This window comes from Arthrobacter sorbitolis (assembly GCF_054510995.1).
This window is the reverse complement of sequence record NZ_JBTNDM010000018.1, coordinates 1-43,142: the sequence shown is the minus strand read 5'-3', so window position 1 is coordinate 43,142 and position 43,142 is coordinate 1. Positions and strand designations below refer to the sequence as shown.

58 protein-coding genes are annotated in these 43,142 nt (G+C 59.6%); 47 read left to right on the top strand and 11 right to left on the bottom strand.

What is annotated here, in order from left to right:
- Positions 1–163 precede the first annotated feature (163 nt).
- The 5 genes from ACX80K_RS17295 to ACX80K_RS17275 form a co-directional block, all read right to left on the bottom strand.
- Positions 164–343, bottom strand: coding sequence for a hypothetical protein (locus tag ACX80K_RS17295; RefSeq protein ID WP_459273146.1), 180 nt, complete (start codon positions 341–343; stop codon positions 164–166).
- A complete protein-coding gene (locus tag ACX80K_RS17290) occupies positions 340–501 on the bottom strand; it encodes a hypothetical protein (protein ID WP_459273145.1) in 162 nt (53 codons plus the stop codon). Before ACX80K_RS17290 ends, ACX80K_RS17295 begins: the two co-directional genes overlap by 4 nt.
- A gap of 14 nt (positions 502–515) precedes the next feature.
- A complete protein-coding gene (locus ACX80K_RS17285; RefSeq protein WP_459273144.1) occupies positions 516–1,211 on the bottom strand; it encodes a TraB/GumN family protein in 696 nt (231 codons plus the stop codon).
- Between the two features lie 1,201 nt (positions 1,212–2,412).
- Positions 2,413–2,619: a hypothetical protein gene (locus ACX80K_RS17280; protein ID WP_459273143.1), complete on the bottom strand. Its 207-nt coding sequence runs from the start codon at positions 2,617–2,619 to the stop codon at positions 2,413–2,415.
- Between the two features lie 50 nt (positions 2,620–2,669).
- Complete coding sequence (locus ACX80K_RS17275; RefSeq protein WP_459273141.1) at positions 2,670–3,182, bottom strand: helix-turn-helix domain-containing protein; 513 nt, start codon at positions 3,180–3,182, stop codon at positions 2,670–2,672.
- Between the two features lie 223 nt (positions 3,183–3,405).
- Between ACX80K_RS17275 and ACX80K_RS17270 the strand changes: the two genes are divergently transcribed.
- The 47 genes from ACX80K_RS17270 to ACX80K_RS17040 all read left to right on the top strand — a co-directional run bounded on the left by ACX80K_RS17270 (position 3,406) and on the right by ACX80K_RS17040 (position 39,715).
- The gene (locus ACX80K_RS17270) at positions 3,406–3,708 is read left to right on the top strand and encodes a helix-turn-helix domain-containing protein (RefSeq protein ID WP_459273140.1); all 303 of its coding nucleotides are present in this window, start codon (positions 3,406–3,408) and stop codon (positions 3,706–3,708) included.
- A 2-nt stretch (positions 3,709–3,710) separates the two neighbouring features.
- A complete protein-coding gene (locus tag ACX80K_RS17265; protein ID WP_459273139.1) occupies positions 3,711–3,881 on the top strand; it encodes a hypothetical protein in 171 nt (56 codons plus the stop codon).
- Between the two features lie 255 nt (positions 3,882–4,136).
- Positions 4,137–4,295, top strand: a complete 159-nt coding sequence (locus ACX80K_RS17260; protein ID WP_459273138.1) for a hypothetical protein — start codon at positions 4,137–4,139, stop codon at positions 4,293–4,295.
- Positions 4,292–4,489: a hypothetical protein gene (locus ACX80K_RS17255; RefSeq protein ID WP_459273137.1), complete on the top strand. Its 198-nt coding sequence runs from the start codon at positions 4,292–4,294 to the stop codon at positions 4,487–4,489. The genes ACX80K_RS17260 and ACX80K_RS17255 overlap by 4 nt, the downstream gene beginning before the upstream one ends.
- The gene (locus ACX80K_RS17250) at positions 4,482–4,685 is read left to right on the top strand and encodes a helix-turn-helix domain-containing protein (protein ID WP_459273136.1); all 204 of its coding nucleotides are present in this window, start codon (positions 4,482–4,484) and stop codon (positions 4,683–4,685) included. The genes ACX80K_RS17255 and ACX80K_RS17250 overlap by 8 nt, the downstream gene beginning before the upstream one ends.
- Before the next feature lie 68 nt (positions 4,686–4,753).
- Positions 4,754–5,227 carry an HNH endonuclease signature motif containing protein gene (locus ACX80K_RS17245; protein WP_459273135.1) on the top strand — a complete coding sequence of 158 codons (474 nt, stop codon included), beginning with the start codon at positions 4,754–4,756 and terminating at the stop codon, positions 5,225–5,227.
- A 76-nt stretch (positions 5,228–5,303) separates the two neighbouring features.
- Positions 5,304–5,714 carry a hypothetical protein gene (locus ACX80K_RS17240; protein ID WP_459273134.1) on the top strand — a complete coding sequence of 137 codons (411 nt, stop codon included), beginning with the start codon at positions 5,304–5,306 and terminating at the stop codon, positions 5,712–5,714.
- Positions 5,711–6,166: a hypothetical protein gene (locus ACX80K_RS17235; protein WP_459273133.1), complete on the top strand. Its 456-nt coding sequence runs from the start codon at positions 5,711–5,713 to the stop codon at positions 6,164–6,166. Before ACX80K_RS17240 ends, ACX80K_RS17235 begins: the two co-directional genes overlap by 4 nt.
- Positions 6,163–7,029: a lambda exonuclease family protein gene (locus ACX80K_RS17230; RefSeq protein WP_459273132.1), complete on the top strand. Its 867-nt coding sequence runs from the start codon at positions 6,163–6,165 to the stop codon at positions 7,027–7,029. Before ACX80K_RS17235 ends, ACX80K_RS17230 begins: the two co-directional genes overlap by 4 nt.
- Positions 7,029–7,631: a hypothetical protein gene (locus ACX80K_RS17225; protein ID WP_459273131.1), complete on the top strand. Its 603-nt coding sequence runs from the start codon at positions 7,029–7,031 to the stop codon at positions 7,629–7,631. Before ACX80K_RS17230 ends, ACX80K_RS17225 begins: the two co-directional genes overlap by 1 nt.
- 187 nt (positions 7,632–7,818) lie before the next feature.
- Positions 7,819–8,304, top strand: a complete 486-nt coding sequence (locus ACX80K_RS17220; protein WP_459273129.1) for a single-stranded DNA-binding protein — start codon at positions 7,819–7,821, stop codon at positions 8,302–8,304.
- 255 nt (positions 8,305–8,559) lie between these two features.
- Entirely contained in the window at positions 8,560–8,889 is a 330-nt protein-coding gene (locus ACX80K_RS17215) for a MazG nucleotide pyrophosphohydrolase domain-containing protein (RefSeq protein WP_459273128.1), read from the top strand.
- Positions 8,886–9,140 (top strand): glutaredoxin family protein, encoded by a 255-nt coding sequence (locus tag ACX80K_RS17210; protein ID WP_459273127.1) that lies wholly within the window; start codon positions 8,886–8,888, stop codon positions 9,138–9,140. Before ACX80K_RS17215 ends, ACX80K_RS17210 begins: the two co-directional genes overlap by 4 nt.
- A gap of 2 nt (positions 9,141–9,142) precedes the next feature.
- On the top strand, positions 9,143–9,556 hold the full coding sequence (locus ACX80K_RS17205) for a hypothetical protein (RefSeq protein WP_459273126.1): 414 nt from the start codon (positions 9,143–9,145) through the stop codon (positions 9,554–9,556).
- Positions 9,557–9,709: 153 nt separating this feature from the next.
- Complete coding sequence (locus ACX80K_RS17200; RefSeq protein WP_459273125.1) at positions 9,710–9,934, top strand: hypothetical protein; 225 nt, start codon at positions 9,710–9,712, stop codon at positions 9,932–9,934.
- Positions 9,931–10,782: a hypothetical protein gene (locus tag ACX80K_RS17195; protein ID WP_459273124.1), complete on the top strand. Its 852-nt coding sequence runs from the start codon at positions 9,931–9,933 to the stop codon at positions 10,780–10,782. Before ACX80K_RS17200 ends, ACX80K_RS17195 begins: the two co-directional genes overlap by 4 nt.
- Positions 10,783–11,157 (top strand): hypothetical protein, encoded by a 375-nt coding sequence (locus tag ACX80K_RS17190; RefSeq protein ID WP_459273123.1) that lies wholly within the window; start codon positions 10,783–10,785, stop codon positions 11,155–11,157.
- A complete protein-coding gene (locus ACX80K_RS17185) occupies positions 11,154–12,194 on the top strand; it encodes a DNA cytosine methyltransferase (protein WP_459273122.1) in 1,041 nt (346 codons plus the stop codon). Before ACX80K_RS17190 ends, ACX80K_RS17185 begins: the two co-directional genes overlap by 4 nt.
- 553 nt (positions 12,195–12,747) lie before the next feature.
- Complete coding sequence (locus tag ACX80K_RS17180; RefSeq protein WP_459273121.1) at positions 12,748–13,107, top strand: hypothetical protein; 360 nt, start codon at positions 12,748–12,750, stop codon at positions 13,105–13,107.
- A 69-nt stretch (positions 13,108–13,176) separates the two neighbouring features.
- Positions 13,177–13,368, top strand: a complete 192-nt coding sequence (locus tag ACX80K_RS17175) for a hypothetical protein (RefSeq protein WP_459273120.1) — start codon at positions 13,177–13,179, stop codon at positions 13,366–13,368.
- Positions 13,369–14,141: 773 nt separating this feature from the next.
- Positions 14,142–14,780, top strand: coding sequence for a hypothetical protein (locus tag ACX80K_RS17170; protein ID WP_459273119.1), 639 nt, complete (start codon positions 14,142–14,144; stop codon positions 14,778–14,780).
- Between the two features lie 495 nt (positions 14,781–15,275).
- Complete coding sequence (locus ACX80K_RS17165; RefSeq protein WP_459273118.1) at positions 15,276–16,469, top strand: hypothetical protein; 1,194 nt, start codon at positions 15,276–15,278, stop codon at positions 16,467–16,469.
- 8 nt (positions 16,470–16,477) lie between these two features.
- The gene (locus ACX80K_RS17160) at positions 16,478–16,672 is read left to right on the top strand and encodes a hypothetical protein (RefSeq protein ID WP_459273117.1); all 195 of its coding nucleotides are present in this window, start codon (positions 16,478–16,480) and stop codon (positions 16,670–16,672) included.
- Between the two features lie 434 nt (positions 16,673–17,106).
- Positions 17,107–17,463 (top strand): hypothetical protein, encoded by a 357-nt coding sequence (locus ACX80K_RS17155; protein WP_459273116.1) that lies wholly within the window; start codon positions 17,107–17,109, stop codon positions 17,461–17,463.
- Positions 17,464–17,530: 67 nt separating this feature from the next.
- Positions 17,531–18,283 carry an HNH endonuclease gene (locus tag ACX80K_RS17150; RefSeq protein WP_459273115.1) on the top strand — a complete coding sequence of 251 codons (753 nt, stop codon included), beginning with the start codon at positions 17,531–17,533 and terminating at the stop codon, positions 18,281–18,283.
- Complete coding sequence (locus ACX80K_RS17145; protein ID WP_459273114.1) at positions 18,237–18,536, top strand: HNH endonuclease; 300 nt, start codon at positions 18,237–18,239, stop codon at positions 18,534–18,536. The genes ACX80K_RS17150 and ACX80K_RS17145 overlap by 47 nt, the downstream gene beginning before the upstream one ends.
- A 102-nt stretch (positions 18,537–18,638) precedes the next feature.
- Positions 18,639–19,034, top strand: a complete 396-nt coding sequence (locus tag ACX80K_RS17140) for a hypothetical protein (protein WP_459273113.1) — start codon at positions 18,639–18,641, stop codon at positions 19,032–19,034.
- A 262-nt stretch (positions 19,035–19,296) separates the two neighbouring features.
- Positions 19,297–20,547 carry a hypothetical protein gene (locus ACX80K_RS17135; protein WP_459273112.1) on the top strand — a complete coding sequence of 417 codons (1,251 nt, stop codon included), beginning with the start codon at positions 19,297–19,299 and terminating at the stop codon, positions 20,545–20,547.
- Entirely contained in the window at positions 20,544–21,992 is a 1,449-nt protein-coding gene (locus ACX80K_RS17130; protein WP_459273111.1) for a phage portal protein, read from the top strand. The genes ACX80K_RS17135 and ACX80K_RS17130 overlap by 4 nt, the downstream gene beginning before the upstream one ends.
- The gene (locus tag ACX80K_RS17125; RefSeq protein ID WP_459273110.1) at positions 21,922–22,638 is read left to right on the top strand and encodes a VG15 protein; all 717 of its coding nucleotides are present in this window, start codon (positions 21,922–21,924) and stop codon (positions 22,636–22,638) included. The genes ACX80K_RS17130 and ACX80K_RS17125 overlap by 71 nt, the downstream gene beginning before the upstream one ends.
- A 120-nt stretch (positions 22,639–22,758) precedes the next feature.
- Positions 22,759–23,235, top strand: coding sequence for a capsid assembly scaffolding protein Gp46 family protein (locus tag ACX80K_RS17120; protein WP_459273109.1), 477 nt, complete (start codon positions 22,759–22,761; stop codon positions 23,233–23,235).
- 17 nt (positions 23,236–23,252) lie between these two features.
- Positions 23,253–24,152 (top strand): phage major capsid protein, encoded by a 900-nt coding sequence (locus ACX80K_RS17115; RefSeq protein WP_459273108.1) that lies wholly within the window; start codon positions 23,253–23,255, stop codon positions 24,150–24,152.
- Positions 24,153–24,332: 180 nt separating this feature from the next.
- Positions 24,333–24,773: a hypothetical protein gene (locus ACX80K_RS17110; RefSeq protein ID WP_459273107.1), complete on the top strand. Its 441-nt coding sequence runs from the start codon at positions 24,333–24,335 to the stop codon at positions 24,771–24,773.
- Positions 24,774–25,448: 675 nt separating this feature from the next.
- Positions 25,449–25,856: a hypothetical protein gene (locus ACX80K_RS17105; RefSeq protein ID WP_459273106.1), complete on the top strand. Its 408-nt coding sequence runs from the start codon at positions 25,449–25,451 to the stop codon at positions 25,854–25,856.
- Between the two features lie 44 nt (positions 25,857–25,900).
- Complete coding sequence (locus ACX80K_RS17100; RefSeq protein ID WP_459273105.1) at positions 25,901–26,575, top strand: hypothetical protein; 675 nt, start codon at positions 25,901–25,903, stop codon at positions 26,573–26,575.
- A gap of 276 nt (positions 26,576–26,851) precedes the next feature.
- Positions 26,852–27,187, top strand: a complete 336-nt coding sequence (locus ACX80K_RS17095) for a hypothetical protein (protein WP_459273104.1) — start codon at positions 26,852–26,854, stop codon at positions 27,185–27,187.
- A gap of 56 nt (positions 27,188–27,243) precedes the next feature.
- The gene (locus ACX80K_RS17090) at positions 27,244–27,627 is read left to right on the top strand and encodes a hypothetical protein (RefSeq protein ID WP_459273103.1); all 384 of its coding nucleotides are present in this window, start codon (positions 27,244–27,246) and stop codon (positions 27,625–27,627) included.
- Positions 27,628–27,695: 68 nt separating this feature from the next.
- Complete coding sequence (locus ACX80K_RS17085) at positions 27,696–32,348, top strand: matrixin family metalloprotease (protein ID WP_459273102.1); 4,653 nt, start codon at positions 27,696–27,698, stop codon at positions 32,346–32,348.
- A 710-nt stretch (positions 32,349–33,058) separates the two neighbouring features.
- The gene (locus ACX80K_RS17080) at positions 33,059–33,265 is read left to right on the top strand and encodes a hypothetical protein (protein ID WP_459273101.1); all 207 of its coding nucleotides are present in this window, start codon (positions 33,059–33,061) and stop codon (positions 33,263–33,265) included.
- Entirely contained in the window at positions 33,262–34,386 is a 1,125-nt protein-coding gene (locus ACX80K_RS17075; RefSeq protein ID WP_459273100.1) for a Gp37-like protein, read from the top strand. Before ACX80K_RS17080 ends, ACX80K_RS17075 begins: the two co-directional genes overlap by 4 nt.
- Positions 34,387–34,391: 5 nt before the next feature.
- A complete protein-coding gene (locus ACX80K_RS17070) occupies positions 34,392–35,231 on the top strand; it encodes a hypothetical protein (protein WP_459273099.1) in 840 nt (279 codons plus the stop codon).
- 580 nt (positions 35,232–35,811) lie between these two features.
- A complete protein-coding gene (locus ACX80K_RS17065; RefSeq protein ID WP_459273098.1) occupies positions 35,812–36,219 on the top strand; it encodes a hypothetical protein in 408 nt (135 codons plus the stop codon).
- A 26-nt stretch (positions 36,220–36,245) separates the two neighbouring features.
- Positions 36,246–36,794 carry a M23 family metallopeptidase gene (locus ACX80K_RS17060; RefSeq protein ID WP_459273097.1) on the top strand — a complete coding sequence of 183 codons (549 nt, stop codon included), beginning with the start codon at positions 36,246–36,248 and terminating at the stop codon, positions 36,792–36,794.
- Between the two features lie 8 nt (positions 36,795–36,802).
- Positions 36,803–37,153, top strand: a complete 351-nt coding sequence (locus ACX80K_RS17055; RefSeq protein WP_459273096.1) for a hypothetical protein — start codon at positions 36,803–36,805, stop codon at positions 37,151–37,153.
- Positions 37,154–37,414 (top strand): holin, encoded by a 261-nt coding sequence (locus ACX80K_RS17050; protein ID WP_459273095.1) that lies wholly within the window; start codon positions 37,154–37,156, stop codon positions 37,412–37,414.
- Between the two features lie 67 nt (positions 37,415–37,481).
- A complete protein-coding gene (locus ACX80K_RS17045) occupies positions 37,482–38,981 on the top strand; it encodes a hypothetical protein (protein ID WP_459273094.1) in 1,500 nt (499 codons plus the stop codon).
- A 2-nt stretch (positions 38,982–38,983) separates the two neighbouring features.
- The gene (locus tag ACX80K_RS17040; protein ID WP_459273093.1) at positions 38,984–39,715 is read left to right on the top strand and encodes a hypothetical protein; all 732 of its coding nucleotides are present in this window, start codon (positions 38,984–38,986) and stop codon (positions 39,713–39,715) included.
- 8 nt (positions 39,716–39,723) lie between these two features.
- Here the strand turns inward: ACX80K_RS17040 and ACX80K_RS17035 are convergent, their stop codons facing one another.
- The 6 genes from ACX80K_RS17035 to ACX80K_RS17010 all read right to left on the bottom strand — a co-directional run bounded on the left by ACX80K_RS17035 (position 39,724) and on the right by ACX80K_RS17010 (position 42,952).
- Positions 39,724–40,503, bottom strand: a complete 780-nt coding sequence (locus ACX80K_RS17035; RefSeq protein WP_459273092.1) for an SGNH/GDSL hydrolase family protein — start codon at positions 40,501–40,503, stop codon at positions 39,724–39,726.
- 381 nt (positions 40,504–40,884) lie between these two features.
- On the bottom strand, positions 40,885–41,982 hold the full coding sequence (locus ACX80K_RS17030) for a tyrosine-type recombinase/integrase (RefSeq protein WP_459273091.1): 1,098 nt from the start codon (positions 41,980–41,982) through the stop codon (positions 40,885–40,887).
- Complete coding sequence (locus tag ACX80K_RS17025; RefSeq protein WP_459273090.1) at positions 41,982–42,125, bottom strand: hypothetical protein; 144 nt, start codon at positions 42,123–42,125, stop codon at positions 41,982–41,984. Before ACX80K_RS17025 ends, ACX80K_RS17030 begins: the two co-directional genes overlap by 1 nt.
- Complete coding sequence (locus ACX80K_RS17020; RefSeq protein ID WP_459273089.1) at positions 42,122–42,319, bottom strand: hypothetical protein; 198 nt, start codon at positions 42,317–42,319, stop codon at positions 42,122–42,124. The genes ACX80K_RS17025 and ACX80K_RS17020 overlap by 4 nt, the downstream gene beginning before the upstream one ends.
- Positions 42,320–42,578: 259 nt before the next feature.
- The gene (locus ACX80K_RS17015) at positions 42,579–42,776 is read right to left on the bottom strand and encodes a hypothetical protein (protein WP_459273088.1); all 198 of its coding nucleotides are present in this window, start codon (positions 42,774–42,776) and stop codon (positions 42,579–42,581) included.
- A gap of 2 nt (positions 42,777–42,778) precedes the next feature.
- Positions 42,779–42,952 (bottom strand): hypothetical protein, encoded by a 174-nt coding sequence (locus tag ACX80K_RS17010; protein WP_459273087.1) that lies wholly within the window; start codon positions 42,950–42,952, stop codon positions 42,779–42,781.
- Positions 42,953–43,142: the final 190 nt, after the last annotated feature.

Here is a 43,142-nt window from a genome sequence, read left to right as displayed (position 1 = left end):
GCGGAGACGGGGAGATTTGAACCTATCCCCCTTCCCAATAACCGCAAGGAACTTTCACAAACGTACGATCCTAAGCGCATTTAGTGTGATCTAACGTGCAGAAAACCTTCCCATTGGGAAGGTCGGACACCCCTGGCTTCCCCGTGGGAAGGGGAACCAAAGTTCACACTAACGGGTTGCGCTCAAGTGTAAGAATTAAGGCCCCGAAGTCATCGAGCATCATCTCTAGTTGCAGCGATTCGTCCACGATCACGTTCAACAGGTCATCGCGTTGGATCTTGATGATCCCGCCCGCCTTGCGCACGAGGTGAATCAGCGAGGCCTCTATCTCCAGTTCGCTCATGCGTCGCCGATTTTCAATGAGGTGAGGTAGGTGGTGAGTTCGCGAGCCGCCCTGTTCATTTCTGATTGGCTCTCGGCAAGGTTCGCGGCTTGCTGGTCACATCGTTCGACGAGCTCCACGTATCGATACTTAAGCTCAGCGGCGCGTGTGTCTGTCACGAACACATCCTCGCTCATGCCGCCCCACGCCCGATCGGTTTGAGCATCTTGGTTGCCTTATGTGTCGACTCTGGGGCCCCGGTGATGGCGACATCCCATACCTCCGACGTTAGCGTCCAACCGTTAGCCCGCAGCTTGTTGCCGATGCCGGAGAGGTGCCCAGCGCCCCACACCGCGCACACATCTGCGCCTGCTTCCTCGATATGCTTCACTGCTACATCGTTTCGTTGGTCGAGTAGGACCTTGTTCGGGACGGTGGGCATCAAGCCGAGGATGAGAACGAGGGCCCGCCGTGCGGTACGCCAGGAAACGCCAGCCTCCTTAGCGTCAGTCAGCGCATCCCACCCCTTAGTGGCGCTGCGTTCCATCCGCTCTAGTTTTTTCGCACCAAGGGCTTCGGAGAGTTCGTCCCAGGTTAGGTCTGTCCGCTTCCAATGCTTTTCGTAGTTGAGGCCCCGGGGCTGATCAAGCAGCTTGAGGAAGTCGGCGAGTTCCCCATAGGCGCCTAGCGATGATTCGCCCTTCGGCTTTCCAATTCCCTCGAAGTGAACCTCGCACCCCAACCCGTCGATGCAGTAATTGAGTGCGTCCCAGAATTGGGCATCAGCTATGTGTGTGACGCCAATGAGAGTGACCTTACGGCTGTCTCGCTGGTAGGTGCGTTTGGCGGTCTCGATGTTCCCGGCTCGCAGCCGTATTGCCCTGCCCATCTAATCGTTCTTCGTCGTGGTAGTCATGCCCCAATTCTACCCGCGTGTGTGCAGTATGTCTACGGTTTTGATGTAGGGCCCCGCGGACGGTGCGGGCCCTTTAGCCAAAACGCCTAAACCAACCTAAAGTTCCTAAGCTGCCCGCATGAGTTCCCAGGAGGTGAGTAGCTGGTACTCGGGGCCCGTCATCCCATGCAACCTGTCCCGCAACGTCTGCGGCGTCACCCAGAGTTCCGCAGCCAACTCATACAAGTCATCAGACCAGGGCATCACACGCGCCAAATCCTCCATACTGATCAGCCGCCTCGCCGCCCACTGACAGACAGCCATCTCAACGTTGAGAGGCTGCCGGCCAATATGCCCCAACATCACATGACGCCACTCGTGAGTCAACGTGCACCTGCGCTCCACCTGGGTCAGCCTGTCATCCAACCAAATACGAGACACCCCATCAGTCAACCCCACAACACTGTCATCCAACCGCTGCACGTACACCCGAACCTCCGGGTACCTGCCAACCTCAGACCAAGGATCAAACATAGAGACCAGCCCCCTCGTGTAACCGTTCCCCAACGGACCCTCAAGGTAGCTCTTGTCTGTGACAGTTGGGGCCAAAGTGCGGCGTGTCTACATCTGTGCGGCGTGTCCTAAGACTAGAAGACTGAGCAACCACACCCATACTCGCCAGTAACCACCAAAAAGAGGACCATTGACCGGTTAAGGGTGTCCAGGTTCCCCGCGAGAAGGGGCCAAAAACTTCACACCTGGACGACTTCGCGCGACGTGCCCGTTTTGCCCTCGCGGGCCTCAACGCGAGGCATCAGGGCTTCCTTCCCTTGTGTATGAGTTGTCGTTGATGGCAGAGGAAAACGGAGGCGTGGCACCGGGTGCAGTTTATGAAAGTCGACCCGGTCATGGTCCAACTGAGACGCCAAAATTGATGCTTCTCACACTTCACGTCGCCCCACCCTCCACCTTGTGTGCCCGACCGCGGCAGTGGTCCGACTGATAGCACTCAGCCCACGGACGTTCGTACCCCTGGATATACGAGACCAGCCGGTGTCGACCCATCCTGCACTTCAATTCCCGCAACCACTTCATGCCGCCCCACCCTCCAAGATCAGGCAAGCGACGATCAGCACGACCGTAAAACCGAGGGGCATGATCGACAGAGTAGCTATAGCCCAACGGTCTATGCCGTTCATGCCGCCCCACCCTCCAACGCTTCGAGAACTGCCTTTGCTGCCTTCGTGAACCGGATTTCCTCTGCGGCCTCTGTCCCTTCACTGAAGCCTCCGTTGTCTCGGTAGGCTGCCGCTTCGTCGTCGGGCCACTCGTACACTCGGATGCCACGGTCGAACATCGACTCCTTAAGGGCTGCTTTGACTACTTCGATCATGTCTGTCATACCCCTAATTCTACCCGCGTGTGCGCAGTGTGTCTACGGTTTGTGTGCAGTTAAGCTGACTCCGAAGCGCCCTCAGACTCCGCACGACGACGAGCAAGAGTCGACGGCTCAGGAGCATGCGCCGCCAAACCATAATCCGGCTGGGATAGGGCCTCCTCACGAGCCAACGCCAGCTCACGGTTCAACTGAGTGATCCGATCCTCCTGCCGGTGATACCGACGCAACAGCTCAGACACCAGGGCCTCCGTCGTAGCCTGCGGCCACGTCTCACCCCCACCATCACCCCGCATATAAGCGTCAGTGAACGTGTTCAACGGCAACCCGTGATCACCAAGAGCCGCAGCAAGAGCCTCCTGCAACGACCGCTCCTGCCAACCCAGTAACTGCTCGAGCTGCCCCCGCGTCGTCGCATTCGGCCACGCATCACCCGCAGCCCAATTACTCACCGAGCGCCTTGACGTGCCCAAACGCTCGGCAGCCATCTCCTGCGTGATCCCTCTGTCTTGCAGGCCCTGACTGATCAGCCGGCCCAAATGCTTGATCGCTTCCCGTTTCGTTGTCATGCCCTCAGTCTCCCGAAAAAGTTTGGTAACAACTAGTTCGCAACCGCTTCACTGGCACGCGAATAAGTTGTAACAACCCTCGGTATCCGTGACAACCTACCCAGTTGTTACGCAGGTGAGTACGCGGATTTTGGGAAGTTACTTGCTACGAGGGTAGACAACCGCACAGTTGTTACGCTACCGTTTCAGTCATAGCGAACAACCACCAAGCAGGAGAATGAAGATGCTCACCAAGAACCGAGGCGGCAGACCCCCTCACCCGAACCGTGTATGGAACCAGGCACTCACCGAAGGCCGCACCGTTGCGGACAAACGGGAGATCTACAACATGCGCCACGGGAAGCCCGGCGTGATGAGCCAGGAAGAGTTGTCCATCCGTGCAGGGGTTAGCCGTTCGACAGTCGGCTCCGCGGAAAGTGGACACCGACCAATGACCCCGGAAACGCTGCGACGCATTGCCACCGCCCTTGAGTGCGACCCCCGCGAGATTCGCTTCTCCTACCAGCCCGCACTTGAGCTGGTGTGACCATGGACGCCGAACTCATTGAGCGCTTCCGAAAGTACGCGCAGAACTCAAGCGATCCCGTACTGATGTTCCAGCTCGCCCGCCATCTCGTGCAGTTGCAGCGCCGGCTCGACTCCTACGACCAGGCCGCGGCAAAGATCATCGAGCAGTTTGATTCGAGGGACGCAGCATGAGCCCTGCAACTCACTGCACATGCATAAGGATGGCCGTCAATCTCGCCCTTCTCGTTAGGGATCCGGAATGCCCAGCAACCCAGATCCACGACCTGAAAGCCCGACTCCTCGACCGGCACCACCAGTGAAACTCATCGAGCAAATGGAAGCCGCATGGGCTGCCGGCAAGAAACTTCGCCTCGAACTCGTAGACCAAAGATGCGACGAGTACGACCGGCTTCACAAACTCCGCCACATCAACAAGGAAGACCTGCCATGACAACCAGGGACACCGAAATCCGCTTGAACGCACGACGCCACAACATCAGCATCTCGGAGGCAGCAGCCGACTGGGACGCCAAAGAAGCCTTCTTCCAGCAAATCCAGAACTACACCGGGATGTTCAGCCGGGTACAGGAAGCCAACGCAGCATGAGCCTCGACGACATCAAAGCCCGAGTGGCGGACTGCAAGACCTACAACTTCGGGATGCGCAACGCCGACAAGCTCGCACACGAAGACGCGCCGAAGCTGGTAGCCGCACTCGAAGCCATCCTCACTGAGACCAGACAGCAGCCGGTAGCCCACGAGCGCATCTACCAGATCATCACGGAAACCCTCGATGACTGAACCGTTGTTCACCGTCGCGGACCTCGCCAGACATTTGAGTTGCAGCCCCGCCACAGTCCGCCGACACGTACGACAAGGCGACTGGCCCCACTGGTCAGGCGGCGAACGATTCATCCGCTTCAGACCAGACGACGTAAAACGCATCGAAGACCTCGGACACAAAGAACCACGACCACGCCGACGCAAAAGGGCATGAAAAAGGGCCCCAGTTACCCGGGGCCCTATCGCTCCAGCAAACAACCACGATCGAGGAGCAACACCATCATGACATACCGACCACTAGAAGAACGATTTTGGGAAAAGGTCGAAAAGACCGACACCTGCTGGAACTGGACCGGATACGTCCAGAAGAACGGCTACGGCAAGTTCCGCCGAGGAGACGAGCCAATGGTCACCGCGCACCGCATGTCCTACGAGCTGGCCAATGGGCCAATCCCCAAGGGGCTGATGGTTGACCACCTCTGCCACAACCGGGCATGTGTGAACGACTCCCACCTTCGCCTCCTGACAGCGAAGCAGAACAACGAGAACCGTCTGGGCGCCAACCGAAACAGCAGCACTGGAGTTCGCGGAGTCCTCACGGAGAAGGGGACCGGCAAGTACCGGGCCGTTGCCGGAGGCAGAGGCCCCGACTATTACGTGGGTTCTTTCGACTCAATCGAGGAAGCCGCCGCAGCAGCAATAGCGCGACGCAACAAACTCTTCACCCACAACGACATCGACAGGCGGGCCGCATGATCCCGGACAGCTTCATTCTCCTAGCCCTCGTCATAACGATCATGGCAACCCCGTTCTCCTGGAAGAAGGCCCGCTCGTGAACCTGGAACTCGCAACCCACGCCCCCGACAAGCAGAAGGCCATCCAGCTCGTCAGCGACTTCATCCGCGCCGGCTACCACGACTGGCCCGAAACCGACGGCTACCACTACCTCGCCGTACAACTCTCCGGCCAGTTGCACGCCACCGTCCAGGAATACGTCCTCGAAGAAGCCATCGACCACTACAAGGGCTACGTCAACGCAGACGACACCACCCCCAGTGAGATCGCCGACTTCTACGAGCAGCCATGGCAGCCCGGACTCGCACAGGTCTACCACGCAGACATCACCCGCAACCTCACCGAAGCGTTCAACGCACTACTCCCCAATCGCTACGGCATCATCACCGACGCCGATACGTCAGCACTCTTCAACGGAACCCACCACACACTCAGGAGCGCCGCATGAGCCAGAACATCAGCGAAACTGTCGAAGAAGTAGTCAAAGGGTGGTCGCAGCTTGGGCCGTCGGGGCTTGCCGAAGTGCTCCTCGATTGGTTTGTGATCATTCCCCGAAGAGATCTGCCAAGAGCGTCAGAGGGGCCGCATGAAGGCTATGCGAAGACCGAAACGGTTGAAGGCACCTTCGAGTCGGCCTTCTACCGAGATAGCCCTCACGCTCCGGCAAGCGACCCCGATTGGCACCTGAACCGGGCTCGGCATCACATCTCCATGGCCGAGTACCTTCAGTCCAAAAATGCTGAGATCTCCGAGGCGAAGCGCAAAGCCCGCCGGGACGAGATCGCCGCCGAACTCACAGACGAGCAATGGGATGACGTGAAACTGAAGTATCCCGTACTCGGCCCGTTTGCTCAACGAGCCATTGACCGGATCATCGAACTGGAAGAGGCCGCCAAGTGAGCGCCAAGGCAGAGGCGGCGTTCCACCCTTACCCGGTTGGTGTGCGCGTGTTCGAAACCCTCGAACAAGGCTCCGACGAATGGCTCTCCCACCGCTGCGGCATCGTCACCGCCAGTGTCGTCGGACAGCTCATCACCAAAGGCGCACCCGACCCGCTCACCATTGGCTGCCCGAACTGCTACGTGGGGAAGGGTGATCCTTGCGTCAGCACAGCACGCAAAGAACCAACGCCCATCAAGACCATCCATAAAGAGCGGACCGAGCGGGCAAGTGCACTGCCTCCCGTGTTCACTGTCGCGGATAACGACACCAGCCGGGCGCTCATCCTCAACCTCGCCGCCGAACGCATCACCGGATATGTCGAAGAGTCGCCCACCTCGAAGTCGATGGAGCGCGGCCAGCTTGACGAGCCATACGCCCGATTCGCCTACGCCGACCACGTAGGCACACCCGTCAAAGAAGTCGGCTTCATGCTCCGCCAATACGACGGCTACACCCTCGGGTACAGCCCCGACGGTCTAGTGAATGACGACGGGCTTATCGAGATCAAGTCCAGGAACCAGCGCATCCACCTCCGGACCATCCTCGAAGGCCGGGTGCCAGCCGCGAACATGGCGCAAGTTCAGACGGGGCTCCTCGTCTCGGGCCGCGACTGGTGCGATTACGTCTCCTACTGCGGCGGCATGCCGCTCCTGCCGATCAGAGTCCATCCCGAACCGGCATGGTTCGACGCCATCCTCCGGGCTACCGAATGGGCAGAGAGCGCCATCAGCAACATCATCGCAACCTACGACGAACGGCGACAGGGCCTACCCCTCACCGACCGCATCAACCACTTCCCAGAACTGGAGTTCACCTTCTAATGGACATCTCAAAAGCCCTAGTAGCCAAGAGCGACCAAATTAATGCCAGCGACCTGACAGGCGCGCCCATCGTCGCAACCATCGAAGCAGTACGACCAGGAGACGCAGCCAAGCCCGTCATCGTCGACCTCGCCGGCATGAAGGGGCGCCCATGGAAGCCGTCCAAGGGCATGCTCCGGGTCATCGCATCGGCGTGGGGTGTCGAAGCCGACGCATGGGTTGGCCGGTCCGTGAAACTCGTCAACAACCCCGAAGTGATCTACGCAGGCGAACCAGTCGGCGGGGTCGAAGTCGTCGCCATGTCACACGTCGAAAAGCCCTTCACTGTCCCCGTGCGTATCAGTCAGAAGAAGGTCAAGCAGCACAAGGTGGATGTCCTCGCCGAACCCGCAACCGAGCCGTGGATCGCGCAGTGGCAGGCCATCAAGAACGCGCTTACCGCTGCGGGGTATGAGGGCGACGGGCCCGCGATGCTCGCCACGGCAGGCCAGGTCATCGGCGCCACCTGGGACCACCCGAACAAGGTCACCGCAGAGGACGCGCAGAAGATCCTCGCCGCAGTACGCGAAGACAGCGCCGCAACCCCTGAGGCAGTCGCATGAGCTGCGTGAAAGACCCGTTCCCGTCCATCGTCGCCGCACGCAAAGTAGCCCGCCGACAAATGGACCGCATGAAACGCACCACCGGCAAACGCGTCAACCACATCGACACGTACAGGTGCGCGGCATGCAAACAAGTCCACCTCACCTCGCACAGCAACGAACCCATACGAAAGACGGTCTAACCACCATGGCTATCCCCACCATCAACGACATCGCCGGCATCACCGCTGACCCCGAACTCAAGTACACGAACTCCGGCACCGCGATCCTCAACATCCGCCTCGCGTTCAACGACTCCAAGTACAACGAGCAGACATCGAAGTGGGAGACCGCGAAAACGTTCTACGTCGACGCGCAGGTCTGGGAGCAGGCAGCCGAACGGCTCGCCGAAACACTGGGCAAGGGCGACCAGGTGTACGTGCAGGGACGCATCGAAACCCAGTCGTGGGAGAAGGACGGCGAGAAGAAGTCGAAGCCCGTCCTTAACGCTAGGACGGTCCGGAAGTTGGAGAAGGGCCAGCCGTCCAACCAGTCCCAGCAGGGCGGCGCACAGTGGCAGTCTCCGCAGGGGCAGCCAAACACGATCCCTCAGGGCGCACCCGCTGGCTGGCAGTCACAGCAGCCAGCCGCACAGGGCTGGGGCAACGGCAACGACCAGTCGGTCCCTTTCTGATGGTCATGGGACGGTCCAAGCCATACCGGGACACACCAAAAAACCAGCCCATCTGCGGGCGATGCGGCGTCCAACGCAACACCCACAGCACCGTCAGCAACTTCTGCGTTGATTGCGTGCTACCCGCACGACGCGACGGGTGGCTCGACTGACTGACACGCCGGCTGAGGGTGACGTGGACGGCGACTACTGCGCCCGCGTCACCCTCGCCTACCTAGCCTATCTAGACAACAAACAAACCAGGAGCAACACCTGATGGAACTGAACACCTACGGGAATGAGGCCGCACGAACTGCCGTGTTCCCCATCGACACCGGATTCGATTACCTGCTCTCGTCACTCCCCGAAGAAGTAGGCGAGTTCTCAGCCATCTTCGCCAAAGCAGCCCGCAACGGTAGGGCCCGCAACCTCAGCCCAGAAGAACGCGACAAGGCCAAAGCGGAACTCGGCGACATCCTCTGGAACGTCGCACTCATCGCCCGCCAACTCGACACCAACCTCGAAACCATCGCCCAACACAACCTCAACAAACTCGCAGACCGCGCCGCACGCAACCGCATCGAAGGCAACGGAGACAACCGATGAACCAGCCCGCAGTAACCCTCTACTCCAAAGACCCCTGCGTCCAATGCACCGCAGCAAAACGCTTCATGAACCGCAAAGGCATCGACTACACCATCGTCGACGTCACCAAAGACGCAGACGCACTCAAATACATCACCGGGCTCGGCTACAAAGCAGTCCCCGTCACCGTCGTAGACACCGAAACGCAACCCGTCCACTGGTTCGGCGCCAACCCAACCCTCCTCGACATGCACTTCCCCAAAGTCGCATAACCATGGCGGGCTACGTGCACAAACAGCCGAAGCAATACACGCCGGCCCAGATCGAACGCATCCGGCGACTCCAAGCAGAAGTCGACGCCCAGGCCGAAGCAGTAGAACGCATGCACGCCGAAAACCTGCGGCTCCTCGAGGACGAAACGAAACAGCTCCTCGACCTCAAACTCCGGCGCCTCATGTCCCAGAAGCGGATGGCACAGCACCGCCTCGACAAAGCGATCAGGCGAGAGGTTGAGGAAACCGGCGGGGAGGAAGCCCGGCGGGAACTTGAGCGCATCCAGGCCCAGCGCCCCCAGCCAGCAGGAATCGGGGCCGTACGCATGGCAATCATCCTCAGGGCCGAAGACTCCTGGAAGGCCGAGAAAGCATCCCGGTCGATGCGCAGCGAATCATACGACATGGCGGCATGACCACAAGCCAAAGTAACCGAATCGTTACCTTATACTTCATTAAAACCGGAAGGATACTGCACATCACGCGGTAAACTTTAGTTACGCACAACAAAGAAGAGGGCCTAGCTGTTGGTAGCAGCTAGGCCCTCATATAGAACGGAACATATCCCTATGTCGGTCTCTAAGAACGAGATTAACCCACTCCAGCACATCGCGCAACTCGAACAAGAAATTGCTTCCGCAGAACTCCTGCGCCGGCAGATCCGCGAACAGTACGTCGTCGAACGCCGCAAGCAAAAAGCGAGCCTCCGCGACATCGGCAAGGAAATCGGGCTCTCACACGTAGGCGTCCACCACATCCTCGCCCTTCACGAAGCCAAAGCAGGCCGCCCATGAGTAGCGCACGCCTCTTCTTTAAGCTGCACAACGGATTCCCCGAACACCACAAAACCATCGAACTCAGCGACAAAGCCTTCCGCCAGCTCATCGAAGCCTGGTGCTACTGCTCCCGGAACCTCAACGACGGCAAGCTCACAAACGCGCAGTTTTCAAGGCTTTTCTCAGCAAAAACCCGCAAAGAACTCATCACAGCAGGCTTCGTGGTGGCAGCCGGTACGGGCTACGAAATGCACGACTACCTAGAGCACCAAGAATCAGCCGAAGACGTAGAGATCCGCAGAAACAAGCGGATCGCGGCTGGCAAGCTAGGTGGCAAAGCCAAAGCAGAGAACCTAGCAAGTGCTAGCCACGATGCTAAGCAAACGCCTAGCAAACCTCTAGCAGATATAGATGTAGATAGAGATATAGATAAGACAAACCCAAAGACCTCTTCGTCGGACGCTGACGCGTCCGACCAGGAAGCCCCCGGGTTCTCCCCTGAAGTTGAATCTCTCTGCCAGCACCTCGCAGCCCACATCACACGCAACGGCAACAAGCCAGGGACCATCGGCACCCGATGGAAGCAAGCAGCAGACCGTCTCATCCGCATCGACGGATACACCCCAGACCAGATCCGCCAAGTCATCGACTGGTCACAGGCCGACGAGTTCTGGCAGGGAAACATCCTTTCCATGTCAAAGCTCCGAGAGAAGTTCGACACCCTCAAGACCCGGATGATCAACGAGCGTCAGCGCGGGCAGAACGTCGTTCACCTCGACCACTCAGCACGCGGCCTCGCGAAAGGCGCGGCACTACTCGCCAAACTCGACGCCCAAAACCCCACACAGTTCCAGTTGGAGGCCTAAATGGACAACCGCGAAGTCGTCGCAATGCTCACATGGATCAACCAAGTCGACCCCCGCGTCATGCTCAACGAAGCCTCCGTCGAAACATGGGCATACAGCATGCGAACCATCACCCCCGGAGACGCCAAACTCGCCGTCCTCGAGCACTACCGTGCCAACGAACACCTCACCGCAACACCCGGCACCATCTACAAACGAGCACTCACCTACCGCGTATCCAAAGACGCCACCACCAGGGCGCTTGAAGCAAAGCTACACATCGTCAAGAACCCTGAAACGTACAGAGCCCGCAACCCCGAAGAGTGGGACCGGCTCAAGAAGCAAGGCGCAGAAGACCGTAAAGCCGACCTACGAGCACGAGGGCTGATTGCATGAAACTCAAACTAGGGGAGCTGTTCGCGGGCTATGGCGGGCTCGGACTGGCTGTTGAGGAAGTGTTCGGCGCTGAGACCGCATGGTTCAGTGAGTTCGAAGCAGCGCCATCACGGATCCTCGCGCACCGTTGGCCGGGAGTCCCAAACTACGGCGACGTAACCAAAATCGACTGGGCAAGCGTCGAGCCCGTCGACATCTTCAGCGGCGGATCACCCTGCCAAGACCTCAGCCTCGCCGGCAAACGACGTGGCATGACCAACGGCACTAGGTCAAACCTCTGGGAATCCATGCGAGAAGGCATCGCAACCATCAAACCAAAGTACGTCGTCTGGGAAAACGTGAGAGGGGCCTACAGTGCCGGAGCCTATAGCGAAATGGAACTCGAAGAGGGACGTATGGGAGCGGACGGAGACCCCCATCTTCGGGCCCTCGGACGTGTACTCGGAGACCTTTCCGACCTCGGGTATGACTGCCAATGGCGTGGCCTACGAGCTGCCGACGTGGGAGCCCCGCACGGACGTTTCCGGGTATTCATCCTTGCTACCTACCGTGACTACCTCGGAATCAACCGGGCCAGGCAGCGGGCCCAGGAAGGCCGGCGGGGACAACCTGCGAACCGTCGTCTCCCTGCTCCCAACTCCGAAAGCAAGCGACGGAATGATGGGCACGCCAACCACCTCGGGCCGGCCGGTGGAACGGGCAACCTTCTTGTCAACGCAGGTGATGCTTCAACACGGGCACCTCGAACACCGCAGGACTGGGGTGAGTACGAGCCCGCCATCCAACGTTGGGAATCAGTCTTGGGAAGATGTTCCCCTGCCCCTACCGAGCCGACAGGACGCGATGGCGGACACCGGCTCAGCGCGCGATTCGCGGAATGGATGATGGGCATGCCTAAAGGTTGGATCGTCGACGTGCCCGGCATCAGCCGAGCGGACGCACTGAAAGCAGCAGGTAACGGGGTTGTCCCGCAGCAAGCAGCAGCGGCACTCCGGGACATGCTCGCCGCGGCAACCTCAGAAGAGGTTGCCGCATGACCGCCAAATACGCATACATTGCCGCCCACCAAAGAGTGCAGGCCGCTAGGGGGAAAGCATCAGAGTATGACTGCGTGGCATGCGGCGGCTCGGCTTACGACTGGGCCTATAACCACGCTCAACCCGATCCAAAAGAGATGACGGACGAAGCTGGACTAGTTTACTCGGACGACCCCAGCTTCTACGACCCAAGGTGCCGGTCTTGTCACCGCAAATGGGACTCAGAGCACGCAAAGCCCAACTGCCCGAAAGGTCACCCGTACTCGGGGGACAACCTGGTTTTCAATAACGGGTACAGACGTTGCCGGGAATGCCGCAATGAACACCAGAGGAACCTGCGGAAGACCCCAGAGCACCAGGCAAAAGAACGCTTGCGAGGCCAGAAGAGGAACGCTGAACGCCCGAAATCACCACCGCGACCCGCGGTTACTCACTGCCCTCAGGGCCATGCCTACGAGGGCTACAACCTGATCCTCGACAACGGCAAGAAGAAGTGCCGTGAGTGTGGGCGCGCAAGGTCGAGACGCTACTACCACGAGCACAAGGAGCAGTCATGAGTAGGTCGCGTGCAACAGCGAAGCAGGCCGGTAGCAGTTTTGAGCGCCTGATCGCGGATTGGTTCAAGGGGCAGGGTTTCCCGTTCGCTGACCGGCGTGTGAAGCGCGGGAACCTGGACACGGGGGACATTGGGGGCGTGCATATCGGGCCGCACCAGCTCGCCTTCGAGGTCAAAGACTACGGCGGGAAGCTCGACCTGCCAGCGTGGATGCGTGAGGCAAAGGTTGAAGCACTTAACGCCGGCGCGTTCATTGGCGCCATCATTGCGAAACGTCGCGGGACAACGAAGCCACAGGACCAATGGGTCATCTTGACGCTCGAAGACTTCACTAAACTGATCAAGCTTCTTCCCTAAACCCGTAGGAAAACTGCACATTGCAGGGTAAACTAAGGGTGTTAGCGAACAACCACAAGGGAGCCGGCTATGTCACTTGATGCTAGTAGGTCGCAGGTTTTGTTGCAGATCGCGAAAGTACTTCGGATGCAGCGTGAGGGTGTGTGTTACCCGGTGTTTGATGAGCAGCTACGGGTTGTGCACGAGGTTTTGGGGGAGCATCTGAACCTGATCCGGGTTGAGCAGTTGAACGGCTACCTGTACGGAAAGGATGCAGCATGAGCCCGGAGCAGATTGTGTGGGCGCGTGCTGTTGCTGAGGAATCGTATGACGGGCAACTCATCCGCGACCTCTGCAACGCACTCGAAGCAGCCCAGGAGAAGCCATGAGAAGCCTTCGTGACATTCTCCGCGCCCCAGCCTGGACTGTGCGCACACTCCACGAAGCCCACCAATACGCCCGCAACCGCCAACAGTTCGTAACCGGTTGGCGGGGCGCGTTCGACCGGGGATTCGAAGCAGGATACGCCGCGAAGGAAGCCGAACTGTGAGGCGGGCGATGGTCACCGTAGTCAACCTCAACTACGACGACGGGCCCACCGAATACGTCCTCACAGCCTCCGCACACAAAGCACTCACCGCACTCGGATACCAGTTGAAAACCGGATTACAACCAGAAACGGATGCAGCATGAGCCGGGATCAGGAACGGGCGCTCATCTTCCTCGCCGGCATCGCAACCGGCGCCGCAACACTCATCGCACTCGCACTCACCATCCAAAACCTCGAACAAATCGGATGCTGCTAATGGACGATCACTACCAACTCGAAGAACTGAAACAAATCATCTGGGACAACTCCGACGAGGGCTACCGAAGTCAACTCGCTCAGATCATATGGGATGCCGGATACCGGCGAAAGGAGTAGGCCCGCTTGATCACTGATACTGCCCTCTCGCTCCGACTCAACATCGACGAACCACGGAAGTAGGCCCATGAGGGAATGCCAGTGCTCACGGACCACCGAAAACTACCTCTGCAACGTATGCGAGACGGACATGGGGAAGACGCTCGCTAGAGTCCCCTGGCTGCTAAGCGAACTGCACACCACAGCGGCAAGGCTCGACAAGATCGGATCTTCTGGCAACATCGAATCCAAGAGTGTCAGCACCACCGCACCACAAGCCGTCAACTACTCAGCCAGCCTCTGCGCACAAGAACTCGGCTATCTCGTAGGGACCATCGAAAGCGCGGCATGGGCCGCACTCAATCCGCACGGCCCGCAGCTCCACAAGAGGCTCGAGCGGTCCTACGCAAAGGGCATCCGCATCATCGACGCCAAGCCCGAACGGTTCCACCTCGGCAAATGCCCCACCGAAGACTGCGGCGAACCCATGAACCCCATCAAGGGCGAATACGAACACCACTGCAAGGTGTGCGGCGAAACGACGATCGTCGAAGAGTTCAAGGGATCAAAGGTCAGTGCTGCCTGGAACATACTTTGTCGGCCACCCGAAGCATCAAGGGCACTCGCTGCGATGGGACTCAAGGTGCCGGTAAAGAGCATCAAGAACTGGATCCAGCTTGAGAAGTTCGCCGCGGTAGGGGAGTCCGGTGGGCATCCGACATATCGGCTGAGCGACATTTATGACACTGCGGAGGCTATGGCAGCTCGCAGAAGAGTCAAAATGAGCTGATCGTTACCAGTTCGTTATAGTATTATGCGCAAAAACCGCACTCAGACTGCACTATTAGGCTATAGTGTACTTATGATCGCGCAATAAGTAGATCAGAAAACTTCCACATGCAAGGGCCCCTCCAAGTGAGGGGCCCTTCTCTGTGGGCAAAGATGTGGTGGTCCGGCGCTGGCCTCGTTGTTCGCTGCTCCTGCGGCTGAGCACGTCGTAGCTCCTGTCTCCGTGCGAGTCGGACCACCACTCACCTTTTCACCACCCGATCAGCGATAGGGGAACTGATATGAGCGTGCTTGTTGCGCCTACGAGTTTGGCTACATGTAGCTATCAGAGAGCGATCGAAGGATTGCAGGCAGTCCCTGGCTTCGACGCCGCGGATGCTGCAATCATCCGACGGTGGACTAACGGCGAGGTCAGCGCCAACCAGGTTGCGAAGTCGCTTCGGGATCTTGGGTTCCGCACGTCTGCCACGATGGTCAAGGATCACAGACGTTCTGAGTGCGTCTGTTCGGTGGCTGCCTAGTGGGGCTCCTAGCGGCTGTTGAGCCGGGCGAGCCTGAGCTTACGGGGCGTTGCGATGTCACCTCTGAGGGTGGCGAGTTCTTCGACGTGCAGACGTCTGAGCCGCTGACTGACTGGTCGGGCGTGTTCGAGCGATTCAACCTCGACCCGGCAACGTTCACCATCGTCGATGACACGGTGCGGATGTCTACGTGGCAGCAGTCGAAGCGCACCGAGTCAGGTGATCGTGATGTCGCGAACCTGTATTCGTATCGGGCGAAGTTCACACGGAAGACGGTTGGCGCTCTCGAGCTTTCCGACCTGATCGCCGACGTGCGCGGTTGGTCCGCTAGTGCGCCGGCTTATCCGACGCCCAGCAGTGCCCCGTTGACGTTCTTCGTTGGTTGGGCTGATTGGCAGCTCGGCAAGGGTGAGGGTGATGGGACGAAGGGCACAACAGCCCGCGTTCTCAAGTCATTCGCCGATACCGCGGACCGTATTAGCGGTCTCCGCAATCAGGGCTACAACATTGAGCGCATCCTGATCGCGAACATGGGCGACCACACTGAAGCCGTTGCAGGGCACTACACCTCGCAGACCTACAGTGCCGACCTGAACACCAGGGACCAACTCAACCTCGCGATCGAACTGAACATGCAGGGCATCAAGACCCTTGCGCCGCTCGCACCGAAACTCACCTACGCGGCCTGCCTCTGCAACCACGGACAGTGGAACCGCATCGGCGGCAAGAGCTTCACCGACGACTCGGACAACTCCACCGGGTTTATCGCAGACACACTCCGCACCGTCTGCAACCTCCACCCAGACCTCGATCACATTGCCTGGCTCGTTCCACGCGACGAGATGATCACGACCGGAACTTTCTCCGGGGTGAACGTCGCAATGGCACACGGTCACAAGATCGGCGGCAACGAAGAAACATGGCTCACCAAACAGTCGTCCTGGCTCAAAAGGCAGAACGGTTTCGACACCGAGCTATGGGCCACAGCGCACCGACACACGGCGTCACTGACCGACTATGGGCCGTACCACCGCATCCAGTGCACCACGAACGACCCCGGCTCCAAGTCCTTCACGGACAGCACCGGGAAGTTCAGCACACGCGGCACCACAACGTTCCTCATCGGGGCCCACAACGACCGCAAGTTCAGCCACTACGAAGTTCTCTAGGAGGCGGCGTGAGACTCTACACAGCACTCTGCACAGTCCTTGAGGCTAAGGCCCGACTGATCAACGAAGAAGCTAACACGGTCGAGCTCGGTACGTATGCTCGCGGACTTGAGGATGGGCGTAATACGGCGCTCGAGCAGTTCGGTATCGACGTCGAGTACGAGCCTGTTGGGGACGACGAAGACGAGGACGGTGCGCCGTGAAGGATCTTAGCTTCCGCGATTGGGCTTGGGCTTTGGTGATGCCTATTGGCGTCATTCTGGGCAACGTCATTGTTGTTGCCTTCTTCTGAGTTTCCACAAGGGCTGATTTCGCTGCCGCCTGGATGGATGGGCCCCGGTTGTAGCCGGGGCTGTAGATAGGAAATTCATACCCGAAAGGAATGGTCACTCTATCTCCCGCGCTGGGTTACGCGCACCGGCCATGTCGAGAGACGCGCCACCCCACATTCTTCCCTCCTGGGCTCGACCGGCAACCACACACTCGCTGAGGTTGCGCCTGCACGAGAGCACCACATCGAGGGAAACAAGCCGGAGCACGCCTCGCATACCGGAAGCAAAAACCTGGCACTCTTACCCACCACAACTAAAGACGCGGAACAACGCCAATAGTTGTTTGACACGATCCGGGGTTCGTCATGGCCGATCTGATCGCAACAGCACGCGCTATCAGCTACACGGACTTCCGCCGTCGTGTGATGAAGGCATACACGTCGCACGCTGCCGGCAAGGATCCCGCACTCGATGGTGACCCGCGCATCGAAGACAAGTTGGGCGCCTACCTAGCCCAGTTCGGGGAATTCAAGTTCGCCTGGTTCGTACGCTTCCTCGTTGATGACACACCATACTCGCATGCTGGCAGGCTCGACCTAGCCGACTACTGCATCTACCTACGCGGACTCCACTATGCGGACCACGTGACACCACTGAGCATGCCTGACTACACGCCGTTCAGTGTGCCCACAACGCACGCCATGAACGTCGAAGCAGCATAGCCAAACGATAGAACTCCCGCGCTGCGTCAACAGCCGGGAGCGTGACCGAACTGTTTAGGAGTTCGATATGAATAGCTTAACACCCCCAGCGCGCGCATGCCTAGTAGCAGGATGCGAAAGAAAGTATGCGGCTAAAGGCTACTGCCATTTGCATTGGGCTAGATGGCGCAAACATGGCGACCCGCTTATCACCTTCAAAGGCAAGTACCACAAGGTTCAGACCACTGATGATGGGCTGAGGATATGCAAGGGGTGCAGCAAACCCAAGCAGGTATCAGAGTTCCATAAGGAGAGCCGTTCACCTGATGGGCTAAGGGCTCAGTGCAAGCCATGTCGTAACGCCTTCATGAAGGGCTACTACGAAGAGTCCGGCGATGAGCGCAGGGCTTATATGGCACAACGTCGTGAGGATAGGCCCGATCATCTGCGGTCTCTCGACAACGCCAGGTACGAGCGAGACAAAGACAAGCGCATAGCGTTAGCAACCGAACACTCCCACCTACGCAGGGCACGACTCAAAGACGTCGCATCCGAGCGGGGCATCACAGTGTTAGCACTCAGGAAGATCCACGGCGATAACTGCTGCTACTGCGGTATTGAGATGGACTTCAACCGTGGGCCGCGTGGGACCATCGCCCCAGACAGGGCAACACTCGAACACGTACTGCCCATCAGCCGCGGTGGCACGCACACATGGGACAACGCAGCCCTAGCCTGCCACCACTGCAACACCAGCAAGAACGCTAAGACCCTTGACGAATGGAGCCCTAACAATGGCCTCATCTCGGACAGGCACAGCGACCTGGAAGCGTGTGCGTGAACAAGCTATACGCAAAGCCAAGCGATTAGGCATCACCCATTGCCGGCACTGCAACACGCGACTGGACTACGACGTAAGCCGAACCCCAACAAGCGCCGAAGTCGACCACATCTTGCCTCATTCACATGGAGGCCGCGACCACATCGACAACGTCGAAGTAATCTGCCGCCTCTGTAATACGTCCAAAGGTAACCGCGCTGCGCCTAAGCCGAGGAACACAAGCCAACAGCTTCGCACCTCTCGCGAGTGGTGAAGCAATAGGCCATATGCCCCTCCCCTGCCCGCCCAGTCGCTCCTCCGGCCATTGCTAGAAATCTCCCCCCGAGTTTGGGGCCCCACGCTTAGGAGGCGTTCTGTGGCTATTCAGACACCGTGCGGACTTGGTGAGCGGGGTCAAATGCTGTGGGATGACATGTCCACGGGTGATTCCGCTCGTGACTCTGTGGTGCTTGAAGCGGCGCGGACTGTGGACAGGTTGGATGAGTTGGACAGCATCATTCAGGGCAAGGGGGTCTTGAACCTAATGCAGTTCCGGGTGCTGAGTAGTGAGATGGCGGGTGACGGCGTGAAAGCCGTCAATGTTGAGGTCAAGTTCCAGAGTGTTCTCGCGGAGGCAAGGCAGCAGGCTATGGCACTGGCGGGATTGCTTAAGTCTGTCACTCCGGGCGAGGCTGCGAAACCTCAGTCTGTGGTCCCCTTTCCTTCTAACGTTTCTCCTTTGCAGAGATTGAATCAAAAACTAAACGGCTAGGTGGTGTCATGTGCTTCGTGGTTCTCAGAATGCGCGTTACAACACTGCCCCATCGCCGCGAGGATACAGCACTAAGCACGCGGAGCTTGCCCTTGAGTTCGCAGCCGGGTACGGGCTTCACGCGGATCCTTGGCAGGAGACTGTTGTGCGGTCGTGGCTCCGGAAAGACAAGCAGGGGCTTTGGTGCGCTTCAACCTGGGGCATATCTGCCCCGAGACAGAACGGCAAAAATGGCGGGCTAGAAATAGTCGAGTTGTATGGAATGGTCGCTCTCGGGCTGAAGTTCCTGCACACTTCCCATCTACTGCCGAGCGCACGTAAAGCTTTCAAGCGGTTGCAGCATTTTTTCGGCAACAAGGTTGATGATCCACAGGCGAAGTTTCCTGAGCTGAATGCTTTGGTCAAAGAGATTCGGAAAACGAACGGTCAGGAAATGATCGAACTCCACAATGGGGGCTTGATCGAGTTGGGCGCACGCACTTCGGGCGCTGGGCGTGGTAGCTCATTCGACGTCCTAGTCGTGGATGAGGCCCAGGAGTACGAAGAGGACGAACAGGAAGCGCTGGAGGCTACCGTCTCGGCTTCCCCGTCTGGAGACCCTGTGATCATCTATATGGGCACTCCGCCCGCGAACTTGTCCGAGCGCGGAGAGCCTTTCGTGCGAGTTCGTAATGCTGCGGTCAGCGGCGATGATAAGCGTTCGGCCTGGGTTGAGCATTCAGCCGATGGGGACGTTGATGCAATGGACGAGGCCGAGCTTCGTGCATTTACGGCGAACAGGAAGAATTGGGCCGAGGCTAATCCGGCTCTTGGTGGCCGCATCAAGGAGCGGACGGTTGAGGGCGAACATTTCCGCTTTTCGCCGCGTTCTTTCGCCCGTGAGCGCTTGAATATGTGGCCTAAGCCCAAGCGGAACGGTGCAGCGATTCCTGCGGAAGCTTGGGCTGAACTGAAGTTGGATGTAGTGCCGGAGGAGTGGCCACTGGTTTCGCTTGGGTTGGATATGAACCCTGAGCGGACGAAGGTGACCGTTGGGGTCGCGGTTCTGTCTCCTGGCGGCATTCATGTGGAGGTCGCTGAGGACACGCCATTCACTGAGTCTGGGACTGATGCTTTGGTTGCGTGGGTTTTTCAGCGTGCGGGGCGACGGATCCCGGTGATCATGGATGCTTACTCGCCTATTAGGTCTATTGAGGCAGCGTTGAAGGCTAAGAAATGCAAGGTGTTCATTCTTGGACCTAACGAGTTGTCGCAGGCATGCGGTGGCTTGTATGACGCGGTGGTGAAGGACAAAACAGTGAGTCACTACGGCCAGGATTCGTTAGATGCGTCTCTCGCTGGTGCTGTGAAGCAGAAGTTTGGCGAGGGTGGCGCGTGGAAGTGGAATCGCAAGGGCTTTGAGATCGACCTAACGCAGATTATGTCTGTGACGTGCGCACATTTTGGTGCTGTGAAGTTTGCTAAGAGACCCCGCGCTGATGGCGCCGAGAAACGAAAGGTGGTGATCCTGTGATTGGTTCTGGTGCTGAATTGGTGCTTGATCATTCGGACGCTACCCTTTTGGGCGAGTTGGTGCGTGTTTGGGAGGCTAAGCGTCCCCGAAATATTGTCCGGTCGGTGTATTACGACGGCGAGGCTGTGCTAAAGGATTTTGGCATTTCCCTACCGCCTCAAATGCGGGGTATTGACTCGGCCCTTGGGTGGATTAGTAAGGGTGTCCATGCGGTAACGGATCGGTCGAAGTTTGAGGGCTTCGTTTCTGCTGATGGCAGCGATGACCCGTTCGACTTGTCTGGGATCCTTTGGGATAACCGTTTTAAGGTTGAGTTCCCGGCCGCGTCGGTTTCTTCGGCGGTTCATGGCTGTTCGTTCCTTACTGTCTCGCAGGGTGACGTTCAGGCGGGGGAGCCTGAGGTTCTTGTTCTGGCCCGCGCCGCTGACTCCTCTGCGGCCATCTGGGATCGTCGCCGAAGGGCGCTGCGCGGTTTCCTCTCGGTGGTGGAGGCGGACGGTGCGCAGATCACGCAGATGATCATGCACACGCCCGAGAAGGTGGTGACGCTGACCAGGGGTGTTCGTTCTTGGCGTGCCGACATCCGCCGCAATCCCCTTGGCGTTGTGAGCGTGTCCCCACTGGTACACAAGTTTGAGCTGAATAGGCCGCTCGGTCATTCACGGATTACGCGGGCCGCGATGGGGTATTCGGACTCGGCGCTGCGCACGATCGTACGGGCTGAGGTGTCGTCGGAGTTCTATTCGGCTCCGGAGTATTACCTGTTTGGCGCGGATGTGTCGTCGTTTGTCGGTGACGATAAGTGGAACGCACTTATGGGGCGTATCAAAGCGATGGATATTGAGGACGGCGAGGATAAGCCGGAGCTTCAAAGGTTTACGGGCGCCTCGCCACAGCCACACACGGATCAGCTTCGGATGTGGGCGAACCTCTTCGCAGACGACCAGGATCTTGAGGTCAAGTTCGCGGATTCGTCGAACCCTTCGTCTGCTGACGCGATTTTCGCGGCTAAGGAAACCCTCATCACGACTACTCGCGACGCTAACGCAATGTGGGGCTTCGGCGCGGCTCAAGCGATGCATTTGGCCGTGAGGTTGAGGGACGGCTTGGATTCGGTGCCGGTGGAGATGCGTTCGTTGTCCGCTCAGTTCACTGATCCTGCGATTGTTTCGCCGTCTGCTCGTGCTGATGCGTTCTCGAAGCTGTCTTCTTCCATTGAGGGCTTCGGTAATTCTGAGGTTGGTATGGAGTACGCGGGTTTGACCCGGGAGCAGATTGTTCGGTTTCGGGTTGATCAGAAGCGCGCTCAGGCTGGCGATAGGTTGACGCAGCTTGTGGCTGCGGCGAGGCAGGCGACAGGGCGGGCGGTGACTAATGGCAACAGCGACGCAGGTAGCGGAGTTCCGGGAGCAGTCACAGTCTCTGGTAGCTCTAGCGCAGAGTGATTTAGCCGACTTCTGGGGCTCCTTGGATGTTGAGCGGGATCCCTTTGCGGCCCGCGACAACGTGAGCGAGTTCCTTCCCGAGCTGGTGGCAGCTTATGGGAACGCTGAGGCTCTGATTGCCGCCGATTTCTACGACATGCTGCGGGACGTTCCGCCTTCAGCCGCTTCTTTTAATGCGTTGATGGCTGACCCGCCGAATGTGCCCGAGCAGTTCCGGGCGGTGGCGTCCTGGGCGATCGGCCCACTGCTTTCTCCTGTGCCCGATGCGTTGACGGCGTTGACGCGCCTCGACGGGGCGGTGAACAGGTTGGTGATGGAGCCCAATAGGGCGACAATCATCGGTTCGGTGGCGCGGGATAAGCAGGCGGTTGGGTGGCAGCGCAACGTTAGGGCCGGCAGTTGTCGGTTCTGCCAGATGCTCGCTGCCCGCGGCGGGGTTTATAAGCGTGAGACGGCTCTAGTTGCTGCGCATGACCATTGCCAGTGTTCTGCGGTCCCTTCGTGGGATCAGTGGGCGCCCGAGGTTCCCGCTTACGCGTATGTGGCGTCCCAGACCACTGCGGGGATGTCACCTGAGCAGCGTGAGGTTCACCGGGAAAGAATCCGTGACTATCTCGACGCTAACTTCCCTGTCGTGGATAGCTGACTAAGACTTCCTGCCCTTTGGGGTTAGGCGATATGCCCGCATGGGCGATCAAACGAAAATCCATTCCCTGAGAGTCTGCACAGATTTGATGGGCGTTCCCGCATGGGAGAGGAAATAGCAATGAGTGAAGTAGAAGCCGTTGAGGCCGTGACAACGACCGCCGATACCCACGATGTCCCTGCACAGGAGACTGATTGGAAGGCTGCCGCCCGCAAGTGGGAGGCGCGCGCGAAGGAAAACAGTAGCGCCGCCGCGAAGCTCGCATCCATTGAGGAGGCGAGTAAGACGGAAGCCCAGAAGCTTCAGGAGCAGTTGGCTGTGTTCCAGGAACGTGCCGCTTCGGCGGAACGGGACAGGGAGCGGCTGGCTGTTATCGCTAAGCATGGGATCCCTTCGGAGTTCCACGACCTCGTTCACGGTTCTGACCCGGAGGCGCTTGAGGCGTCCGCCGCGAAGGTGAAGTCACTCATTCAGACAACGAGCCAGCCTCAGCAGGCGGCTTCGTTTGTCATTCCTGATGAGGGTAATAGCCCGCATCTTGCTTTGAACGGAGACGGCCTCGAGGCCGCTCTAAAGAACGCTCTCAACATCAAATAGCTCTTTAGGAGACCAACATGGCGCAGACTAACGCCACCAATACCGGCGAGTTCGCCGGCTTCCTCCGGCCCGATGCCGCTGAGGATTACTTCAAGAAAGCCACTTACAACTCTTCGGTGATGCAGCTTGCCCGTAAGGTTCCCCTGGGCATCAACGGGCAGGAGATCACGTTCTCAACGGGCAAGGCTGCGGCTGCGTGGGTTGCGGAGGCCGGCCAGAAGCCTGCTACGAAGACCAGCCTTGGGCTGCGTTCGTTCAAGCCTCACAAGATTGCCGCTATCTCGGTCGTTTCCGCTGAGGTGGTGCGTGCGAACCCGGGCAACTACATGGAAATCCTCAAGGATGAGATCGCGGTTGCGTTCGCTGAGGCTTTCGACGCCGCCGTTCTTCACGGTACGAATACCCCGTTCGGCGCGTACATTGACCAGACGACCAAGTCGGTTGAGCTTGGCACTACCACCGCCGCTAACGGTGGGACTTACGGTGATGTTGTTGCTGGCCTGAAGCTCCTCGCGGACGACAAGAAGAAGCTTTCCGGTTTCGCATTCGATTCCGTGGTTGAGCCTACGTTCCTTGGATCGACGGACACCTCCGGGCGCCCCCTGTTCATCGACACTCCTCTCGCTGACACCACTTCGGTGATCACGCCGGGCCGTCTTATCGGTCGCCCTGCGTTCCTCGGTGATGGCATCAGCACCGAGGCGGGAATCGTTGGTTACGGTGGCGACTGGTCGCAGCTCGTGTGGGGTTCTGTCGGCGGTATCACGTATGACGTTTCCACCCAGACCGCTGTAACCATCGGTGGCACTCTTACTTCGCTGTGGGAGCACAACCTGGTCGCGATCCGTGCTGAGGCTGAGTACGGCGTCCTCATCAACGACGTTGACGCCTTCGTGAAGTACGCGAACGCCGTCTAATTTGGCGCGTTTGATTCATCCGACCGCGGGCACGGTGGTGACTGTTGAGGGAGACCTTGAGAGTCGCTACCGTGCCGTGGGCTGGGCTGAGGAATCAGTTGAGCAGGGCGAGGCGCCTTCGGATAAGCCTAAAACGCCCGCATCGCGGACGCGTAGACCACCACGCAACTAGGAGGCGTCATGGCTTGGACTTCCGCCGCAGATGTCATTAGCGCGTGGGTCGGTTCGGATGTTCCGGACGATCCGGCGAAGGTTGATGTTTGGATCGGCAAGGCTGAGCGGATGCTTCGGTCTAAGGTTCCGGGGCTTGCGGTGCGTGTCGCTGTTGAGCCCGTGGTGGAGCCTGATCTGCTTGGGAATGTGCAGGACGTTGTCACAGCGATGGTTCAGCGGGTTTTTCGGAACCCGGAGGGCGTAAGGCAGCGTCAGGAGGGGACGGGGCCATTCACGGGTTCTGTCACTTATGGCGGGGACCAGCCTGGGACTTTGTCGGTGACGGCGGACGAGTTGGCGCTGCTTGCGGCTCCTGGTAGTAGCCGGGGCGCGTTCAGCATTGACATGTTCCCTTCCACTTCGCCGTTCTCCCCCCACTATGTGCCGCAAAGTTTTGAGGGCACCTGATGGCCGGGATGGTGTACAGCCTCCCCGGTGATTATCATTCGCCGCCGGGCTGGTTGCTGCGACGTTTCCCGAAGTCCTGGTTCACGTCCGTGACGGTTCTTCGTGGCGGGGGCCGCGACATTAAGGGCAATCCGTTGCCCGTGGAGGAAATCCTCATTACGGGGTGTCTGATTGCTCCTCGCGCGACGTCTGAGCCTGTTGACAGGTCAGATTTGGTCGATAGCACTGCGGTCCTTTATCGAGGTCCGGGGTTTGCGTTTCGTGCCGCTGATCGTGTGCGGGTGCCGGAAGGTGCCCGCATGGCCGGTGACTGGGCCGTGGACGGGCGCCCTTCTGAGTGGCCCTACGGTTCCGAGGTTGGGCTGGTGAGGGCCTAATGGCGTTTCGTAAGTTCCCGGGTTCGAGTAACTACAAAACGGACGATCGTGGTCTTCGTGAGCTTGGCATTTCGCAGGGTATGAGTTCGGCGGTGATGGTGACGGCACGGCGTATGGCTGGGAACGCTAATGCGGTGGGCGATTCCTCGTATGAGGCGGTCCCTGTTGTTGTGCGTGCTGGTCGGGGTAATGATCTTCGCGCTGGTGCTTCTGTTCGGGAGTCTGAGCATCATTGGCGGGATTCGCGTGATGCGGTCCTGGTTCGTGTTGCTGACGCGATGAAGATGAGGGTGCGCAAATGATTGATGCCCTCGTTTTCCCGGATGTGCGCGAGTGCTTGAGCGATCTGATTGATGGGGCCGAGCATCTTGGGGAGTCTGTGCGGTTCGTCTGGTATCTACCTGCGGACAGTTATGGCTCCATTCAGGGCCCGTTCCCTATCGTCCAGGTCGTTCAGGGCGCCGGCACGGAAGGCTACGTCGATCGGGTCGACCGGGTCACGCTCGAGTGTTATGCGCCGGGCACTGATGCGGTGAACGTCCTCGAGTCTGTGAAGGCGTCCATCTGCGGGGATGGCATCGACACCCCGCATGGCTACTTGGATTCCATTTTCGTTGTCTCTACTCCTGTGGATGTCCCGTATCAGTCGGACACCCTGAATAAGGCCGTCGCTATTTTCGATGTGACTTCTAGGCCAATTTTTTAGCCCCGTTCCTGGGGAACAAACCATAAAGAAAGGTTGCCTTCGCTATGGCACCCACGTTTGACACTCTTCGCCAGGAATCGGATTCCCGGCAGCTTGTACGCAAAATTCAGAAGGCGGTTGCGGTCATCGCGCCGAAGTCTGTTGAGCTCCCCGATTCCCTGTATGGGGTTGGCGGAACCCTGATCGACCTGAAGGCTCTTGGCTTCCTTCCGGTGGGCCTGGTGTCCCCGGATGGGTATAACTTCGCCCGCGACATCGAGTCGGAGCAGGTTGATGCTCTGGGTTACGCGTCGCCGGTCCGTTCGGACACGACCCGCGTGCCCCGTCAGGTGACGTTCACTGCCCTGGAGAAGGGCCGTAAGCACATGACGGAACTGATCTACGGCACCGACCTGTCGGCGACCACGCAGGACGCCATCACTGGCGAGATCGTGTTCGACGAGCCCGACCTGCCCGTCGACGCCGAGTACCGGCTCCTCATCATCGGCGCCGATGGCCCTGCGGATGAGCAGTGGATCCTCGGTAAGGGTTATGGCGCGGTGAAGCTGTCCGCTGGTGGTGCTGAGTCGTGGGGCCAGGAAGGCGCCGCGTCGACGGAGATCACCCTGGATGTGTTCACGGATGACGAGATCGGCACCCCGGTCCGTCACTACATGGGCGGCACTGGTGCTGTGAAGCACAAGGACGTCCTCGGCTTCACGGCGCCTGTCACGCCGTAGCCCTTTGATCACGGTGCGCTCCACTCTCCGGGTGTGGTGGGGCGCACCGTTCCAAGTCATGCCCGGAATTTTTGAGGAGCGCTTATGCCCAGGTTTGTGAAAGACGGCCTTGTCGTTGAAACGTCTGTCCCTCGTGAGGCTGCTGAGCTTCGCGCCCGCGGTTTCGCTGAGCAGCGTGCCCGCACGAAAGAAGTAAAGCAGGCCGACGCGGCTAAGACCGTCGAAGCCCCCAAGTCCTAGCACCACCTAACCACCTCACACCCGGAGGCAACACCCATGGCCGTTGATAAGCCGACCGTTCACCTGTCCCTCGTCCAGCTTCGTAAGGAAGTTGTGGCGCCGGATGCTTTCCGTATTGCCCTTTCGAATTCGAAGACGATTACTTTCCCGGACCTGTATGCGATGGAGTCCACGGAAGCGGAAACAATTTTTGAGAACCTGAATAGTAATGCGACGAACTGGGCTGTCCTTGCCCAGTGGCTTGCTGCTGATGATGTTGCGGCGTTGAAGGCGGAGAAGCTTTCCCTCGCGCAGCTCGTTCATGTGGTGAAGGCTGCTGTCGGTTACTACGAGGGCATTTACGGTAAGCCGGGGGAAGGCGCCGCCTCGTAGAGCTGATCTCTCGGTATCGCCCGCAGATTCGCGCCGACTTGCACCATGAGTATGGCGTGGATTTGGCGGAGTGGTATGTGGCGGGCCGGTGGGTTGGGTTGCTCGAGTTGATCGACTGCCTGCCCACGGCTTGCCGGCTCAACGAGGCGCGTTTGAATGACCCGGTCGAGGCTTTGCGGATTGCGCAGATGCCGAGGTCGGTTGAGCAGTGGGCGCCGCTTGTGTCGGAGTACGACGTGAGCGTGAAGCTTATGGCCCGGATGGCGGACACGTTGGCTGTTATTAGTCAGCAGCTTGTGAAATCGAATGGTGGGAAGCCCACGGCGCCGAAGCCGATCCCGGTCCCTAGGACTGCGGTTGAGCAGGCCACGAAGTTCATTGAGCGGCAGGAAGCCGTGGAGTTGGCGTCGAGGTTCGGTTTTGATGCCGATGACCTCTGATTATCAGATACCCCAGGAAGGCCGCACCTAATCGGGTGGGGTCTTTCTTTTTGCCTTGAGGAGGCCCCATGCCTGTAGTCGGTCTCGCAGAGGTTTTAGTGAGCCCTATTTTCAGCAACTCCCAGCGAACGATTGCGAAGGAGTTCGGGCCAGCGGCTCAGAAGGCGGGGCGTGACGCCGGCAAGAGCCTCGGTAAGGGCATCAATGAGGGTGTCGCCTCGGAGACGGATGGGCTTGAGGCTGAGGTTCTGCGGCTAGGCAAGGCCGTTTCGAAGGCTTCGGATCAGGTTACGGCGTCAAAGACGCGGATGAGCGCGGCGTCTGAAGCTGAGAATAAGGCACTTGCCTCGCTGCGGATTGCGGAGTTGAAGCTGTCGGAGGTACGGGAGAACTCTCGGGCTAAGGCGTCGCAGGTCGCGGCGGCTGAGGAGCGAGTGAGTGCTGCGCGGTCTCGTGCTGCTACTACGGCTACTGCCCGTGAGACTGCTGAGCGGAACCTTTCCCGGGCGACCCGCGACCATACGCGGGCGCAGGAGGACTCCTCGCGTGCGTCGGCTGATCTTGAATCGAACATGCGCAGGGTTTCCGCGGAGGCCGTGAATAGTGAGCGCAGTGTTGGGCGCCTGTCTAACCTGTTGAATCGTTCGTTTCGGGGTCGCCCTCTGGCTGAGGTTGCGGCTTCTATCCGGGATGATACGCAGCGTATTAGTGGCGATCTGTCGAAGATGGCGCAGAACTCTTCGCAGCAGGGCAACCGTATGGGGCGGGCCGTTACCAGGGGTTTCCTGCTGGTGTCTGCTGGCCTGACGACGATTACGCCTGCTGCCGGCGCTGCTGGTGCTGCACTTCTTGCGGCGTCGGGCAGTGTCCTGACGTTGGGGTCTTCGCTGAAGCAGTTGGGTGGTGTGGCGGCTCTTGCCCCTGCTGGCCTGATTGCTATTGCTGCTGGTGCGGGCGTGTTGCGGACGGCGTTTGATGGTGTCGGCGATGCGTTGAAGACGGCCACGGAGGAGTCCGGTAAGGCTGCGGGCAATGCGGCTCTTGATGCTATGGCTTTGGCTGATGCTGCGCGTGGTGTTGCCCGGGCTGAGCAGGATGCGTCTGAGCAGCGGGTTGAGGCTGCGCGTGGTGTGGCTGATGCTGAGAAGCGTGCTGGCGAGGTGCAGGCCGATTCTGCCCGCCGTGTCCAGGATGCTAGGCGTGAGCTGGGGCAGGTTGTTGAGCGTGTTGCTGAGCAGCAGGCCGATGCTGCTCGTCGGGTCGCGGATGCTGAGCGTGATGTTGAGCGAACGAACCGGCGTGTTACTGAGTCTCAGGTCGCACTTAATGATGCTCGCGCTGAGGCTGTTGAGCGGGTCCGTGATCTGTCTCGGTCGCTTGAGGGTGCCGGGCTCAATGAGCGTGAAGCGACGATCCGTTACAGGGAAGCTATTGCCGCGTTCAAGGCTGGTTTCGCGGATGAGGATTCGACCGCGGAAGACATGGAACGTCTTCGGCTTGACCTTGATCAGGCGTCTTTCTCGTTGCGTAATGCGCAGGAGGAAACGGCTGAGCTGAAGAAGGAGCAGGCTCAGGCTGCGAAGGATGGCGTCAAGGGCAATAAGCAGGTTCTGTCTGCTGAGCAGGATCTTTCTGATGCCCGTGAGGCTGCTACGGATGCTGTTCGCTCCCGTGAGGAAGCTGTCCAGGATGCTGTGAAGGTTGAGCGTCAGGGTGCCGCGCAGATCGTTGAGGCGCAGGCCAGTATTGCTGAGGCGTCTGCTGATGCTGCGGAGGCTCAGGCTGAGGCTGCTCTTGCGGTGTCGGATGCTGTTGCTGATGCTGCCCGGGTTCAGGCTGATTCGGCTGAGTCGGTTGCTGATGCTCACCGTTCGTTGGAGCGGGTGCAGTTGCAGCAGGCGGATGCGGCGGCTGAGGCTTCTGAGAAGTCTGTTACGGCGATGGGGAAGCTTACTCCTGCGGCTCAGGCTGCTGTTACTGCCCTGTTGGGTGTGTATGAGCAGTTGGGGAACATCCGGCGTATCGCGCAGGAGAACTTCTTTACGGGGTTCACGGGCCCACTGTTGGCTTTGGCTGGGACGGTGCTGCCTCAGCTTGCTACGGGTGTTGGGGCGATCGCTTCGGCGTTCGGGGCCGGTGCGCAGCAGGCCATGGGTTCCCTCTCTAGCGGGCTGGGTGGGGGCGTTCTCGAGGGCTTGCTGAATGGTGTCGCTGCGTCGATCACGATCCTCAATGGGGCTCTTGACCCGCTTATTCAGTCGTTCATCACGCTTGGTGTGGTGGGTATGGATTACATGCCGGTGTTCGCCGGGGCGATCCGTGATGCTGCTCTCGAGTTCAACACGTTCATTCAGGGCGCCGCTGCTGATGGTTCGCTGCGTGGCTGGATCGATGCCGGCATCCAGGGGTTTCAGGATCTCGGTTCCATTCTCGGCTCGACGATAGACATTTTTGGGGCGCTCTCGGCTGCTGCTGTTACGGGCGGGATCAATACAACGCTTGGGAGTGTCGCGGACGCGCTAGACCGCATCCAGTCGGTCATGGAGGGCCCCGTATTTCAGCAGACGATGTCCACGATTTTCGCGGGTGCTGCTGCTGGTGCTGAGGGTTTGCGCGCAGCACTTGGGCCGATTGGTGAGGCGTTCCGCACTGGTGCTCCAGCCCTAGCCGAGTTCCTCCGCTTGGGTGGGGAAATCGCCGGGATGTTCATCGGCGGGATCTTCTCCGCGTTCTCGGATCCGACGTTCGGGGCCGGGCTGACGACGTTCATGGAGGCGTTGAAGCGTGGGGTGGGGGAGATTGCTCCTCTGCTGCCTGGTCTGATGTCGGCGCTTGGCGAAGTGCTGGTCGCGATTGCTCCGATCGTGGAAGCTCTCGGCCCCACCATTGTTGAGGTCATCACGATATTTGCTGGGGCTCTTGCGTCGGTCATCGAAGTCCTGTCGCCCCTGCTGGTGGCGATGGCTGATAGCCCCCTGATCGTCGGCCTGTTTATCGCGGCTGTGTCTGCTTCCGCTGTAATCAGCGCACTAGCGATGTTTGCCGTAAATCTGGGCAAAATTTCCGGTGGGTTCAAGCTGCTTAGCCGTGCTATCCCGCTCCTGTTCAACCCGATTGGGTTGGCAATTGCTGCTGTTGCCGCACTGATGGCGATTGTGGGGACTTTGTCTTACAAGTTCTTCACGGAGACGGAGGCCGGCAAGAGGTTCATCCGGAGCTTCGGTGATGTCCTGTTGCAGGTTTTCGCTGGCGTGAAGTTCTGGTTCTCGGATATCTTCCTGCCTGGCGTCCTCGGGGTGCTCACTCGTTTCAGGGAGGGCTTCCGGTCATCGAAGGAATTCGTGGTCGCACGGATGGAAGAGATTCGGTCGGGTATCAGCTCGAAGGTCAACGCGGTCAAGGGCTTCTTCACGAGCCTTGGCGACGCTCTGGGTAAGGTTCCTGGGGCGTTCAAGAGCATGGTTGACGGCGCCCTCGACGAGTTCGACAAACTGAAGGAATCCGCGAAGAAGCCCATCCGCTTCGTTGTGGACACGGTCATCGGCGGCATGGTCGACACGTTCAACGGCATCCCGGGCGTGAATATCACCAAACCGAAGCTCCCTAAGGGCTTCTATAACGGTGGGTATACGGGTGACATTGATCCGCACCGTGCTGCTGGCATTGTTCACGGCAAGGAGTTCGTGTTCACTGCCGCGCAGACTGCTGCGATCGGCAAGGAAAACCTTGCCAGCATGGCCCACTCTGCCGTTCGCGGTAAGGCTGGGGCTGCTGCCAGCGTCGGTGAAGGCAACATGGGCGGCTTCTTCGAAGGTAACGCCGCTTCTATTCGCGAGCATGGCGCCTATTACATGAGCGTCGCGTCGGGCATGGATGGCTGGAACTTTGGTGGTGCTGCCCGTCTTTGGGATGGCGCCGCTGGCGTGAAGGTGAAGACCGGCATGGGCAAGAAGCAGGGCCATGTGTTCCCGCGTGAGCGTGGGGGCGGGATCCTCGGTTACACGACGGGCACTGACATTGATATGTCGCCTTCGTGGATGGGTCAGCTCGGCCCGAAGCAGAGGCTTACGGTCGCGGCTCACGAGGTTGGGCACGCGTTGGGGCTTCCTCACAACAGTCTGCGGTCGATCATGCAACCGAACCTCGGCAACATGGCCGCGACGCCCACTGCGGTGGATGTCCGGAACCTGCAACGCCTCTACCCAGGCGGTAGCGGGAAGGCGGGCGAGGGCTCGGTCGAGAACCCGTTCAACGGTCTGGTCGACAAACTAATGGGCGCGTTCAAAGCGAAGTTCCCCGGCGGCGGCATGTTCGTTGACGCCGCGGGCGGGCTTGCGAAGTCCGGTATCGGGCAGGTCGTCAAGTGGATCGACGACATCAAGAACGGCATCAAGAACATTGCGGGCAACGTCGTGGACAGCATCAAGGGCTTCTTCGGAGGCGGCGCTGCGACGGTCACGCCAAACCTGTACGACCAGGGCGGTGTCCTGCCTATGGGCATGTCTCAGGTGTTGAACCAGACGGGTCAGCCCGAGGCGATTCTCAACCCGCAGCAGTGGCGCGACATTAGCGTCCTTGCTGCTCGAGGTTCTTCGTCCGCTGGCGACGTCAAAATCTACGGGAATGTGGGTTGGATGCCTGACCAGGTTGCACGGGAGATCGAAGTTGTTCGGCGACGGAATCAGACTATGTCAGGCATGGATGGGGTGGTGTTCGTATGAGTCTTGTTTATGCGACACCACCCACTCCGGCCCCTGTTGCGGCGTCGATGTGGAACAAGGTGAATCACAGGTGGGTCGGTTGGGATGGGTCGTCGTTTGACCTGTCCAACCGGCGTTCCCCCGTGTTTTTGACGCAGGGTGGTGTGGAGGGTTTGAACATGCCTCCGCACCAGTCGTGGACGGGCTCGAGCCCTGCTGTGCATGGGCAGTATTACCGGGGGCATGTGGTTGAGCCGCGCCCGGTGTTCTGGCCCTTGTATGTGTATTCGGATTCTTCGTCGCTTGATTTCATTGAGGTTGATCGGAGGCTGTGGCGTTCGTTGCAGCCGGGGAAGCATGGTACGTGGTCGGTTACGACTCCTGGCGGTGGGACTAGGTCTCTGTCTTGCCGTTTCGTTGACGATGGTCAGCATTCGTTTAAGCATGATTCGGTTCAGAGGGGTTGGGCTTCGTATGGCGTGAGTTTGATTGCCGACGTTCCTTTCTGGGTGGGTGCGCCGGTTCGACGAGTGTGGGCCCAGTCTGCGGCGTTGGATTTTTTTGGGAGTGGGACTGCTCCTTCGTTCAATATCGCGTCTGGGTCGCAGTTGAGTACGGCTCGGATCACGAATGAGGGCGACCTTGAGGCGTGGCCTGTGTGGACGGTGAAGGGTCCGTGTACGTCGGTGACGGTGGGTGTTGATGGGCGGACGGTGCAGTGGAATGTTGCCTTGTCTGTTGATGACGTGTTGGTGATTGATACGGATCCGACGGTGCAGTCTGCTTGGCGGAATGGTGTGGATGTGACGGCCCAGTTGGGGTCTGCTGATTTCGCGCCGATTCCTGCCGGCGAGGACCGGCAGTTGTCTTTGACGATGGCTGGTACTGGTTCGGTTGAGGCTGCGATCACGCCTAGGTTCTACAGGGCCTTTGGATGAGCGAGCGTCTACGGATCACCGTTTTTGACAAGTCGTTTGGTCGTCGTGGCTGGCTCGGTAACCCCGAGTCAGTCACGGTGACGACCGGCTTCAACGTGGTCGGCAGCGCGGAGGTTACTTTCGCTGCCGACCACCCTCGCGCTGCGGACATTCTTGCTGAGGGTGCCCGCCTGGTCATCGACCTCGAGGGCCTGTCTTACCCGTTGATCAGTGGGCCCGTTCGTTCGGTGACAGGTTCTGGTCCTAACGCCCAGTCGATGCTCACAGTGACCGTGGAGGACGATCTGCGGCTGTTGTGGCGTGTCCTTGGCTGGCAGGTCCCTACTGCTGCGATAGGCGCCCAGAACACCGCTGAGTACCGCACGTATACGGGTAACGCTGAGTCAATCGTGAAGGACATGGTGACGGAGCAGGCTAAGACACGTCTTGGTCTGCCTGTGACTGTTGCGCCGAACCTGAATCGTGGGGCTGTGATCCCGGGTGGCGTGAAGATCCGCATGCACCCGTTGGCGGACCGGCTGTTTCCTGCGGTGGAGCAGGCTGGGCTTGGGGTGCGCTGTTACCAGTCCGGTGCCGGTTTGGTGCTGGATGTGTATGAGCCGGCGACGTACCCGCGGAAGATCAGCGAGCAGGCCGGGACGCTCCGTTCGTGGGAGTTCTCGTCTGCTGCCCCTACTGCTACCCGTGTTGTGGGTGGCGGTTCGGGTGAGGCTACTGCGCGGACGTTCCGGTCTGCCGCCAACCCATCGCTCGAGGCCTTGTATGGGGATGTGGTTGAGGTGTTCGCTGATGCCCGCAATGGGGACACGGTGGATGAACTGAATCAGTCGAACTCGGAAGTGTTGTTCGACTCCCAACCCACGAGCGGCCTGTCGGTTGAACTGTCTGAGACCCCGCACTTCAGGTACGGGGTCGCGGTTGCGGTTGGTGACCGGGTGACGATCCAGGCGGGCGGGACAACGATCACGGATGTTCTGCGTTCGGTGACGATCAGTTGGAACCGTGCTGAGGGTCTGTCTATTCAGCCGTCTATCGGCAAGGTCGAGAACTCGTCTGACGCGAAAATCGCTAAAGCAATTAAAGCCCTCTGGAAGGGCCTCACAATTCAGAAAACGAGGTAGCCCCTATGGCTTTTATTGACGCTGGTTATGACGGAACCGTCGATGAAGTTCAGTTCGCGAAACTGCTGAACCGTTACGCGGTTGTTGGGCCTGATGATTTCAAGGCGTCGGCTGTTGCTGGTGCTGACCGGACCCTGTCGATTGCGAATGGTACGGCGTTGGGCCCGGGGTCGCTGAATGTTGGGTCTGCGTTTGCGCCGATTCAGTTTGATGCGGTGGCGTCGGGTACGTCGCGGTGGGATCTTGTGGTGTTGCGCCGTAATTGGCAGCCCGCGAGTGGCACGACGACCCTGGAGATTATCAAGGGTGGGGCGACTGCCGTTCTTCCTACACGTAATACGAACCCGGGGGTGCTGGACGATCAGCCGCTCTACCTTCAGCAGGTGAACGCGGGCTCGACGTCACTCGGGCAGCGCATTGACCTGCGCGTGTGGGTCGGTTCGGGTGGGGCTGAGGCAGCCGACAAACTCGCTCTCACGTATCTTGCCCAGCCTGGCGCTGCGGTGAAGATCGGTTGGGGCCTGCACCGTTACGAGTTGCAAGGCAACGGGGTCTGGGGTTGGCAGGAATACTCGCTGCAAGCACAGCCGCTCCTCGCGAAGGTCGTACCCGTGAACGGGACATCGAACGGCAACGCCGAGGTCGACACGTTCTTCCCCGCCTTCCCCAACGCTGTCCTGTCTGTGCTGTTCACGGATCAGACGTTCGGTGGGGGCGCTTCGAAGGATTATCGCAAGGTTGAGCTGGTGAACGGGCGGGTGAGGTGGCGTCTGTATCGGGGCGATACGGGGGCCCGTGACACTAATGCTGGGTTCACGGTTGACATCACTGTTCTGGGTTACTAGCTGATACGTGACCCCAGGCTGCGCTAACAGTCTGGGGTCACTGGCCCGGTCGGACAAGACGAGTTTGGGGAAACATCATGCCCGACAGGGTTGCAAAGATTGTATATGGGGTGGGGGCGGTTGTGCGCAGGGTGAAGCCGCTTGCTCGTAGGGCTGTGAATGGTAGGCGTGGCGCGTTTCAGGCGTTGTTCGCGGTCTCGTATTTGGCTTTGGGTCTCAGCTACGTGCTGTTGCCTTCGTCGCCGGGTAGGTCTCAGGCGTTGTCGTGGCTGCCTGATGTGTTGTCGCTGAACCTGTTGGGGTTTATTTGGTTGGCTGCTGGGTTGTTTGGGGTGTGGGGTGCTCGTCGTCCTAGGCCGGCGGATGAGTGGTCGTTTATTGCGTTGACGTTGGCGCCGACTGTGTGGGGGTTCCTGTACTTGGGGGCTGTCGTGTTCGGTACGAACGTTCAGGGTTGGGTTACGACGGTCCTGTACTGGTGTATCGCAGGCGCTGTCATGGTCGTGTCGGGTATGACGGGCGATAACGATAGGGACGAACGGGAGACGCGGGTGGTGCGCCCGTGACGACCCTACAAATCGTGTTCATGTTCCTCGGCGGTGTGGTGACTGCGGGCGGCGTTGTTGGTGCCGCCCTGTTTGCGTCCCGGTCGTCGGTGAAGGTGAAAGAAATTGATGTCGCGGCGACTGCTGCATCCAGGTTGGAAGCTATCAACGTGGCCGCTTTTGCCCGTATGCAAGGCGAAATTGACGCGGTGAAAGCCAGCCATAAAGAGCAGGGCAAAGAGATCGCTTCCCTGCGCACGAGTGTTGACAAGGTCAACCGTGTTTTTCAGATCGCCATGAACTTCATTGAGCAGTTCCTTTTGTGGGAGCGGGATGGGTCTCGTCCTCCTCGCCCGAACATCCCGGCTGAGTTGAAGGAATTCCTTGACCCGGCGCTTATCCGCGAGCATCGCAGGCAACAAGAAGAGGACGTAATCAGATGACACTCTTTGGGCGATACCCCGTGGATATGTCCAACGGGCCCTACATCAGCCAGGACTTCGGCAACGTCAACACCTGGGAAGCTCAGCCGCACGCGGGCATTGACATCGCCGGGCCAATGGGAACTCCGATGTTCGCCCCGTGCGACATGTTCATTGTGTGGGCGGGCGGGCAGCCGTTTGGCTACGGCAATACCTGGGAAATGATTCCTGGGTCACCCGCGTCGGGCAACTGCATTATCGGTCAGCCACCCGCGCCGCATACCGCGGCGCAAACCTCCTTCAGTCACATGGAATCCATCGCGGTAAGCGTGGGCCAGTGGGTAACCGAGGGGACCTATCTCGGGACGATGGGCAGCACCGGCAACAGTTCGGGCCCTCACGTCCATTGGGAACTGTTCATCGACTACGCCGAGGGAATCTACCCTGCTGGCACGTTCTATGGGCGGGTCGATCCGCTCGACTACTTCACTACAGCCACCGTTGTTCCGATTGGGACTGGCGGCAAGGGCGACAGTTCCCTTGGGGCTCCTGTTGCCGTTGAACTCATCCCCGGCGTGTCCGGGCTTTACGTTTAGGAGCCACCATGAGTAACCAGACCAAATTTGATCAGATTCATTCTCATATCAGTGGGGATCAGCAGATCACATGGATGAACCTGCTGGCCGAGAAGGTCGCGAAGGAATACCTCGACACCCCGATCAAGCGTCACCTTGACGGCAAGGTGACCACCCCGCGTATTGAGCAGGCGTGGATCGCGTCGAATAACTCTGCGATCCGGGGCGACATTGCTGCCCTTCGTGAGCTGGTGGCGCAGCTCGCGGGTTCGCAGGGCGCGGTCATTGATTACGACAAGGTTGGTCAGGCTTCGGCTAAGGCCATTGCTGAGTACGTGACCATTGTTGCTACGACCACCGCAACCCTGAAGGAGCAGTAGATGTTCACTCTCACCTTTTGGAAAGCCACTCTCGAGCGTGTCCTTGTGACTGCTGCTGAGGCTCTGCTTGCGCTGCTGACCGCTGATGGGTTCGGCATCCTCGAACTGGGTGCTGGCGCGACTTGGTCGGTCGTTGGCCTTGCCGCTCTTGCCGCCCTCCTGAAGTGCGTGATTACTGGTGCGTCGACGAATGGCAGCCCTTCGGTGGTGAACGCTGAGGTTCTGTCGATCCCGGCTGGCACTGGCACTCACCGCGCCTGACCGCACTAGCACGACCTGTCATCGGCCCCGCTCAGGGGCCTGTTCTGTTTAACGAGAAAGGCCCCTGATGGCTCTTTATCCGTACACTCTTTCCCTCGCGGTCGACCCCGTGACCATGCAGAAGCTGTCTGGTGCGACGGGGCAGATTTACCTGCCGACTGATACGTCGTTCACAGCACCGCTGACCGCGACTGACCCGTCCGGCAACCCGGTCACGCTGACCGCTAACGCTGACGGTATCCTGCCGATCTTCTACGCGACGTCCCCGAAGGTGAATTGGCGATCCGGGTCGTGGGTGTTCCCACTCGTCACTACCGAACCGCTGCCCGGGCCCATGGGGCCTGCTGGACCAAACACGATCCCAACCAATGAGGCCGTAGACGAGGGCATTGCCCGCGCTGACCTCTCCGGAAGAATCTCGACTGTCATCGCCGGGGAGCCCGTAGTCATCCAAGCTGCGGCCACCGCAGTAGGTGGTGCCCTCGACTCCGCTGGAGTGGTGCGGTCAGAGTGGATCGAGGAAGACTCCGTCGACTTCGCGCCCGAAGACGACCCTGAGAACCCAATCCTCAGCTTCGCAATGATGGATCCCTCAACGGGCTGGAACTGGGCACTCGCCTACCAGGACCGAGAGGTAGCCTTCGGACAGCGGTCAGATGGAACTTTCTACCCCCCCTTTGGTGGGACCACGGTCGCGCCAACCGTCCTAGCCCCGTTCTTCATTGGAGGGGATTCAGTTGCGGAGATGTGGGCCGCCAACACCACCGACCTCAGCACCCTGACCGGGCGGGTCGTGAATGTGGAGGGCATTGGGGGGCAGCAGTCCCCCGCGATCTCGGCTAGGCAGGGCGGCGTCCCAGCCCGTGTCACCGTAACGAACAACCTCATCCCCGTGTCGGGGTCAGTGGCCGTGACTTCCATTACGGAACCGGACGGCACCACCCTTAGCCCTCTCATACTGACGGCGAACGGGACCCGGACGCGCACCGTAGTAGTGAACGGGGCACGGTGCACGCTCTCGGGGACCACGGCGTCCGGAGTGGCAACCTACACTCTTGCGCAAGTAGGCGGAACTTACGCTGTGCCCTGCCCGCCGTCCACTCCTGCGGTTCCCCTCGCCCAGGGTGCGGGTACCATCACAATCCTGCTCGGGCCAAGGAATGATCTGGGCCCGAACGTTTCGGACGCGTGGCGGGAACCTCTCGTCGACATCGTCGCCAGGTACAAGGCAATGATTGATCGGGCGAAACTCGATGGCGGGAAGCTTATCCTGCTACCCGTGGTCCCACGAACGGACGCAACAGCCGAGGGCAAAGCGAACCTCGTCACCCTCAACAACGCACTCCGCGACCTCGCCCCACAGGACTTCGCCGACTGGGTGGCATGGCTCAAATCAGACGCAGCATTCACGGCGGCTGGAATCGCGAAGACCGCGGACGACACGACGGACATCAACAACGGGGACACGCCCCGCTCATTCCGCACGGACCTCCTGCACCTCAACGCGGCAGGCTACAGGGCCGCCAACCGTTTCATCACGCTGGTAACAGCATCGAGAGGACTCTAAACATGCCCGGTCTACGCATTCTTATTCCCGCCACCGGTCCCGGAACCGGGCCTAGCATCCCACTTCCCCTGCACAGCTACGGGCGGACCGACGCGAAACACCGCTACGTCGCAAGCCGCATCAGCGACCCTGTGGGGACGGTCGTCAACCTGTGGAAAGACGAGATCGGCACCGCGAACTACGTCACCCCGGCGGGCAGCACCCAGACCCTGAAGGTGAGGTCGGAGGCTGGCGGGTTCAAGTCCGTCGCGCAGTCCAACGTGGCACTTACGACAGGGCAGGTGCAGTCGCTGACGCGCCCCGCCGACTCCGCAGTGCAAACCGTCATTCAGGTCTTCCTCATGGGCACCAACACTGCCAGCCGCAACCTCTTCCTTAGTGGCAGGCAGTGGCGGACGTTCATTGGATCCACGAACGGGCCGGGCCTTGCCACCATCGCCGGGTCGGGTGGTACTGGGATTGTGTCCCGTCCCAATGGGGAGATCGGCGCCGGCATCGAAATCATGGGCGCAACTATGTCCACTTCCGGGGCGGGAAAGCTCGCGATGCTGAACGACGCGGGCGTATCGGGAACTTTCACGCTGGGCGCGGCGTCGGGCACTGACCGCGTGTTCGCCACCGAGACTACAGCGTTGGACGCGCGAATCCTGGAACACCTTGAGTTCGATGCGGACCTGTCCATGGCTGATATGCAGACCGTCATGACATCGCTGGCGTCTCATTACGGCCTGTAAGAAGCGCCCTACCGGTCGGCCTTATAGTCCTTGACTCCTGCGTCCCTCAGGACGGTTGCAAGCTTCTCGCCTAGTAGTTTGTGACCGTCCTGTGTGGGGTGGACGCCGTCTTCGCCGAGCATGCCGACGAGCGTGTCCCTGTCCATGAGGTCGTCCATTCGGATGAACGGGATTTCCATGGTTTGCGCGGTGTCAGATAGTGCGGTCTCGACGCGTCCAACCCCGGCTGATGGTTCTGGGGATACGTTCGCGGGGCCGACCAAGAATAGGGCCGCGTTGGGATAAGCGTCCCGGACGCTCGTGAGGACACTGGTCGCCGCCTCGCTGACCTCTGCTGGTTCGTACCTTTGATCAAGTAGCCCGCCTTGGACGATGACGAGTTCAGGAGCGCGCCCTATTTCGAGTTCACCCGCTTCGATTTGTTCCTGAAAGTTCGGCGTTGCAGGCTCCACGGTGCGCTGCGCTAAGAATCCCGTACCGCCGTGGCCCTTCACTGTGACGTCGTAACCGAGGAATTGACCGGCAAGGGAAGTGAAGGTGCCTTGCGGCCCAACGGGGGCTGAACCGTTCGTCCAAGAATCGCCGAACACGACTGCTACTGGGTCGGGTTCTACCGTGGGCGGCGTGTACTCGGCTGCTTGTGCGGCGTTCTTTTGTACGAGTTCCTGCTGTTGCAGGTAGAGCCCGCCGAACGTGAGGATAGCGGCGAGGGTGAAGCAGGAGGCCGCGATGATCTTCGCTCGCCGGCTGATTGATGGCCGGCGTTTTCTGCGACGTGTTGATGGCACTACTTCCCCCACTGTTTGAGACCTGCACTGATATTAGCGCCCCCACCCTCTTCGGAGGATGGGGGCGCTTTTCTGTCGTATCTGGTGGTTACGCTCGATGGATGGAACGTAAGCCGCGTCCGGGTTGGCATGGGATCCCGCCGTCGAGGGACAGGTTCGTGCCGCCAACCAGCCTGCCAGCACCCGCTGAGGGCGTCACCGTGACGACCGCGAACGCGCCGGCTATCTGGGTTGACCTGACCTACCCGGACGGCAGGGTGCAGACAGTCAAAGGGTTCGCGATGGCCTGGACGAAGACTCTTGTACGGGCTCAGTGGGTTGAGTACAGCATGGCGCGGGAGGCTTGGGTCGACGCATCCGTGGTGAAGCGCCGCGAACTAGTCAAGCCTCGAGAGCCTTGAAGGCGCGGGCGGCTACCTCTGCCCCTTGGAAGTGGGCGTCCGGCAGCAGGTCGGAGTAGATGTCTGACGTGATTGAGATGCTGTTGTGTCCTAGGCGACGGCTCAACTGGAACAAGTCCATGCCCGCGGACAACATGGCACTGGAATGGCTGTGTCTCAAAGCGTGAATTGTGGGCTTTGTCTTGAGCGTGTATCCGGCTTTGAGGCATGCGGGACCCCAAACTTTGTGCGCGAGTGACGAGGTGATGACGTCGCCTTTGGTGTTGGTGAACAGCAGCTTCTCGTTGCCCAGTAGTGGCCGGATGATGTCGAGGGTTGATGGTGCCAGGGATACTGTGCGCCGCCCCCTACGCGTCTTAGGAGGCCCGATAACATACCTTCCGGTGCCGTCTTCCTTCCACGCCTTCGTAACCCTTACGAGGGGCACAGGGCCGTCCACCTCAATATCCTTCGGGGTCAACGCTGTAGCCTCCCCAAACCTGAGCCCCGTGCCAATAAGGAACGTGAAGAACGGCAGGTAGTGGGGTGTGAGGTGTTGGCTGATGTTCTGCCATTCGTCTTGTGTGATGAACTGCGCCCTTTCCCCTGTCCCCTGATCCTTGGGCAAACGGATGCCGCGGGTGACGTTGTGCGGGATCACCTGATGATTCACAGCCGTGTTCAACGCAGCGGCAAGGAACCCGTGGTTGTTGCTGATTGTCTTTGGCGCCAACCCCTTCACGAGCATGTCCTGGATCCACTCCTTCACATCGGCTTGAGTCAGCTTCTGTGTGCGGATCTGCCCTAGCTCGGTGAAGTGCCAGCCGATGCACCGTTCATACCTTGAGATGGTTCCTGGTCCGACGCCGACCAACTGTTTGATGTGCGTCCGCATCGACTCCTCCAACGTGGGCCCCTCATCTTGGGCTTCCCTGAGGATCCGTCGCGCAGTATCGGGCCCCGACTTCTCATACAAGGCGGCGAACGCTTCGACCTTCGACTTGTCGCGGTCGGAGTACGTGTTCCGCTCCCCATTCACGTAGTACACGACCCGGTACGACGTGCCCGTCTTGCCTTCGCGGGTTTCAATGCGTGGCATCAGGAATCGGCCTCGTCATAGTCTGGCCTTTCCTCAGCCCGAGCGCGCAACCATTCGGCTTCAGCGATTGCTTCTGGGAACTCGTTCAGCAATTCAATAGCAGCAGTGCGCAGAACAGACTTGCGCAGTTGACGGACATTCATGCCGTACCACCCTCACTTTTCATCGCAGTCAGGACTTTCCGGGCAATCTCCGTGCAGTTGATCAAGCCCTCGACGCCCGTGTGCAGCCCACCCCGCTCCTCATCCCAGTACGCCTGGTCAGAGTTGACCCAGCTGACGTCGGAGCCATCTTCTATCGCCACCTTGATCACCGCCGCAAGCTCGTCCTCGTTCATGCTGGCCCACCCTCCCAGCTGAACCCGTGGCATCGGGCCTCGGATTGTTCGTGAACGTCTAGGCGGTGTTCTGCTGCGTCGTCCGGCCCACCGAGATCGAGCCCGCAACAGTGCTGCGGTAGTTTCGCGTACCAAGCTTCTAGCGAGGGGGTGTGGAACTCACCAGACTCACTCTGACTCACCGTTGCGCTCATTTCCTAAACCTTTCATTAGCGAAACCTTTAGGGGCGACCCGCCCGGCCCCCCCCCCCCCCCCGACTCACAAGATTTCCCCTAGCGCCTCTTGCCATTGCTGGATGAGCCACGCGTCGGCTTCCTTGTGGTCGGTGGTGTGATACCCGCGCTCCATGCTGGGCTGGCGCAGCATGCGGTGGTGGTTGTAGAGGCGGCTGCGCTCGGCGGGGTCCTCGAGGTTGAGGACCCACGCCGCGGCCTGCCTCGCGAGTGGCGAAGCCACCCCTACGCCTTCGCGCCGTAGTTGAGGCCGGTCGCCGCTACCACGCGGTACATGCGACCAAGCTTGCCGATGGCCTCCAGTGCCGTCGTGCGGTCCATGTCCTTCCAGAACACCTTGTTGAAGGAGTCGAGGATGTCGAAGCTCTCAACTTCGGTGGAGAGGGAAAGAACCTGCATGGCTGCCTCCTGGGCGGCTCGGTATCGGCTTGTTCCGATACACTCACTCTACCCCCGGTAGTGCAGCTTGTCTACGGGTTTTGTGCACCAGTTTCAACCATTTGGGAAGGTCCGGCCGGCGCTTGGGAAGGTTAACGAAAAGAGCCCCGCGTTTGCGGGGCTCTATCGGCGGAGACGGGGAGATTTGAAC

Coding starts and splice junctions, on each gene's coding strand:
- ACX80K_RS17295 (WP_459273146.1), bottom strand. CDS start 343: ATGAGCGAACTGGAGATAGAGGCCTCGCTGATTCACCTCGTGCGCAAG.
- ACX80K_RS17285 (WP_459273144.1), bottom strand. CDS start 1,211: ATGGGCAGGGCAATACGGCTGCGAGCCGGGAACATCGAGACCGCCAAA.
- ACX80K_RS17280 (WP_459273143.1), bottom strand. CDS start 2,619: ATGACAGACATGATCGAAGTAGTCAAAGCAGCCCTTAAGGAGTCGATG.
- ACX80K_RS17275 (WP_459273141.1), bottom strand. CDS start 3,182: ATGACAACGAAACGGGAAGCGATCAAGCATTTGGGCCGGCTGATCAGT.
- ACX80K_RS17270 (WP_459273140.1), top strand. CDS start 3,406: ATGCTCACCAAGAACCGAGGCGGCAGACCCCCTCACCCGAACCGTGTA.
- ACX80K_RS17265 (WP_459273139.1), top strand. CDS start 3,711: ATGGACGCCGAACTCATTGAGCGCTTCCGAAAGTACGCGCAGAACTCA.
- ACX80K_RS17260 (WP_459273138.1), top strand. CDS start 4,137: ATGACAACCAGGGACACCGAAATCCGCTTGAACGCACGACGCCACAAC.
- ACX80K_RS17255 (WP_459273137.1), top strand. CDS start 4,292: ATGAGCCTCGACGACATCAAAGCCCGAGTGGCGGACTGCAAGACCTAC.
- ACX80K_RS17250 (WP_459273136.1), top strand. CDS start 4,482: ATGACTGAACCGTTGTTCACCGTCGCGGACCTCGCCAGACATTTGAGT.
- ACX80K_RS17245 (WP_459273135.1), top strand. CDS start 4,754: ATGACATACCGACCACTAGAAGAACGATTTTGGGAAAAGGTCGAAAAG.
- ACX80K_RS17235 (WP_459273133.1), top strand. CDS start 5,711: ATGAGCCAGAACATCAGCGAAACTGTCGAAGAAGTAGTCAAAGGGTGG.
- ACX80K_RS17225 (WP_459273131.1), top strand. CDS start 7,029: ATGGACATCTCAAAAGCCCTAGTAGCCAAGAGCGACCAAATTAATGCC.
- ACX80K_RS17220 (WP_459273129.1), top strand. CDS start 7,819: ATGGCTATCCCCACCATCAACGACATCGCCGGCATCACCGCTGACCCC.
- ACX80K_RS17215 (WP_459273128.1), top strand. CDS start 8,560: ATGGAACTGAACACCTACGGGAATGAGGCCGCACGAACTGCCGTGTTC.
- ACX80K_RS17210 (WP_459273127.1), top strand. CDS start 8,886: ATGAACCAGCCCGCAGTAACCCTCTACTCCAAAGACCCCTGCGTCCAA.
- ACX80K_RS17205 (WP_459273126.1), top strand. CDS start 9,143: ATGGCGGGCTACGTGCACAAACAGCCGAAGCAATACACGCCGGCCCAG.
- ACX80K_RS17200 (WP_459273125.1), top strand. CDS start 9,710: ATGTCGGTCTCTAAGAACGAGATTAACCCACTCCAGCACATCGCGCAA.
- ACX80K_RS17195 (WP_459273124.1), top strand. CDS start 9,931: ATGAGTAGCGCACGCCTCTTCTTTAAGCTGCACAACGGATTCCCCGAA.
- ACX80K_RS17190 (WP_459273123.1), top strand. CDS start 10,783: ATGGACAACCGCGAAGTCGTCGCAATGCTCACATGGATCAACCAAGTC.
- ACX80K_RS17185 (WP_459273122.1), top strand. CDS start 11,154: ATGAAACTCAAACTAGGGGAGCTGTTCGCGGGCTATGGCGGGCTCGGA.
- ACX80K_RS17180 (WP_459273121.1), top strand. CDS start 12,748: ATGAGTAGGTCGCGTGCAACAGCGAAGCAGGCCGGTAGCAGTTTTGAG.
- ACX80K_RS17175 (WP_459273120.1), top strand. CDS start 13,177: ATGTCACTTGATGCTAGTAGGTCGCAGGTTTTGTTGCAGATCGCGAAA.
- ACX80K_RS17170 (WP_459273119.1), top strand. CDS start 14,142: ATGGGGAAGACGCTCGCTAGAGTCCCCTGGCTGCTAAGCGAACTGCAC.
- ACX80K_RS17155 (WP_459273116.1), top strand. CDS start 17,107: ATGGCCGATCTGATCGCAACAGCACGCGCTATCAGCTACACGGACTTC.
- ACX80K_RS17150 (WP_459273115.1), top strand. CDS start 17,531: ATGAATAGCTTAACACCCCCAGCGCGCGCATGCCTAGTAGCAGGATGC.
- ACX80K_RS17145 (WP_459273114.1), top strand. CDS start 18,237: ATGGCCTCATCTCGGACAGGCACAGCGACCTGGAAGCGTGTGCGTGAA.
- ACX80K_RS17135 (WP_459273112.1), top strand. CDS start 19,297: ATGGTCGCTCTCGGGCTGAAGTTCCTGCACACTTCCCATCTACTGCCG.
- ACX80K_RS17125 (WP_459273110.1), top strand. CDS start 21,922: ATGGCAACAGCGACGCAGGTAGCGGAGTTCCGGGAGCAGTCACAGTCT.
- ACX80K_RS17120 (WP_459273109.1), top strand. CDS start 22,759: ATGAGTGAAGTAGAAGCCGTTGAGGCCGTGACAACGACCGCCGATACC.
- ACX80K_RS17115 (WP_459273108.1), top strand. CDS start 23,253: ATGGCGCAGACTAACGCCACCAATACCGGCGAGTTCGCCGGCTTCCTC.
- ACX80K_RS17110 (WP_459273107.1), top strand. CDS start 24,333: ATGGCTTGGACTTCCGCCGCAGATGTCATTAGCGCGTGGGTCGGTTCG.
- ACX80K_RS17105 (WP_459273106.1), top strand. CDS start 25,449: ATGATTGATGCCCTCGTTTTCCCGGATGTGCGCGAGTGCTTGAGCGAT.
- ACX80K_RS17100 (WP_459273105.1), top strand. CDS start 25,901: ATGGCACCCACGTTTGACACTCTTCGCCAGGAATCGGATTCCCGGCAG.
- ACX80K_RS17095 (WP_459273104.1), top strand. CDS start 26,852: ATGGCCGTTGATAAGCCGACCGTTCACCTGTCCCTCGTCCAGCTTCGT.
- ACX80K_RS17085 (WP_459273102.1), top strand. CDS start 27,696: ATGCCTGTAGTCGGTCTCGCAGAGGTTTTAGTGAGCCCTATTTTCAGC.
- ACX80K_RS17075 (WP_459273100.1), top strand. CDS start 33,262: ATGAGCGAGCGTCTACGGATCACCGTTTTTGACAAGTCGTTTGGTCGT.
- ACX80K_RS17070 (WP_459273099.1), top strand. CDS start 34,392: ATGGCTTTTATTGACGCTGGTTATGACGGAACCGTCGATGAAGTTCAG.
- ACX80K_RS17060 (WP_459273097.1), top strand. CDS start 36,246: ATGTCCAACGGGCCCTACATCAGCCAGGACTTCGGCAACGTCAACACC.
- ACX80K_RS17055 (WP_459273096.1), top strand. CDS start 36,803: ATGAGTAACCAGACCAAATTTGATCAGATTCATTCTCATATCAGTGGG.
- ACX80K_RS17050 (WP_459273095.1), top strand. CDS start 37,154: ATGTTCACTCTCACCTTTTGGAAAGCCACTCTCGAGCGTGTCCTTGTG.
- ACX80K_RS17045 (WP_459273094.1), top strand. CDS start 37,482: ATGGCTCTTTATCCGTACACTCTTTCCCTCGCGGTCGACCCCGTGACC.
- ACX80K_RS17040 (WP_459273093.1), top strand. CDS start 38,984: ATGCCCGGTCTACGCATTCTTATTCCCGCCACCGGTCCCGGAACCGGG.
- ACX80K_RS17030 (WP_459273091.1), bottom strand. CDS start 41,982: ATGCCACGCATTGAAACCCGCGAAGGCAAGACGGGCACGTCGTACCGG.
- ACX80K_RS17025 (WP_459273090.1), bottom strand. CDS start 42,125: ATGAATGTCCGTCAACTGCGCAAGTCTGTTCTGCGCACTGCTGCTATT.
- ACX80K_RS17020 (WP_459273089.1), bottom strand. CDS start 42,319: ATGAACGAGGACGAGCTTGCGGCGGTGATCAAGGTGGCGATAGAAGAT.
- ACX80K_RS17010 (WP_459273087.1), bottom strand. CDS start 42,952: ATGCAGGTTCTTTCCCTCTCCACCGAAGTTGAGAGCTTCGACATCCTC.